The sequence below is a fragment of the Pollutimonas subterranea genome, from assembly GCF_002849655.1.
Classification (GTDB): Bacteria; Pseudomonadota; Gammaproteobacteria; order Burkholderiales; family Burkholderiaceae_B; genus Pollutimonas; species Pollutimonas subterranea.
Window position 1 is genome coordinate 1 of the sequence record NZ_PDNW01000018.1, and the last position, 57,671, is coordinate 57,671.

51 protein-coding genes, 4 pseudogenes and 1 other annotated feature (1 of these 56 running past the window's edge) are annotated in these 57,671 nt (G+C 54.6%); of the genes and pseudogenes, 31 read left to right on the plus strand and 24 right to left on the minus strand.

All coding sequences use genetic code 11. The annotated features are described in order from the left end of the window. The 4 genes from CR159_RS17180 to CR159_RS17195 all read left to right on the plus strand — a co-directional run. Window positions 1–428: HupE/UreJ family protein (locus tag CR159_RS17180; RefSeq protein ID WP_143705475.1), on the plus strand; the 428-nt coding region annotated here is incomplete at its 5' end. A 10-nt stretch (window positions 429–438) separates the two neighbouring features. Further along, window positions 439–1,137: a hypothetical protein gene (locus CR159_RS17185; RefSeq protein ID WP_102075197.1), complete on the plus strand. Its 699-nt coding sequence runs from the start codon at window positions 439–441 to the stop codon at window positions 1,135–1,137. Between the two features lie 303 nt (window positions 1,138–1,440). Continuing rightward, entirely contained in the window at window positions 1,441–4,338 is a 2,898-nt protein-coding gene (gene mobF / locus CR159_RS17190) for a MobF family relaxase (RefSeq protein ID WP_102075198.1), read from the plus strand. 482 nt (window positions 4,339–4,820) lie between these two features. Further along, window positions 4,821–5,507, plus strand: a complete 687-nt coding sequence (locus CR159_RS17195; RefSeq protein ID WP_102075199.1) for an SOS response-associated peptidase — start codon at window positions 4,821–4,823, stop codon at window positions 5,505–5,507. Between the two features lie 249 nt (window positions 5,508–5,756). On the opposite strand, the gene ssb is transcribed toward CR159_RS17195, so the two are convergent. The 5 genes from ssb to CR159_RS17225 all read right to left on the minus strand — a co-directional run bounded on the left by ssb (window position 5,757) and on the right by CR159_RS17225 (window position 10,823). After that, on the minus strand, window positions 5,757–6,236 hold the full coding sequence (gene ssb, locus CR159_RS17205; protein WP_102075201.1) for a single-stranded DNA-binding protein: 480 nt from the start codon (window positions 6,234–6,236) through the stop codon (window positions 5,757–5,759). A 78-nt stretch (window positions 6,237–6,314) separates the two neighbouring features. Then, complete coding sequence (locus tag CR159_RS17210) at window positions 6,315–7,115, minus strand: DUF3560 domain-containing protein (RefSeq protein ID WP_102075202.1); 801 nt, start codon at window positions 7,113–7,115, stop codon at window positions 6,315–6,317. Window positions 7,116–7,673: 558 nt separating this feature from the next. Further along, on the minus strand, window positions 7,674–8,207 hold the full coding sequence (locus tag CR159_RS17215) for a JAB domain-containing protein (RefSeq protein ID WP_102075203.1): 534 nt from the start codon (window positions 8,205–8,207) through the stop codon (window positions 7,674–7,676). Between the two features lie 596 nt (window positions 8,208–8,803). Continuing rightward, window positions 8,804–9,505 carry a potassium channel family protein gene (locus CR159_RS17220; RefSeq protein ID WP_233208374.1) on the minus strand — a complete coding sequence of 234 codons (702 nt, stop codon included), beginning with the start codon at window positions 9,503–9,505 and terminating at the stop codon, window positions 8,804–8,806. After that, the gene (locus CR159_RS17225) at window positions 9,495–10,823 is read right to left on the minus strand and encodes a TrkH family potassium uptake protein (protein WP_102075204.1); all 1,329 of its coding nucleotides are present in this window, start codon (window positions 10,821–10,823) and stop codon (window positions 9,495–9,497) included. The genes CR159_RS17220 and CR159_RS17225 overlap by 11 nt, the downstream gene beginning before the upstream one ends. Before the next feature lie 314 nt (window positions 10,824–11,137). Here CR159_RS17225 and CR159_RS17230 point away from each other — a divergent pair, with 314 nt between their 5' ends. Both CR159_RS17230 and CR159_RS17235 read left to right on the plus strand, forming a co-directional pair. Next, a complete protein-coding gene (locus CR159_RS17230) occupies window positions 11,138–13,039 on the plus strand; it encodes a potassium transporter Kup (protein ID WP_102075205.1) in 1,902 nt (633 codons plus the stop codon). A 170-nt stretch (window positions 13,040–13,209) separates the two neighbouring features. Beyond that, the gene (locus CR159_RS17235; protein ID WP_369406263.1) at window positions 13,210–14,013 is read left to right on the plus strand and encodes an ion transporter; all 804 of its coding nucleotides are present in this window, start codon (window positions 13,210–13,212) and stop codon (window positions 14,011–14,013) included. Between the two features lie 268 nt (window positions 14,014–14,281). Here CR159_RS17235 and CR159_RS17240 read toward each other — a convergent pair. The 4 genes and pseudogenes from CR159_RS17240 to chrA all read right to left on the minus strand — a co-directional run. Continuing rightward, window positions 14,282–14,593 (minus strand): annotated as a pseudogene (locus tag CR159_RS17240) (DUF4158 domain-containing protein); the annotation flags it as partial. A 2-nt stretch (window positions 14,594–14,595) separates the two neighbouring features. Continuing rightward, complete coding sequence (locus tag CR159_RS17245; protein ID WP_102075207.1) at window positions 14,596–15,153, minus strand: recombinase family protein; 558 nt, start codon at window positions 15,151–15,153, stop codon at window positions 14,596–14,598. A gap of 154 nt (window positions 15,154–15,307) precedes the next feature. Continuing rightward, window positions 15,308–15,613 (minus strand): PadR family transcriptional regulator, encoded by a 306-nt coding sequence (locus CR159_RS17250; protein ID WP_102075208.1) that lies wholly within the window; start codon window positions 15,611–15,613, stop codon window positions 15,308–15,310. Window positions 15,614–15,620: 7 nt separating this feature from the next. After that, window positions 15,621–16,820 (minus strand): chromate efflux transporter, encoded by a 1,200-nt coding sequence (gene chrA / locus CR159_RS17255; protein WP_102075209.1) that lies wholly within the window; start codon window positions 16,818–16,820, stop codon window positions 15,621–15,623. 176 nt (window positions 16,821–16,996) lie between these two features. Here chrA and CR159_RS22355 point away from each other — a divergent pair, with 176 nt between their 5' ends. Continuing rightward, window positions 16,997–17,104 carry a four-helix bundle copper-binding protein gene (locus tag CR159_RS22355; RefSeq protein ID WP_500796519.1) on the plus strand — a complete coding sequence of 36 codons (108 nt, stop codon included), beginning with the start codon at window positions 16,997–16,999 and terminating at the stop codon, window positions 17,102–17,104. A gap of 763 nt (window positions 17,105–17,867) precedes the next feature. On the opposite strand, the gene CR159_RS17260 is transcribed toward CR159_RS22355, so the two are convergent. Together CR159_RS17260 and CR159_RS17265 are read right to left on the minus strand one after the other, a co-directional pair. Continuing rightward, on the minus strand, window positions 17,868–18,722 hold the full coding sequence (locus tag CR159_RS17260; protein WP_102075210.1) for a universal stress protein: 855 nt from the start codon (window positions 18,720–18,722) through the stop codon (window positions 17,868–17,870). A 10-nt stretch (window positions 18,723–18,732) separates the two neighbouring features. Further along, window positions 18,733–20,217 carry a SulP family inorganic anion transporter gene (locus tag CR159_RS17265; protein WP_102075211.1) on the minus strand — a complete coding sequence of 495 codons (1,485 nt, stop codon included), beginning with the start codon at window positions 20,215–20,217 and terminating at the stop codon, window positions 18,733–18,735. 92 nt (window positions 20,218–20,309) lie between these two features. After that, window positions 20,310–20,363: a sequence feature (sul1 is cis-regulatory element that is thought to sense ions involved in sulfur or methionine metabolism; They are found in Alphaproteobacteria), on the minus strand. 420 nt (window positions 20,364–20,783) lie between these two features. Here CR159_RS17265 and CR159_RS17270 point away from each other — a divergent pair. The 3 genes and pseudogenes from CR159_RS17270 to CR159_RS17280 all read left to right on the plus strand — a co-directional run bounded on the left by CR159_RS17270 (window position 20,784) and on the right by CR159_RS17280 (window position 23,715). After that, window positions 20,784–20,986 (plus strand): annotated as a pseudogene (locus CR159_RS17270) (cold-shock protein). 54 nt (window positions 20,987–21,040) lie between these two features. Next, a pseudogene (locus CR159_RS17275) lies at window positions 21,041–21,166 on the plus strand (sugar phosphate nucleotidyltransferase); the annotation flags it as partial. Window positions 21,167–21,378: 212 nt separating this feature from the next. Then, window positions 21,379–23,715 carry a heavy metal translocating P-type ATPase gene (locus CR159_RS17280; RefSeq protein ID WP_102075262.1) on the plus strand — a complete coding sequence of 779 codons (2,337 nt, stop codon included), beginning with the start codon at window positions 21,379–21,381 and terminating at the stop codon, window positions 23,713–23,715. Window positions 23,716–23,841: 126 nt separating this feature from the next. On the opposite strand, the gene CR159_RS17285 is transcribed toward CR159_RS17280, so the two are convergent. From CR159_RS17285 to CR159_RS17310, 6 genes are all read right to left on the minus strand, one after another. Next, complete coding sequence (locus CR159_RS17285) at window positions 23,842–24,258, minus strand: DUF411 domain-containing protein (protein WP_102075212.1); 417 nt, start codon at window positions 24,256–24,258, stop codon at window positions 23,842–23,844. Window positions 24,259–24,330: 72 nt separating this feature from the next. Beyond that, window positions 24,331–24,759: a c-type cytochrome gene (locus CR159_RS17290; protein ID WP_439650571.1), complete on the minus strand. Its 429-nt coding sequence runs from the start codon at window positions 24,757–24,759 to the stop codon at window positions 24,331–24,333. Between the two features lie 59 nt (window positions 24,760–24,818). Beyond that, complete coding sequence (locus CR159_RS17295; protein ID WP_199173356.1) at window positions 24,819–25,328, minus strand: cupredoxin domain-containing protein; 510 nt, start codon at window positions 25,326–25,328, stop codon at window positions 24,819–24,821. A 68-nt stretch (window positions 25,329–25,396) separates the two neighbouring features. Further along, window positions 25,397–26,593: a copper resistance protein B gene (locus tag CR159_RS17300; protein WP_439650570.1), complete on the minus strand. Its 1,197-nt coding sequence runs from the start codon at window positions 26,591–26,593 to the stop codon at window positions 25,397–25,399. Beyond that, a complete protein-coding gene (locus CR159_RS17305; RefSeq protein ID WP_102075213.1) occupies window positions 26,590–28,392 on the minus strand; it encodes a copper resistance system multicopper oxidase in 1,803 nt (600 codons plus the stop codon). The genes CR159_RS17300 and CR159_RS17305 overlap by 4 nt, the downstream gene beginning before the upstream one ends. A gap of 389 nt (window positions 28,393–28,781) precedes the next feature. Next, complete coding sequence (locus tag CR159_RS17310; protein WP_102075214.1) at window positions 28,782–29,066, minus strand: DUF2933 domain-containing protein; 285 nt, start codon at window positions 29,064–29,066, stop codon at window positions 28,782–28,784. Window positions 29,067–29,387: 321 nt separating this feature from the next. Here CR159_RS17310 and CR159_RS17315 point away from each other — a divergent pair, with 321 nt between their 5' ends. Continuing rightward, on the plus strand, window positions 29,388–29,588 hold the full coding sequence (locus CR159_RS17315; protein ID WP_102075215.1) for a heavy-metal-associated domain-containing protein: 201 nt from the start codon (window positions 29,388–29,390) through the stop codon (window positions 29,586–29,588). Between the two features lie 82 nt (window positions 29,589–29,670). Here CR159_RS17315 and CR159_RS17320 read toward each other — a convergent pair whose 3' ends face one another. Beyond that, complete coding sequence (locus CR159_RS17320) at window positions 29,671–30,006, minus strand: four-helix bundle copper-binding protein (RefSeq protein WP_102075216.1); 336 nt, start codon at window positions 30,004–30,006, stop codon at window positions 29,671–29,673. Window positions 30,007–30,294: 288 nt separating this feature from the next. Between CR159_RS17320 and CR159_RS17325 the strand changes: the two genes are divergently transcribed. The 11 genes from CR159_RS17325 to CR159_RS17380 all read left to right on the plus strand — a co-directional run bounded on the left by CR159_RS17325 (window position 30,295) and on the right by CR159_RS17380 (window position 44,340). Beyond that, entirely contained in the window at window positions 30,295–30,978 is a 684-nt protein-coding gene (locus CR159_RS17325) for a heavy metal response regulator transcription factor (protein WP_102075217.1), read from the plus strand. 3 nt (window positions 30,979–30,981) lie between these two features. Next, window positions 30,982–32,388 carry a Cu(+)/Ag(+) sensor histidine kinase gene (locus CR159_RS17330; RefSeq protein ID WP_102075218.1) on the plus strand — a complete coding sequence of 469 codons (1,407 nt, stop codon included), beginning with the start codon at window positions 30,982–30,984 and terminating at the stop codon, window positions 32,386–32,388. 511 nt (window positions 32,389–32,899) lie between these two features. Beyond that, the gene (locus CR159_RS17335; RefSeq protein WP_102075219.1) at window positions 32,900–33,472 is read left to right on the plus strand and encodes a recombinase family protein; all 573 of its coding nucleotides are present in this window, start codon (window positions 32,900–32,902) and stop codon (window positions 33,470–33,472) included. A gap of 29 nt (window positions 33,473–33,501) precedes the next feature. After that, complete coding sequence (locus CR159_RS17340) at window positions 33,502–35,628, plus strand: site-specific DNA-methyltransferase (protein ID WP_102075220.1); 2,127 nt, start codon at window positions 33,502–33,504, stop codon at window positions 35,626–35,628. 3 nt (window positions 35,629–35,631) lie between these two features. Next, window positions 35,632–38,226: a DEAD/DEAH box helicase gene (locus CR159_RS17345; protein WP_102075221.1), complete on the plus strand. Its 2,595-nt coding sequence runs from the start codon at window positions 35,632–35,634 to the stop codon at window positions 38,224–38,226. A 575-nt stretch (window positions 38,227–38,801) separates the two neighbouring features. Beyond that, window positions 38,802–39,176: a helix-turn-helix domain-containing protein gene (locus tag CR159_RS17355; RefSeq protein ID WP_143705477.1), complete on the plus strand. Its 375-nt coding sequence runs from the start codon at window positions 38,802–38,804 to the stop codon at window positions 39,174–39,176. 469 nt (window positions 39,177–39,645) lie between these two features. Further along, a complete protein-coding gene (locus CR159_RS21955; RefSeq protein ID WP_233208377.1) occupies window positions 39,646–40,122 on the plus strand; it encodes a helix-turn-helix transcriptional regulator in 477 nt (158 codons plus the stop codon). A gap of 147 nt (window positions 40,123–40,269) precedes the next feature. Further along, window positions 40,270–40,482 carry a plasmid-related protein gene (locus tag CR159_RS17365; protein WP_102075223.1) on the plus strand — a complete coding sequence of 71 codons (213 nt, stop codon included), beginning with the start codon at window positions 40,270–40,272 and terminating at the stop codon, window positions 40,480–40,482. 375 nt (window positions 40,483–40,857) lie between these two features. Further along, window positions 40,858–41,526 carry a DUF6088 family protein gene (locus tag CR159_RS17370; protein WP_102075224.1) on the plus strand — a complete coding sequence of 223 codons (669 nt, stop codon included), beginning with the start codon at window positions 40,858–40,860 and terminating at the stop codon, window positions 41,524–41,526. Then, the gene (locus CR159_RS17375) at window positions 41,523–42,569 is read left to right on the plus strand and encodes a nucleotidyl transferase AbiEii/AbiGii toxin family protein (protein ID WP_102075225.1); all 1,047 of its coding nucleotides are present in this window, start codon (window positions 41,523–41,525) and stop codon (window positions 42,567–42,569) included. Before CR159_RS17370 ends, CR159_RS17375 begins: the two co-directional genes overlap by 4 nt. A gap of 361 nt (window positions 42,570–42,930) precedes the next feature. Further along, the gene (locus CR159_RS17380; RefSeq protein ID WP_102075226.1) at window positions 42,931–44,340 is read left to right on the plus strand and encodes a tyrosine-type recombinase/integrase; all 1,410 of its coding nucleotides are present in this window, start codon (window positions 42,931–42,933) and stop codon (window positions 44,338–44,340) included. Window positions 44,341–44,497: 157 nt separating this feature from the next. Here the strand turns inward: CR159_RS17380 and CR159_RS17385 are convergent, their stop codons facing one another. Beyond that, window positions 44,498–45,148, minus strand: coding sequence for a LysR family substrate-binding domain-containing protein (locus CR159_RS17385; RefSeq protein ID WP_102075227.1), 651 nt, complete (start codon window positions 45,146–45,148; stop codon window positions 44,498–44,500). Window positions 45,149–45,516: 368 nt separating this feature from the next. Between CR159_RS17385 and CR159_RS17390 the strand changes: the two genes are divergently transcribed. After that, a complete protein-coding gene (locus CR159_RS17390; RefSeq protein ID WP_102075228.1) occupies window positions 45,517–45,819 on the plus strand; it encodes a helix-turn-helix domain-containing protein in 303 nt (100 codons plus the stop codon). A 5-nt stretch (window positions 45,820–45,824) separates the two neighbouring features. Here CR159_RS17390 and CR159_RS17395 read toward each other — a convergent pair whose 3' ends face one another. The 3 genes from CR159_RS17395 to CR159_RS17410 all read right to left on the minus strand — a co-directional run bounded on the left by CR159_RS17395 (window position 45,825) and on the right by CR159_RS17410 (window position 49,386). Continuing rightward, the gene (locus tag CR159_RS17395; protein ID WP_102075229.1) at window positions 45,825–46,733 is read right to left on the minus strand and encodes a LysR family transcriptional regulator; all 909 of its coding nucleotides are present in this window, start codon (window positions 46,731–46,733) and stop codon (window positions 45,825–45,827) included. 553 nt (window positions 46,734–47,286) lie between these two features. Continuing rightward, a complete protein-coding gene (locus tag CR159_RS17405) occupies window positions 47,287–48,699 on the minus strand; it encodes a Cu(+)/Ag(+) sensor histidine kinase (RefSeq protein ID WP_102075231.1) in 1,413 nt (470 codons plus the stop codon). A gap of 3 nt (window positions 48,700–48,702) precedes the next feature. After that, window positions 48,703–49,386: a heavy metal response regulator transcription factor gene (locus CR159_RS17410; protein WP_102075232.1), complete on the minus strand. Its 684-nt coding sequence runs from the start codon at window positions 49,384–49,386 to the stop codon at window positions 48,703–48,705. Window positions 49,387–49,620: 234 nt separating this feature from the next. Here CR159_RS17410 and CR159_RS22360 point away from each other — a divergent pair, with 234 nt between their 5' ends. After that, complete coding sequence (locus CR159_RS22360; protein ID WP_500796520.1) at window positions 49,621–49,743, plus strand: four-helix bundle copper-binding protein; 123 nt, start codon at window positions 49,621–49,623, stop codon at window positions 49,741–49,743. A 103-nt stretch (window positions 49,744–49,846) separates the two neighbouring features. Here the strand turns inward: CR159_RS22360 and CR159_RS17415 are convergent, their stop codons facing one another. Beyond that, window positions 49,847–50,047: a heavy-metal-associated domain-containing protein gene (locus tag CR159_RS17415; RefSeq protein ID WP_102075233.1), complete on the minus strand. Its 201-nt coding sequence runs from the start codon at window positions 50,045–50,047 to the stop codon at window positions 49,847–49,849. 333 nt (window positions 50,048–50,380) lie between these two features. Here CR159_RS17415 and CR159_RS17420 point away from each other — a divergent pair, with 333 nt between their 5' ends. From CR159_RS17420 to CR159_RS17450, 7 genes are all read left to right on the plus strand, one after another. After that, window positions 50,381–50,629, plus strand: a complete 249-nt coding sequence (locus CR159_RS17420) for a DUF2933 domain-containing protein (protein WP_158238558.1) — start codon at window positions 50,381–50,383, stop codon at window positions 50,627–50,629. 80 nt (window positions 50,630–50,709) lie between these two features. Further along, a complete protein-coding gene (locus CR159_RS17425; RefSeq protein ID WP_102075235.1) occupies window positions 50,710–51,681 on the plus strand; it encodes a F510_1955 family glycosylhydrolase in 972 nt (323 codons plus the stop codon). A gap of 388 nt (window positions 51,682–52,069) precedes the next feature. Next, the gene (locus CR159_RS17430) at window positions 52,070–53,911 is read left to right on the plus strand and encodes a copper resistance system multicopper oxidase (RefSeq protein ID WP_233208378.1); all 1,842 of its coding nucleotides are present in this window, start codon (window positions 52,070–52,072) and stop codon (window positions 53,909–53,911) included. Continuing rightward, a complete protein-coding gene (locus CR159_RS17435) occupies window positions 53,908–55,044 on the plus strand; it encodes a copper resistance protein B (protein ID WP_199173352.1) in 1,137 nt (378 codons plus the stop codon). Before CR159_RS17430 ends, CR159_RS17435 begins: the two co-directional genes overlap by 4 nt. A gap of 63 nt (window positions 55,045–55,107) precedes the next feature. Then, window positions 55,108–55,620 carry a cupredoxin domain-containing protein gene (locus CR159_RS17440; protein WP_199173353.1) on the plus strand — a complete coding sequence of 171 codons (513 nt, stop codon included), beginning with the start codon at window positions 55,108–55,110 and terminating at the stop codon, window positions 55,618–55,620. Between the two features lie 208 nt (window positions 55,621–55,828). Further along, window positions 55,829–56,410, plus strand: a complete 582-nt coding sequence (locus CR159_RS17445) for a M23 family metallopeptidase (protein WP_233208379.1) — start codon at window positions 55,829–55,831, stop codon at window positions 56,408–56,410. An 81-nt stretch (window positions 56,411–56,491) separates the two neighbouring features. Next, window positions 56,492–56,977, plus strand: a complete 486-nt coding sequence (locus tag CR159_RS17450) for a c-type cytochrome (RefSeq protein ID WP_102075238.1) — start codon at window positions 56,492–56,494, stop codon at window positions 56,975–56,977. 21 nt (window positions 56,978–56,998) lie between these two features. On the opposite strand, the pseudogene CR159_RS17455 reads toward CR159_RS17450, so the two are convergent. Continuing rightward, window positions 56,999–57,671: pseudogene (locus CR159_RS17455) on the minus strand (copper-translocating P-type ATPase); its annotated part runs 971 nt beyond the window's last position; the annotation flags it as partial.

Here is a 57,671-nt window from a genome sequence, read left to right on the forward strand (position 1 = left end):
ACTCCACCACCATGCTGCTTGGTGTGTATTTCAATGTCGGGATCAATAGTTACATCATCGACGCCATCATTGGCTTGTCGGTCGTCTACAAGGCGCTCGACAACATGGGCGCATACCAGCGCTGGCTTGGGTTTCAGCCCAATACCAAAGTGGCGACATTGATTTTCGGATTTTTCCACGGCTTTGGCCTGTCTACAAAGATCATTGAATACAACATCTCACCCGACGGCCTAGTTCCTAATCTGCTCGCCTTCAATGTTGGCGTGGAGATTGGGCAACTGCTGGCGCTTGGTGCAATCCTCATCGCCATGAGCTATTGGCGTCGCACAGAGAGCTTCTGGCGTCACGCCTACACGGCCAACGTCGTCATGATGAGCGCAGGCTTCATCCTGATGGGCTATCAAATTACCGGCTATATCGTTTCGTAAAGGATTCAGTATGTACAACATCGACCTTCCACGTCGCGCAGAGTTGCCGACTTCCGAACAACTCAAGCGCTCCACCATTATTGCGGCTATCGCTGCCTTGGTCATTCTTGTGACCGTAGTACTCCCATCCGAATATGCGATCGATCCCACGCGAATTGGCCGTGTATTGGGCCTAACGGAAATGGGTGAAATTAAGACGCAACTTGCAGCCGAATCAGTTGCTGACGCGGCTGCCGATACCGCCGCCAGAGAGGGTGCGCAACAGCCGCCTGCGCCCGTCGCTGCATCAAACGCCACTCCTACGGTCAGCCAGGCACCGCAGCCGCCCGCCCCTGTTGCTCAAGCTTCGGGAGCACCATCCAATACACAAGCCAGCGCGGCACCGGCTCAAACCGGCAGATCCGACGAAATGAGTATCACTCTGAAGCCGGGACAAGGGGCTGAGATCAAGCTAGTTATGGCGGCTGGAGCGAAAGCCAACTTTTCCTGGACGGCCAATGGTGCTGTGGTGAACTATGACACGCATGGCGATGGTGGCGGGCGCTCTATTTCCTATGAAAAAGGCCGGGGTGTAGCGAGTGATGAAGGAGTGTTAGACGCAGCATTTGACGGGAACCACGGTTGGTTCTGGCGCAACCGAACTGAATCAGACGTTACGGTCACTCTTCGAACAAATGGGGACTACGCCGAACTCAAGCGCGTAGGGTAGTTTTTTGCTTTGATCTTCTTTGTTTGGCCTTGATCCGTAATTGCGCATGAAAGGAAATCACTCCTTTCATGCGCAGTGGCCACGCAAATTGTCGTGCTCGATGCCCGTTTTTCTCGATGCGGTCATCCCGGCTATCGAGATACTCGAAGGGCCGCAATGGGCCGTTAGATGCTGCCCATTTATCCACAGAATCTGTGGATAAGCGTGTGTAAACCCATCCTCCCTCACCTCAAGAGGCAGCACTGACGGGGATTAGCACCCTGCTGGCCAATCTGTTACCACCACCTTCTCCCGGAGCACCCCATGATCTCGCACAGCCAGATCTATCGGGCCCGTGCGGCCCTTGCCACTCATTACTACGCCGATCAGGCCGATGACTACTACAGCCGTGACGGCAGCGCCGCCACTTGGCAAGGAGAAGGTGCACGGCGTCTGCGTGCGGCCGGTGAAATTGACCCGGCACGTTTCAAAGCCATGCTGCAGGGCGACTTTGGTCGTGGCATCATGGCGGGCCGATCAATCCGAAAGGATGCAAGGGCTCGCGCCGCCCTTGATCTCACCTTCGGAGCACCCAAAAGTATCACTCTGCAAGCCTTGATCGGCGGCGACGAGCGCCTGATTCACGCGAATGATAAAGCGGTCGCTGCTGCTCTTGCTTATGTCGAGCAGCATCTGACCATGGGCCGTCACAAAGAAAATGGCAAGTCACGCGTAGAACACACGGGCAACCTCATCATTGCCAAATTCCGCCACGAGACAGCACGCCCTACGGAAGGCGCTGCCCCCGACCCGCACCTACACATCCACGCCCTGCTGATGAATCTGACCCAGCGGGCCGACGGCAGTTGGGTGGCCTTGTCCAATGAAGAGATCTTCAAACTGCTGCGCGTGACGGATTCGATTTACCAGGCAGAGCTGGAACGCAATGTCCGGGCCCTCGGATACGCGGTCCGCCATGAAAAGAACCATATCGAACTGGCCCACATCAGCCGTGGGCAGATCGAGTTTTTCAGTAAACGCAGCGCCGGCATCACGGCTGAACTGTCTGCACGCGGCACCAGTCGTAAAGAAGCCCCTCACGCCCTGCGCCAAGGCATCACCCTGGCCCACCGCCAGGCGAAGGCTCAGGAGCTCAGTCGCACGGAATTGCATCGGCAATGGCGTGATGCCGCTACAACTATCGGGATGCAGTTTGCCCACGCCAGGCAACAAGCGAATATCCAGCCGACACAGGAATTGGAGCAACCATCTGACCTGGTGGCTCAAGCCTCACTGAACTGGGCGATCCAACATCTGGCCGAAAGGGAATCCGTCATGCCTCTGGCGGATTTACTACAAAACGGCGTTCGCCATGCCGGTGGCCATACGAACGTCACAGCCATTCAGACAGCGATTCAGGGCTGTGTGGAGTCCGGCGCACTGATCCGAGAAGCACCGCACTACTGCAGCACCCAGGACAGGCTGGCCCTTCCCATGACCCGCGAAGGATGGGCCACAGAGGTCATACGCCTACGCGGCCTGCCGCGGGACATCGCCCTGAAACTAGTTGACCAGGCCATTGCCGAGGGACGCCTGTTGATGGAAAGCCCACGCTATGCGACCCGAAAGGCTTTTGAAGCCGAATCCAGGGTACTGGCCGCTGAGCAAACAGGTCGCAATGCCTGGCAGTCCACGATTGCAGACACCAGTGCCGAAAGCAGCTTGGACACACGCCTGACACCAGGCCAGCGAGAAGCCGTCATGCTAATCACCACCGGCCCCGATCAAGTCGCCGGTATCCAGGGCCTGGCTGGCACCGGCAAATCCTTCGCTCTGCAAAGCGCCCAGGCCATCCTCCGACAGCAGGGACACACCATGACGGCCCTGGCTCCTTACGGCGGAATGGTTCGCAACCTGCGCAAAGATGGAATACCGGCCAACACGATTGCATCAGTGCTTGCAGCTTCCGACAAACGCCCCTTCATCAACACCCTAGGACCGAAAACCATCGTAGTGATTGACGAAGCCGGAGTCGTGCCGGTGCGGCAGATGGATAAGCTGCTGGCCCTCATTCAGCCGACAGGCGCAAAAGTCGTGTTGCTGGGCGACACCGCCCAGACCAAGGCCATTGAGGCAGGCCGCGCGTTTGCCATGCTGCAGGAAAACGGCATGAAAACCGTACTGATGGCAGACATCCAGCGCCAACGCTCTGAACGGCTGCGCCAAGCGGTGCAGTTGGCCGCCGAAGGCCAAGCGAGCCGATCCCTACCGCTCCTAGATCAGGTGCTCACCATCCCGGATCAGTTCACTGCCGACGAGCATGGCCACAAAAGCCGGGACAGTTCCGCCCGATATGAGGCCATTGCTCAATCCTATGTACAGCTTCCAGCGGCAGACCAGGCGGGCACCATCGTGGTGACCGGCACCAACACTTCTCGCGTAGCCATCAATGAACGGATCCACACTCTGCTCGGCCTGAAAGATAAAGGACGCCAATGCCAGCTACTGGCCCGCCATGACACCACCCGTGCAGAACGCAGCGTAGCGCGGTATTACACCGCGGGCGACATTGTCGTACCCGAGCGGGACTATCAGTGCGGCCTGAAACGCGGCGAGATGTACCGCGTGACCGGCAGCGCACGCCACGACCGCATTACCGTCGAACCGATCGAGTCCGGCTCGTCACCTACGCAACCCATGGAAATCATCCCGAAAACCATGAGCAAGCTCTCGGTCTATCACCTGAACCGAGCAGAACTGTCTGTAGGTGACCATGTCCGCATCACACGCAACGATGCCCATAATGACCTGGTCAACGGACAACTGGCGACGATCGCGACAATTGATGCAACCAGCGTCACCATCGAAACCGATGGTCGCCATGTGCAGTTGCCCATAGATCGACCACTGAACATGGACTATGCCTACACGACCACCGCACATAGCGCCCAAGGGCTGACCTGCGACCGAGTCCTTTATAACGCCGAAAGCTTCAGCCGCACGACTGCCCAGGACACTTACTATGTCAGTATCTCGCGCGAACGGCACGAGGTCATTGTGTTCACAGACGATGCGAAAAAACTGCCTGAACGGGTGGACCAGCTGACGTACAAGGGGCTGGCACATGACCTGCAGCCGGTGGCTGCCAATGAGCTAGCGCACGGTCAGAACGAACTGGATCCCCTTCCTCTACACCCGGAATCTGAACTGGAAGTAGGATGAGCTAGTTTTGGTAGGCGTGTTGCAGCAGTCCTGTCACTACATAGCAGTCCGTATGCTGTCGCCGCGCTGCTCCCGTGCTGCCTTCATGCATTCAAAGCGCAGATGTGAAGCCGTCGATATGCAGTCATTATGTTGAGGGTATGGGCCGGCCACCGCGTCTACATGCAAAAGTGCCACAGTTGTGGCCCAATTTCTGCCCAAGACATCAATGCTTTACGTCACTTTGTCGACCTGTCTGTCCTACAGCAAGGGATATAACCGTTTACTCATAAACGATTGAAAAACAAGCGCTTTTCCTACCCCGTCAGGGGTGCGTCTTGTGTGGCACTTTTAAGGCCACAAATGAGCGACAGCGAATTTGGGGCTTTAAAAGTGCCAGCCAGATCGAAGATCTGGCAACGTCATCAGTCAGGGACCCATCGAAGATGGGACACCAACTTGCTCAATTGATATCCGAGACATGAGTTCTGTCACAATAAAGCATGTGCAATCGCTATGTGACACCGAGCCAGGCTGAAATTGAGAGGTTTTGGCATATTGGAAACTGGAACGAGCCTCGATGGTGGGAGGCCGCCGTTCACCCTCGTGCTGTCGGCCCATTTGTCCGAGCGCACGATATCGGGCGTGAGCTGGTAGTTGGCCAATGGGCGCTTATCCCACACTTTGCCAAGTCGGCGAAGCTGACATATCAGACGAATAACGCTCGTTCAGAAGAATTGGCCAGCAAGGCAAGCTATCGCCAACCCTGGCAGCGCGGCCAGCGCTGTATTATCCCGGCGATGTCTTTCGACGAGCCTTGCTGGGAAACCGGCCGCAATATGTGGTGGCAATTCCAGCGGTCAGACGGTGCCCCTTGGGGCCTGGCCGGTCTATGGAATACCTGGACCGATCCGGCAACGGGCAAAGTTCTGGAAAGCTACACGATGCTCACAGAACATCCCTTGATGCGTCGGATGCACAAGCCTGACCCGAAGAAGCCACCTACTGCCCAAGACAAGCGCTCAGTCATTCCAATCGAAGTGAATGATGTCGATTGTTCGCTGACAGGCTCAGTTGAGGAGGCTAGCAGCCTCTTGCGCTTGGCACCGGAAGATATTTTCGATGCCAAGCCCTTCGAGGTGTCTTCGCTGGGCGGTACCAACGCCATCATCCAACAGGCTCTGTGGTAGCTACTCCGACATTTTTAACAATAGCTTTACCGTCTGAGACAATGTCAGCCCGTCTGCCCAGGCAGACGCCAACACGTCATTACCCTGTAATTCTTGTGCTTCTATCATCGCCTGAGCATCTGACCATGTCATGTCGCTCTGCTCACTGAGCAAATCATATACAGCGCTTTCCCAATCGTTTCTTGGTTCGGATGGCATCCTGTTCTCCCGTCTTAATGGATGCCCCAGCTAAAGCCGGGGCAGACCTTCTTACATGCACAGCCAGCTGCGTCCCGCACCTGCCAGATTGAACGGTATATCATCCGCCACGACAGCACCGCCACTCGTGGGGGCAGGAGCAGCAGCGGCCTTACGCGCTGCTAGCTTAGCTGACGACGCCTGGCCATCTGCACCACGGCCCCCGAGCATCTGCATTTGCTCAGCGACGATCTCGGTGCTGTAACGGTCAGCACCTGTTTCCTTACCCTGCCATTTTCTAGTCTTCAAGCGCCCTTCTACATAGACCGCACTACCCTGGTGCAAGTATTCTCCGGCAATTTCTGCCAAGCGGTTGTAGAACACAATCCGATGCCATTCGGTTTCTTCCCGTTTCTCGCCTGTCGCCTTGTCTTTCCAGCTTGTCGATGTGGCAACGGAAATGGTGCAGATCCCGGCTCCATCCGCGCTATAGCGAATCTCTGGATCGCGGCCCAAGTTGCCGATAATGATCACTTTGTTGACTGATGCCATGTTGTTGCTCCTGGTAGTGGTTCGGCGTAATCTCGCCGACAAATTGCCCCGGCCGATAAAGCGGCCTGGGGCTTCGGTTTAGTTATCGGTCGAGCCGTTCAAAAGCTGCATGACGGCTTTTGCCTCCCATATGGCGGCGTTGTTCAGTTGACGCACCCACGCTCCACGGGTTGGGCTCCACCGAAAACCATGGCGTTTTAGAATCTCGCGGGTGGCTTTTTCCGGTTTACCTTCGAACATAAACATCACACGGTTCTCGTCCACGTCCTCAGCGTATACATACCCCGTCCCCTGTATGCTGACCGGCTCGCGCTCCTGGTTGGCCTGTAATTGTTTGATCCGCTGCTGAATACGGCGAATGTTCACGTTATTGTTGGTCAAGGCATAAGAAGGGAAGCCTAAGCGCCCGGCATAGTCATGTGCGATCAGCTTCTGCGCGCTTTCATCCGAGAATCCAAGCTCAAGAAAAGCACGCCGTTGACCCTCTGAATCGCCCTTATGCTTACGGATCACCTGATTGATTTTTTTCATGCGTTCCTGATTCGCTGTGAGTTGCTCTACCTGGCGCATGAGTTTTGCTATTGCTTCCGGGTCATCGCTGGATACTCCCCCATCGCCTACAGCAGCCGCCTTCTTCACATAGTGGTCAGCCTTCTTTTGCAGATCAAAAGCCTTGCCAAACGTGTTATGTATCCGCTGCCGGTAGTTGCGGTCCCGGCCTTCGCTGTGGTGGCCAACTAGAATCGGCTGTCCGAATGGAATCGCTTCACCCATTTGCTTTGCCCGGTCGTAGGTGGTTGCAGCCTGTGCCTCGGCCTGAGCCGCCCTAGCCTCTAGCTTGGCCTTACGATCTGCCTGTTTTGCTTCGTAATGGTTCATGTCGCTTTCCTTCAAAAGTGCGCGGTGGCGCGGTAGTGATTTCATTGCTGACCGGGCCTGAAGATTCTTGAGCCCGTTTGTAGATTTGTGCTGCCGGGTTGTGTGCTGTCCCCATCGAGTTTTGCCGCCAGTCCTGTGAGTTCCATCGCCCTTGCCGTGCTGAATCACGCAATGACTAGCGGAAAGGAGGAAGATTTGTAAAAGTCGCTTAGCGGGTTTTATGAACGCCCCTTGAAGCGCCGGAACGTAGTGATACAGTCGGCGTTTTAGGGCGATGGAACTCTCAGGAACAGGCTTGCGGTGTCGCAGCGCGCAACCTGGCAGCAGCCCGCGCGGCGAGCGCCACCATCACCGAGCCGGTGATCTAAATTGAAGGCAGTTACGCAGCTGTATCCAGCTTGCATCGGCAAGCCGCTATGTCCGGCACACCGGGACGGGCCGCTTTTGTTGAGAAGAAGGAAAGCGGATAACTACTTGTGCGATAGCACAAGTCCAACCTGCGCCGCAGCGCGCGGCGTCTACCTGTGCAGGCGGGCTCTCACCCGCCCAGCCCCAGGTTTACACCTGACCTCGTTCCGCTAACGAAGTCGTGTTTTGCCCTGTAACGATGATGTGATCCAGCAAACGGACATCAACCAGCGCCAATGCATGTTTTAAATGCCGCGTCAGTGCCAGATCGGCTTCGCTGGGTTCAGGTATTCCGCTGGGGTGGTTATGCGACATGATGATTGCCGCAGCATCCAGGCGCAGCGCTGTTTTTACGATTTCGCGCGGGTATACGCTGGCCTGCGTCAACGTGCCATGGCTCATTTCCATGTAACGGATCACCTTAAACTGGCTATTCAAGTACAGCACAGCAGCGACCTCGTGCCCCATACCCGACAATTTAGCCTGAAAATACCGTTTGACGGCGTTCGGGTTCCCCATGTCAGCCCGATCACCGATCAAGCTTTCGGCAGCGACGCGCGCGGCGGCCAATACGTGCGAATCGGTCGCGGCACGATATCGGCCGGATGGACTGCGCACATAAAGCGTCTGCCCTGCGTTCATGTTGTCATAGCCCAAAGCTGCATTGTGGTTAACGTGTTCCATCGTCCTATCCCTTCAAAAGCCAGTTTGTTTTCCTGCTGACCGGGGCCGAAGATTTCGAGCCTGATCGTAGGTTTTCGGCGTTCGCAGTAATACGGTTCCTGCGGTGTTGCCGCCGTTGCCGTGAGTTCGTCGCCTTGCCGTGCTGAACCGCTGGCAGGGGCTGGTGAACAGGAACGTGGAATATATGGAGGGGACCCGCATGGCGGGGAGGAAGCCGTTTATGCCGCGAAAGCCAGGGCAGCGGCAACAGATGGCGGTACAGTCGGCGTTTTGGGCGGCGCAGTCATGGCAGCGGTAACGACGGCCCGATATGCACTGATTGCGAATGCTGGCCCGCGCGGCGAGCGCCACCATCGCCCGGTGGGCGATCTAACTTGACGCTGTGTTATTGGCTAATCAGTTCTAGTAATCACGTTTGTGATTGAAATAGCGAATCCAACATAACTTCAACCTGCGTGACTTTGCCACGTTAACGTGATCGCCTCACGGTATCGCTACGTCCATAAAACGGTCGCTTGCTACCAGCAATGCTTCATCCACTGGGAATATTCGGCATTTGCATACGTTCTGTGAAGGGATGTTAAGCCTCTCCTTGGCTACGGTTTGTGTCGCTTGCTACTTGCAAACAATTCGATCTTACGGGTTGGGCCGGAGACTATAAGTAGGTCGCCGGGTTGGACCTTCGTGCTTGGCGTTGCGTGTTGAAAGTCCTCGTTAGCACGTTTGACGCCTACAACTGTGATGCCAAACTTCTCACGCACCTTGGATTCGAAAAGAGCATGGTCGTGCGTGGCAGCAGGGGCATGGATCTTGGCAATGGCGAATCCATCGTCAAATTCGATGAAATCCATCATGCGGCCAGTAATTTGATGTGCAACCCGCTCGCCCATATCTGCTTCCGGATAGACGACATGGTGAGCTCCGATGCGTTGGGCAATCTGTCCATGCTCAGGCGTCGTCGCCTTGACCCAAATATCCTTGATACCCAACTCCGTAAGCGCCATGATGGTCATCAGGTTAGCCGCGAGGTCCGAGCCAATGCCTACAATTGCATGGGCGAAATCAGCAACTCCCAGTTGTCGCAAGACCTGTGCGTTGGTCGAGTTCGCTTGAATGGTATGAGTGAGCTCCTCTGCCCAGTGCCGGACGGGCTCAGGGTCCAGGTCTATCCCCATAACATCGTGCCCCAGCCTCATTAGAGATTGGGCGACTGAACCTCCAAACCGACCCAGGCCCACTACAACGACACTGTCGCCCTTCGAGAAAGAAAACTGTTCTGTGAATAATCTAGCCAACAATTGGATGCTCCTCGGGAAAGCGATAGGGCATACGTCGCTCACCCAGTATTAACGACGCAGCGAGAGTGATAGTCCCTACCCGACCGAAGTACATCAGCGCAGTCAGCACGAGCTGTGCAGACTCGGGCAGATCGGCGGTAATTCCGGTGGAAAGTCCGACAGTACCGAATGCAGAGATGACCTCAAAGATAACTTGATCTGTCGGAAAGTCGGTGCTGCGTAAGATTACGAGCGTCCCCATTACAACTAGGGCGCTTCCCAGTACGAACACTGTAATGGCCTGCCTTTGGGCCGACGGGCCGACTCTGCGACCAAACGCTTCACTGTCGCTGTGCCCTTTAAGTTCCGCAATGACGAGCAAGGCGAGAATCACTGCGGTCCCTACCTTGACGCCGCCCGCAGTACCGGCACTGCCACCGCCAATGAACATCAAGAAGTAATGTAGCGCCCAACTCTCGGGAGTCATCGCGCCGATGTCGATCGAGTTAAAGCCTGCGGTGCGCGACGATACCGAGGCAAACGCAGCTGAGAGTAGCTTGTCTGACATTGACATTGTCGCAAACGTTTTGGGATTGCCCCATTCAAAAAACAACACCGCAACAAATCCGATGATGAGCAGCAATCCTGTTCCCGTCAACGTAAGCTTAGTGTGCAGCGACCAATGGCGAGGATCTTTGGCTTTGACTCGCAAGTCTTGGAGAACTGGAAAGCCGATGCCTCCCACGATGATCGCCATCATAATCGGCAGCAAAATGAACGCATCGCTGGCATACCGCATGAGGCTGTCGGCGTGAATAGAAAAGCCCGCATTATTGAACGCAGAGATCGCATGGAAAAGGCCGCTCCAAGCGGCCTCACGCCATGGCATGTCGTATGCAAAATACATACGAAGAGTTAAGAAAGCCGCGATGATAAGTTCAGAGACAAGCGTCACTCCGAGCACCACCTTAGCTACGTTGGTGACATCTCCCAAGCCTAGGGAGTGGGTCTCGACCTGGGTAACGAGCCTGGTTCGAAGCCGCAAGGAACGGTTGACCATTAACCCCAGCAAAGTGGCCGCAGTCATCATCCCGAAACCGCCCACCTGACACAAAATCATGATGATGGACTGGCCGAAGGTAGACCAATAAGTACCTGTATCCACAACGACCAGGCCGGTCACGCAGACAGCGGATACGGCTGTAAAGAATGCTACGAGCCATGGTGCAGATTGGTTCCCAGCATGGGCCAGGGGCAACATTAGGAGAAGAGTACCAAATACAATCGCCAGCAGAAATCCTAAGGCTACTGCTCTAGTAGGATGGAGCAAGGATGTCATGTGGCTGAAGCTTTTTTATTGTCCATTCTTACGGCTGCGAGGCGCTGTATCGCATTGACGCCTTTATAACGCAAATTTCCCCACATCACATGTTCACGGGAAAAATTGTATGGCTTTTTCAATGATGTCTGTAAAACGGTCGCTTGATGGCCTGCCTGAGGCGCTAACCAGCAGCATCAAGACCTGACCCAGATCGACCCACCCTAGCGACGCATCGAGCAGTGTTGTCCTGTCAAGCGTCTCACCTTGGCCAGAATCACATCAATGGTATATTTTCTGATTGCCAAAAGGTTATCAATTGATGCGACAGCTTCATGAGTAGTGCAAACATGCTAAACGATGCCGGAAAATCTGCACGATCTCCGGGTGCGGCTATTCTGTTGGGCGCATTAGGCGTTGTCTATGGCGACATCGGGACGAGCCCGTTGTACGCTATGAAAGTGTCGCTTTCAGGATTTGCCACTCTTAATCCAGAACATGTGTTGGGCGTGCTCTCGCTCTTGTTCTGGCTGCTTATGATCGTTGTCTCGCTCAAATATGTCATCTGCGTTTTACAGGCAGACAACCGTGGCGAAGGCGGTATTTTGGCTCTGATGGAGCTAGCCATCCGGGGAATGCCGAAAGGTAAAAAGTGGATCTTCACCATTTTTGGCCTTATTGGCGCTTCTCTCTTCTATGGCGACAGCGTAATTACACCAGCCATTTCGGTGTTGTCGGCTCTTGAAGGCATCAGTATCGTATCGCATCGCCTTGATGAATGGATTGTGCCCTTATCAATCGTCGTGCTGAGTGGCCTGTTTGCAATTCAATCTCGGGGCACCGGCGCAATGGGCAAACTCTTTGGCCCCATCATGTTGCTGTGGTTCTTAACTTTGGGCATATTAGGCGTTTGGCGCATTTCGCAGACTCCAGAAATCCTTCGCGCACTAAATCCACTTTGGGCCATCTCCTTTATTAGTGATGCGCCGTGGGAAGTGTTCTTATTGTTGGGTGCGATTGTGTTGGCCGTAACCGGCGCAGAAGCCTTGTACGTCGATATGGGTCACTTCGGACGTCCGGCGATACGCCGAGCATGGTTTGGTGTTGTCATGCCGGGCTTGGTTCTTTCGTATTTCGGGCAAGGGGCATTGCTTCTGGCAGACCCGACCGCCATTAGGAACCCCTTCTTCTTAATGGCTCCGTCATGGGGCCTTGTTCCCTTGGTAGTTTTGGCCACACTTGCCACCATCATTGCCTCACAAGCCGTCATTTCAGGGGCATTTTCCATCACGAGACAAGCCGTTCAACTCGGTTACTGGCCGCGCATGGTTATTCAACATACCTCGGCCAGCGAAGAAGGACAGATCTACCTACCGCGCGTAAACATATTATTGTTTATCGCCGTTCTGATACTCGTCGTCGGATTCGGCTCGTCGGATCGCCTCGCTCATGCGTATGGCTTTGCCGTCACCGGTACCATGCTCATGACATCACTGCTCGCTTTTCTGGTGCTCCCAAGAAATTCGACAGGTTCGAGACGAGCACTATGGTTTTCCCTCTTAAGCATTTTCCTGGTAATCGATGTGCTGCTGTTCTCGTCAAACGCTCTAAAGCTATTTGAAGGCGGCTGGCTGCCCTTGGGAATCGGGTTGAGCATACTGGCGCTGATGATCACTTGGAAACAAGGCCGAGATAAGCTGCATGAGGCTTTAACCGATGGTCAACAGCCTCTCAAAGAGTTCATGGTGTCACTTGAGGCGTATCCGCCAACACGTGTGCCGGGTACCGCCGTCTTTATGAGCATGATTGTTAACACCGTACCACCGGCGTTATTACATAATTTGAAGCACAACAAGGTGTTGCACGAGCAGGTCTTGTTCTTGACCGTACAAAGTGCGGGCATTCCTTATGTTCCGTCCGAAGAACAATGTCAGTTAGAGCGTTTGAGCGCGTCAAGTTGGCAAGCGACAGCGACGTGGGGTTTTAAACAAGACCCCCATGTGCCGCTGCTGCTGGAGCAAATGGCCAAAGAGCATCCAGAACTTAATCTCGAACCGTTGGAAGTTTCCTATTTTCTGTCAAGGCAAACGGTGTTAGTGGTGCGCAAGCTGTCGTTGGTGTCGCGCTGGCGGCGAACCTTGTTTGCATTTATGGCGCGCAATTCGAGCGCCAGCACACGATTCTTCAAAATTCCTCCCAACCGTGTGGTTGAGATGGGAATGCAACAAGAGATATAGCGGCACAGTAGCTCACAAGCGCCTTGACGGCGTTGCAATGAGCCAGCTGTTAACGGAATGCGTACATGAAGACTCAAGGATCGAAAGGCATACCGCCACGGACACCGACTCGATCTGACGGTGCCGCTTATTTTGGCAAGCCGGAATCGCGATTTCGCGATCGCTTGTTCGTGATTATCTTTGAAGCCGATACGCGATCCGGCCGATGGTTCGATTTCGCGCTGATCGCGGCCATATTGTTAAGTGTGGCAGTAGTGATGCTTGATAGCATTGCGTCGATAAATAGCCGTCATGGCGCAGCTCTGCGGGCTTTCGAGTGGTTCTTTACGCTGGCGTTCACGGTCGAGTATCTCGCCCGGCTAGCATGCGTGAAGCATCCGCTGAGATACGCAAGAAGCTTTTACGGGATAGTGGACCTTCTTGCGATCCTGCCCAGTTATGCTGCGTTTTTCGTCCCAGAACTACATGCCCTCTTCGACCTACGCCTGTTGCGATTGCTGCGTATTTTCCGGCTTTTGAAGCTCGCCGCGTATGTAGAAGAGTATTCAATGCTAGGTAGCGCATTACTGGCGAGCAAGCGCAAAATTGTCATCTTTCTGTCAGTTGTTGCGATAATCGTCATTGTTAATGGCACGTTGCTTTATGTCATTGAGGGTGGCCCGGGATCTGCCTTCAGTAGCATTCCGACTTCCGTCTATTTTGCCATCACAGCGGTCACGACCGTGGGCTTCGGAGACATAACGCCACAGACCGACCTTGGAAGGGCCATCACCTCAATCAGCATGCTTGTCGGCTGGAGCATTCTGGCTGTCCCAACCGGAATTATCAGTTCAGAAATGACCAGCCAACGATTCCTTGCCCGCCCGAATACCCGTACCTGTCCGGACTGCCTTACGACCGGGTTGGATGAAACAGCAAAGTTTTGCCGCAATTGCGGCACGAAGCTTCCCCCGTTCGCGCAAGACGTCAAGTAGATCACAACGCAACCGGTTATTCCTCTCAATCGCCTCATCGGTGTCCATCCCTTTCGAACAAGCCGAATGTGACTTCTGAAGTGCACGGGGACTTGTAGAAGCTCCGGCATCTGGAAAATGGAGCTTGACGAAGAGCGAATAAGCTTTTCCCCACGATTCTGTAATGATCGTCACCCCATAGCGGTCGGCCATAGCCTGAAAAGGATCGATTGGAGGCAGTTATGGCCGCTCGCTATCCCGTCTCTAATCGGGAAGCTTCGAAGGCGACCATGTGCTCGCGTCGGGTCTGCTCCGGCTGCCCGTATTCGCTCCAGCTTTCGACCGGCACTTTGAGCTGTGACGCCACGATGCGCAGCAAGGGCGGAAATGGCGGCTCATTAGCGCCCAGGATGACGCCGAGGAATCGCAGGTAGCAAAGCTGAACAGCGAAGCCCAGCCGATTCGCAGGTCCGCGCCGCTGATGGATCACCGACAGATCGGTTTCGCTGAACGTGTAGTACCGGATCAGATCGTCTTTGGCATCGGGCAATGCCAACAGGTTTTCGCGCTCCGTGGCGGACAGAATGGAACGACGCGGCATGCTCAGGACTCGCGCAGGTACTGATACAAGGTTTCGCGGCTGATGCCGAAGTCGCGGGCGATCAGGGCCTTTTGCTCACCCGCCGCAACACGCCGCTTCAGTTCGGCAATCTGCTCATCGTTCAATGACTTCTTGCGGCCCCGGTACGCACCCCGCTGCCGGGCGAGCGAGATCCCTTCACGCTGTCGCTCGCGGATCAAGGCTCGCTCGAACTCGGCAAACGCGCCCATCACCGACAGCATCAAATTTGCCATCGGCGAGTCTTCGCCGGTGAAGGCCAGGCTTTCCTTTACGAATTCGATGCGCACGCCGCGCTTCGTCAGACCCTGCACGATGCGCCGCAAGTCATCCAGGTTGCGTGCCAGCCGATCCATGCTGTGCACCACTACGGTGTCGCCTTCGCGCACGAAAGCAAGCAGCCTTTCCAGCTCGGGACGCTGGGTGTCCTTGCCGGACGCCTTGTCGGTGAACACCCGCGCCACCTGAACTCCCTCCAATTGCCGTTCCGGGTTTGGGTCGAAGCTGCTGACGCGAACGTAGCCGATGCGTTGACCGTACAAAGTGCCTCCAAGGGGTAATGTGTCAGAGTGAAATCTATTACTCTTGACTGATTGTGTCAATAAATTGAATTGTCGACTCTATTCTGACGGTGCTTACCGGCAACATCTGACATCAGGATAGGGTATAGCTCAAATTGACGTTGATACACCAAATTCAGTGACCCTCGATCATTTCCCCAAACAGTTCCTTGACCTTTGCCCGGGCCTCTGCAAGCGCAATCCGGCCTTGTTCGGTGATCGCGTAGACACGCCGTTCCCTCCGCCCGGTGCGCTCGTGGTGTGAGGTCAAGTAGCCTTTTTTCTCCAGCCCGTGCAGCATTGGGTATAGAGTTCCGGCACTCAGTTCGTAGCCATGACGTCGTAGCTCTTCGATGATGCCAAGGCCGAAGATGGGTTCCTCGGAGGCATGGTGCAGGATGTGCAGACGAATCAGGCCGCCGTAAAGATCTTTGTCAGTCATTCGTGCCTCACAACGCGACACTCAGCAGCCACCCCGCTGCACCGCTGCCGACGACAACTAGCCACGGCGGAAGCTTCCAGAACATCAATGCGACAAGAGCAACCAGTGCCAAGCCGAAGTCTTGCGGCTGAAAGATGGCGTTAGTCCATACAGGGTGGTAGAGCGCAGCCAGCAGTAAGCCGACAACAGCAGCATTGACCCCGGCCAGCGCGGCTTGCGTACCCGTATTGCGGCGCAGACGCTCCCAAAATGGCATGGCTCCAACGACCAGCAAGAAAGAGGGCGCGAAGATAGCCAGCAGGCAAACAATGCCGCCTACCCAGCCCGAAGGCGCCGTGTTCATTGAGGCCCCAAGGAACGCGGCAAAAGTGAACAAAGGGCCGGGCACAGCTTGGGCCGCCCCGTATCCGGCGAGGAAAGATTCATTACTCACCCAGCCCGAGGGCACCACTTCGGCTTGCAGCAGTGGCAACACAACGTGCCCACCACCGAACACCAGCGACCCTACACGGTAGAAGGCGTCCACCACTGCCATCGTTTGACTTGGCAGCAGTTTTGCCAAGAGTGGTAGGCCAATCAGCAGGGCAAAAAATAGCGATAGCCAGAGCGCGCCGGCCCGGTGACTGACCGTGATAGGTAATGGGTCGTGCTCAACAGTTTGCGCGGGCTTGAACAATAGGCGGCCTGCGATGCCTGCGGCTGCAATGACACCGACCTGCCCCCACGCGGACGGTACAAGCAGGACCGCACAGGCGGCAATCGCCATGATGGTGACTCTCAGACTATCCGTGCACAGGTTGCGCGCCATGCCCCATACCGCTTGGGCGACCACGGCAACGGCGACCACTTTTAGGCCATGCAACATGCCAGGCGAGACGGAATCGCCATAGTTCGAAATACCCAGCGCGAACAAGATCAGTGCAATGGCCGAGGGCAGCGTGAAGCCCGCCCAAGCCGCCAATGCACCGCGGTATCCTGCCCGAGATAGTCCCAATGCTATGCCGACCTGGCTGCTTGCTGGCCCCGGCAGGAATTGGCAAAGTGCTACCAGATCGGCATAGCTGCGTTCAGACAGCCAGCGCCGCCGCGTGACGAACTCGGCGCGGAAGTAGCCCAAGTGCGCAATGGGGCCGCCGAAAGAGGTCAGCCCAAGGCGCAGAAAGATGAGAAATACAGACCATGGACTGCGGTCGTCGGCGTTGGCCATGCGTTCGCCTTTATTTGCAACAGACTCAAATACAATAATCGAAATACGATAACGAATTTCGATTATTGGTCAAAAGACGCATTCCTGCAACTCATCTTTTTCACCGACATCGTGCGATGCGCTCTATAGCGTGCTTTATTTTCCGTTTTCTGAGGCGAGCCCATACTGACGATAGCATGACGTTTGAATTACGACTTACGTTTACACACCAGACGGACCATTGCCAGCGCTGCGCCGAAACTTGTCGAAAGCGCGCCGAGACGTGCAGCCACATGGCCCAATGACTTAAGCTTGATAACGGCCTGGCACCGGCAGGCGGCAGAAGGAAAATTATAAGATGATTGGTCTAGCCCCTGAATGGCATCTAATAAATGGAGATGGCAAAACAGCGAACTATGAATATTTCGCTGTTTTGCTATTTACTTCACGCCTGTCCCAGATTTTGTCGATGATGATCCAGATGAAGACGAGTTGGAGTTGGCGACTGTGCAGTACGGCTACCATTGGTCATTCCCGATGACCCCGAGTTTCGGTTGCCATCCGAAGCTCCGCTCTTTGGTTTTTGGGTATCGTTTTGGTTCGAGGTGCCGCTTCTGTTCGTGTCCATCGTGCCGTTGCTGTTCGTGTCAGAAGTACCACTGGTATCGCCGTTGTTCGGCATAGTACCTGATCGTCCAGAGGCACCTCCCGACGAAGATTCGCCATTGTTCGTGGTACCGCTCATGTCGCCGGTATTACCGTTACCCGCACCTGTACCACTATTAGAACCGGAAGAACTGGACCCTATGCCGCTACCAGCCGTGCCCAAGCCGCCTGCGGCGCCAGTACTTTGGGCGTACACCGTTGGCGCTAAGCAAGAGGCAAGGAACACAATGCAATTGCAAGTAACTTTTTCATATCCTTCTCCTAATAGAAGATTCCGGTGGGTTAATTCTTCAGACTCAGTTTATTTTTGCGTTTTCACACAGACTCAGCCAGGAGCAGACAGCTGGGAATCCAACGTCCGGTGTGTCAGTTTTCCAGGAAACTCCGCAATGGTTGAGTTTGTCAGCGAACAAGCAGTATGGGCGCATGCACCGCCCGAACCACTGCCGTCGTGGTGCTTCCAACGATTAGAGTACGTAGGGGCGAATGGCCGTGAGCGCCCATGATGAGCATTGAACCGGGTCGATCTGCCATGTAGTCCGCGATAACTTTATCCGGCGCGCCGGGGAGAAGTGTCCAGTCGGCCTTTCGGCCATTTGCACCCACGGTCAGCAGAGCACGTTCCAACTCGGCGCGACGGGCCTCAGGCTCTTCGCCAGCCATTATTAGGTGAATTGGCATTCCGTCGAAGAGCGGCGAACTGGCTACATACTCCAACGCGCGGAGGATCGATTTGCCCCCATCGTAGGCAATCACGACGTTTTCCGGATGCAAAAATTGTTGCGGGGCGATAACGAGAGGCTTTTTACTGGCTCTCAATATGCGTTCAATTTTTGACCCTGTATGGGCGGTGGCGTACTCACTGGATGCTCCGCGTTTACCCATAATCACCAGTTCAGTTTCGGCTTCGCGTTCAAGAATCGTTTCGATGATGCCGCCATGTAAATGAACGAGCTCGATGTTCCCGTCGGCACCCGTCCGGACTCTAGCTTGGGCAGCGTCCAGTAGCGCACGGCCACTCTTTACAGCAAGTTTCCCCTGAGCTTCTTCAATGCGAGTCAACTCTTCCAGAAGCTCACTTTTCACACCCAGCCCAATAGCCCCGCTGTAGTCATGGCGGGACGCAACAGCGCTTTTGCGTTGCACTACGTGGAGTAATTCGATATCGGACTTTAAGCGTGATGCCAACCAAGCCGTGAGGTCACACACGGACATTGCATACGGGGACGCATCAACACATGCGAGGATCTTTGACATATCTCTTCTCCTAATGGCCGACAGACTTAATGTCTGCGTCGGGTTTGTCATGCGTGGCAAATCTCCCGATCATGGTTGCGCTGGCTTCATTTAACCCTGCGACCTCCACTGACGTACCCTCGCGTCTAAGCTTAATTATTACCTTATCTAAGGCGCCTACTGCGGAAATATCCCAGAAATGCGCTACTGAAACGTCGAGAACGACCTTATCCACGACCTCTTTGAAATCGATGGCTTCGGAGAAACGCTCTGTGGAAGCAAAAAACACCTGGCCCGAGTATGAGTACGTGCGTGTGCTTCCATCTTGGGAGAGTTCCGATTTGATCGTGAGGAGGCGCTTCACCTTGCCTGCAAAGAACAACCCGCTAAGGATTACACCGGCCAACACACCTTGTGCCAGATCGTGCGTCCAGACCACAACGATAACAGTCGCGATCATCACCACAGATGATTGCCAAGGAAATGAGCGCAAGTTTCGTATTGAGCTCCAGCTAAACGTGCCAATCGATACCATGATCATGACGGCGACCAGCGCGGGCATTGGAATCCTTGCTACGAGAGGACCAAGCACAACGATCAAGAAAAGGAGAAAAGCGCCCGCGACGAAAGTCGAGAGACGCGTTGAGCCTCCTGATTTCACGTTGATGACGGACTGGCCGATCATGGCACAGCCGCCCATCCCGCCAAAAAAGCCGGCCACAAAGTTGGCGATCCCCTGACCTTTGCATTCCCGGCGCTTGTCGCTTGGCGTGTCGGTGAGGTCGTCAACAATCTGCGCAGTCATCATAGACTCGAGCAATCCTACAGTGGCCATGGTCAGCGAATAGGGAAAGATGATGCGCAGCGTTTCCATGCTGAACGGAACATTCGGAATGAGGAACTCCGGCAGCGACGAGGGCAGCGTTCCCATGTCACCAACGGTGTTGACCGGCAAGCCCCCATAGATAGAAATAATCGTTAGCACGACTATCGCAACCAAAGGGGATGGGATAACCTTAGTTAGGCGGGGAAGGAGATAAATGATTACCAAGCCGGCGCCAACCATGGCGTACGTTATCCATGTGACGTCAGTAAGTTGCGGCAATTGGGCAAGAAAGATCAGAATCGCCAGCGCATTTACAAAACCCGTGACTACTGAGCGTGATACGTACTGCATCAGAAGGTCCAGCCGGAGAAATCCTGCCAACACCTGAAAGACACCCATCAGAATCGTTGCGGCGAAGAGGTACTCCACCCCATGCTCTTTGACTAGAGGCACAACTAGAACCGCTATGGCGGCGGTTGCTGCTGAAATCATGCCCGGCCGACCTCCGACGAACGCAATGATTACCGCGATGGAAAAGGAGGCATAAAGGCCCACGCGTGGGTCGATGCCCGCGATGACAGAAAAGCCAATGGCTTCTGGGATAAGAGCAAGGGCGACGACGATGCCCGCGAGAATATCGGCGCGAGGATTTGACATCCATTCGCGGCGAAATGTGGAAAAGAAAGACATGGATTTTGACTAACCTGAAGTTAGCAAGCGAGGCAATCGTGCCGAGGGATGTGGCTAGGAGTTGGTCTCGGAGCGAGCCGTTATTCGCTTGGAATTGTCCGAGGGATAGGCGCCCGGCCGAGCCACCCGGCGCTGCCGGGTCCACTTAGATCGCTGTCGTAGCGACGCAGCATCCATTGCAGGTGCTGTAGTGCGAAATTATACATGAGCAGTGAAGTTGCGAAAGGGACGTAGCCGACGCCCTGGCTCAATATAGTGGCCGCGCAATGTACGAGTTCAAACCTTGAAAGCCGGAGTTCCGCTTTGGTTCGTTTCCTGCCTGATTAATCGGACAGAGTATGTCAGATCAAGTCTGAATCAATACACATTAGGTCATCAGCTCGTCAGACCGCCGCACACTGACGCCACACTCGGAGGGTGTGTTGCCTAGCTTGCCGATAAAGACGTTGCCAAGAGTCTTCTTCAGTCAACTATACGGGCTAAATTCGTGTACACAGAGGACCCGATGGCCATGGCCTCTGACAGGGAAGTCTAAATCTAATAATGTTGCATTGAGGGGAAGCAATATGGAAAACGGTATCGTTAAGTGGTTTAACGGGGGAAAAGGTTTTGGCTTTATCACTCCGGATTCGGGCGGCAAAGACCTTTTCGTCCACTTTTCCGAAATCCAAGGATGGGGTTTCAAATCGCTTGAAGAGGGTCAACGCGTTAGCTACATCGCTGGCCAAGGCCAAAAGGACCACAAGCTACCAAGGTTCAGCTCCTTTAATTCAGTCTCTCTAGGCAGCGAGCTGGCTGACAGCTCTGAACAGGCGTTGCAATAATGAAGCCAATCCGAAAGGCTGTATTTCCGGTTGCAGGTATGGGTACGCGCTTTTTACCGGCAACTAAAACAATGCCCAAAGAAATGCTCCCTGTTGTGGATAGACCGCTTATCCAGTATGCGGTGTCTGCATAAAGTCACCCTGCACCACTCTTATCATGCCCACCTTGGCGAGCCACATGACAAAAATGTAATGCGCCAGAAGGCGGGTTAATGGCTGGAAACGCATGGGTATATGGCATTATGGAATTTGTCCCGTTGCGTTGTCTAGGGGCGTTGAGAATATCTGCCTGTACATCGCTGGACTTGCCCTCACTCTTCGAAAGGTGTTTATCGCCATGGCGCAGATTAAGTCTGAACATCCTCACCAACACAATGTGAAACACGCGGACTCCGGCGCCCAACGCACCGATCCGGTGTGCGGTATGCAGGTCACAGAAGACTCTTCTCACCACGTTCAACGCGAGGGTAAATCTTTCTATTTTTGCAGTGCAAAGTGCTTGGACACGTTCAAACACGATCCCGAGAAATTCACCGCCCAGCAAAACAAGAACGACGCGGCTTTGGAGCAGGCAGCTCCTGGCACTATTTATACCTGTCCGATGCACCCCGAGATTCGGCAAGACCATCCGGGAAGCTGTCCAAAGTGTGGCATGGCGCTTGAGCCGCTGATGCCCAGCCTGGAAGATGACAATCCTGAGTTGAAGGATTTCACGCGCAGATTCTGGTGGACCTTGCCATTCACCATTATTGTCACAGTGTTGGCCATGTTCGGTCACCAGTTGGGCTGGTTCAGCATGACTGCCCAAACTTGGATTGAGCTGGTGTTATCGATACCCGTAGTGCTGTGGGCCGGTCAGCCCTTTTTTGTGCGGGGCTGGCAGTCGGTGATCAACCGCAGCCCCAATATGTGGACGCTCATCGGTCTGGGTACAGCCGCTGCATTCATCTATAGCGTCGTCGCCACAGTGGCGCCAGGGATTTTTCCTGAAACGTTCATGTCCATGGGCCGGATCGCCGTCTACTTTGAAGCCGCAGTGGTCATCATCTCGTTGACCCTGTTCGGTCAAATTCTCGAGCTTCGGGCCCGTTCGCAGACGTCGGCTGCTATCAAATCGCTGCTTGGGCTGGCACCCAAAACAGCCCGCCGTATCAACAAGGATGGTACAGAGGAAGATGTGCCGCTGACGCATGTCCATGAAGGTGATCGCTTGCGTGTGCGCCCCGGCGAGAAAGTGCCTGTCGATGGGGTTGTGGAAGACGGTGCCAGTTCCCTGGATGAATCCATGCTCACGGGCGAACCTCTGCCTGTGAGCAAGCGCCCTGGCCACAAAGTGATCGGCGCGACGATGAATACATCCGGCTCGCTAGTGATTAGAGCTGAAAAGGTCGGCTCGGCCACAGTGCTCTCGCAAATCGTCCAGCTCGTCGCGCAAGCGCAACGCTCTCGCGCGCCGATGCAACGCATGGCAGATCAAGTGGCGGGTTATTTTGTCATGGCGGTCGTCGCCATCGCCATCATCACCCTATTGGTCTGGGGTACTTTTGGTCCGCAACCGAGCTGGGTATATGGTTTGATTAATGCCGTGGCCGTGTTGATCATCGCCTGTCCCTGCGCATTGGGATTAGCCACGCCCATGTCAATTATGGTGGCAACCGGTCGTGGTGCCACGCGAGGTGTGCTGTTTCGCGATGCGGCAGCCATTGAGAATTTTCGCAAAATCGATACCCTCATCGTTGATAAGACGGGGACTTTGACTGAGGGACGCCCGGCGTTCGAGCAAGCTATCCCCGCTGGCGACACAGAGGCCGACGAAGTGCTGCGTCTGGCGGCAAGCCTTGATCAAGGCAGCGAGCATCCGCTAGCAGACGCCATTGTCAGCGCAGCGCGTGAGCGGGGCTTGAGCCTCAGTGCCGTCACCGACTTCGAATCGGGTAGCGGTATTGGCGTGCGTGGCCAGGTCGAGGATAAACGCCTTGCCCTCGGCAACACCGCCCTAATGGACCAGGAAAATGTTGACGTTACGATCATGGCCAGCACCGCCGAATCGTTGCGCACCAAGGGTGCGAGCGTCATGTATTTAGCAACAGACGGTCAATTAGCAGGCTTGCTGGCCGTCTCTGACCCAATCAAGAAAAGTACGCCGGAAGCCGTCAAAGATCTCAAGGCGGCTGGAATTCGCGTCATCATGGCAACAGGCGACGGCGTTTCGACTGCTAAGGCGGTAGCGGAGCGCCTCGGAATCGACGAGGTTCATGGTGAAGTGAAGCCGGCTGACAAGCTTGATCTTGTCAGCAAACTCCAAGCGGAAGGCCGAATTGTTGCGATGGCCGGCGACGGCATTAATGACGCCCCTGCTTTAGCCAAAGCCGATGTCGGCATCGCGATGGGTACCGGTACGGACGTGGCCATGAACAGCGCGCAAGTCACATTGGTAAAGGGAGACTTACGCGGTATCTCCATTGCGCGCCACTTATCGGACCAAACAATCGCCAATATGAAGCAAAACTTAGGTTTCGCATTCATTTACAACGCTCTGGGCGTGCCCCTGGCTGCGGGTGTCTTGTACCCATTTGTGGGCCTATTGCTCTCGCCAATGTTTGCCGCATTAGCGATGAGCCTGAGTTCAGCATCAGTCGTTTTTAATGCCCTCAGGCTTCGCAAATCCACGTGAATGCAGTTTGTCCCGTGGTTGGCCGTCCCCGACCTCTGGGCAAGAGTCTAAGCTGGCGTGTTTTGTAGCGCAAAGGCATACAAGTAAACGCCACGTAGCTTATTCTGTCCGTCTTTCTTTGCAGCTTTAATCCCTGGAAAACGGCCTGCCGGTAAAGTCAACAGTAACCAGATTGCCGTCAAGCTTTCCCATACCTGGCGCGTTCAAAGGCATCCCTGGCGCCGACACGCCCTTCACTGAACGGTCGTCGAGCAATTTGTTGACAACGCTTGCCGGTACGTGCCCTTCTATGATTTGGCCGGTGGCCTCGACTACGCCAGTGTGACATGAGCTAAGCTGCGACGGCACACCGAGTTTCTCCTTGACCGAAGCCATGTCGGCCGTCTTTATCGCCGTAACATCAAAGCCGGACTCCCGCATATGCTCGACCCAGCCGGAGCAGCAGCCGCAATTGGGATCCTGGTAGACCGTGATGGCCGTGCTGGCCGCATGTGCAAAGGAGGATGCGGCCGTTAAGGCAACCGCTGCTAGCCATAATTTCATGAAACCCTCTCCAGGGAAAACGTAAAACTTGAATTTTTCATAGTAAAGATAAAGGACCCACGCACGAGTAGCTTAATTCTGGCGTTGCAAAGTGACTTCTTTTTGCGCCTCCAGAACCTTTGGGGGCCAGGTACTCTTGATATAAGTGAGTACGGCAATAATCTCGTCGTCGGACAAGATGCCGCCATAAGCAGGCATGTCGCTTACATAACCCGCAGGCGCTGTCTTCCCTGGGACCAGGCCGTTCCTCACCATATCGACCAACATCGCGTCGGGATGATGCCAGGTATGGCCGGTCTTGTCGTGCGGCGGTGCGGGCAATTTCCCATTGGGCATGCGCTCACGCCAGTTCGGTTGCCCTTGCAGCGATTCGCCATGGCACGCGGCGCAGTTGTTCGTGTAAATGGCTTTGCCCTGCATCACAAGAGTTTGATTCGCAGGGTCAATGAATGCCGGGCCTGATTGCCGCATCGTACTGTAAAGGATGGCGGCGACACCCATTATGGCGACGCCGACCACCCCAAAGATCAGTGTTCTCTGTGACATTTCTATGCGACAGGTCAGCTGACCTTGACCTTACCGATCATTCCAGCCTCCATATGACCAGGGATCAAGCAAGCGAAATCGACGGTGCCCGCTTGGTCGAACTTCCACACCAGGCCGCCAATCTTACCCGGTGCCAATGTGATCATATTCGGCTCCGCATGCTGCATCCCTGGCATTTTTTGCATTTCGACCGCATGCGCCTTCAGTTCGGCAATGGAGCCGATCACCATTTCATGCGGGATCTTCCCCGTGTTCTTTATAAAGAAGCGAACGGTCTCGCCGGCACTAACCTGGATTTCACCAGGCGTAAACCGCATGGTGTCGTCCATCGTCAATTCGATGGTACGTGTCACTTTAGCTGGGTCACCAGGCTGGCCAGTTAGCGACGGTGCGTTCGACATCGTGGACATGTCGTGGCCAGGCATGCCGTGCGCCGGCGCACCATGCCCCCCGGCATGGTTACCCGCAGCCAATGCGAGGGCTGGCAACACGCTCAAAGCCAGAATAGAAAGGGTTTTTTTCATCATAAATACTCTCATGAGATTTGTTTGGGCGGGCAGCCGCTTCACGCTGCCCATAGGAAAAGGCAACATCAAAAGCGAAAACTTAAACCAGCTACGAAACGGGTTTCCTGCTTGGAGTCGCCCGCTGCGCGCGCGTAATCCGCCGTTTTTCCAAATTTGCTGGCCCATTCAACGCCAATGTAGGGAACAAACTGACGGGTGACTTCGTACTTGAGGCGCAAGCCTGCGGTACCGTCGGTCAAGCCGCTGCCGATACCCCAACGTTCATCGTCCTTGCCATAGAAATTCACTTCGACGCTCGGTTGAAGGTAGAGCCTCTGGGTCAGCAAAATGTCGTATTCGGCCTTCAGCCCCAGAGCGGTGCGTCCGCTGGGCCCGACATAGGCAGTGGCATCCACCTCAAACCAGTAAGGCGCTAGTCCTTTAACGCCAAATGCCAGCCATTCCCGGTTCGGTGCGTCTTGGCCGTGGTCGAATCGAACGCCAAGTTCCGTATCCCAGAATGTTGAAACCGCATGACGCCAAAGCAGTTGCGTCTCGGATTCCTGCAGTTTTCCGCTTGCTATTTCGCCTTCCACCTTGATCACGGCGCGGTTATAGGTGCTGCCATACCAGGCTTCCCCTTCATAGGCCGCCCATTCCTCGCCTCGAGCTCTGACGTACTCGAGTCGGTCAAAATTGACGGAACCGAAGTTGTGCATGTCCGACATGATTAGCGCATCGGATGGTGGCAGTGCATACTTGCCCGCATTACGCACGTAGCCATCGGAGTAGGCATCCGGATCGCGAGCATCCGGTGGGGCCGAGCCGCCTTGCATCTGCATATCGCCATGATCCATTTCGCCGTCGCCATCGTCCATCGCACCCATATTGTGGTCAGGGGCTGGCGCACTAGAGCCCGACTGGCCGTGCTTCATCCCCGGCATAGCGGAGGTACTTTTGCCGGGGTCGGTCTGCTTCATAGGCATCTTCATGGGGTCATGACCCTGGGCTGGCGCTTTCCCCGCTCCATGGTTCATACCGGACATGTCCATCGAACCGTGATTCATACCTGACATGTCCATAGAACCATGGTCCATGCCTGAGGTTTTCGGCTGTGTGCTGGTTTCTGACGGCGCGGAGGTGTAGCCGGCGTGACCCGCATGCGTCTGCGCATAGGCAAACACGGGCATCACCCCCACTGTAGCGATTACCGCCGAAAGGAGTTTCTTTTTCAATTGATTGTTCATGACCAGGATGCCTAACGTATCGTTCAATGTCTTCATGCCACCACCACTTCGCGAAACATCCCCGCATCCATATGCAGCATCAGGTGGCAATGCCAGGCCCAGCGCCCAAGCGCATCGGCGGTTACAAGAAAGCTGATACGCTGAGCCGGTTGCACGGGAATTGTGTGGCGTCGGGCTTGAAACTTCCCGTCCGGCGCTTCCAGCTCACTCCACATGCCGTGCAAGTGCATGGGATGCGTCATCATGGTGTCGTTGTGCAATATGACCCGAACCCGTTCGCCGTAACGGAAGTGAACTGGTGTGGATTTTCCGAACTCCACACCGTCGAACGACCACGTATAGCGTTCCATATTGCCGGTCAGATGAAGCTCGATTTCACGCTCTGCGCCGCGCGGATCCATCGCACCGCCTACGGTGTGCAAGTCCGAGAGTGTGAGCACGCGCCGGCCGTTATTACGCAGACCGATGCCGGGATCGTCTAGGTTGGTACGCGGCATGTCTACCCGCATATCGGTGCTAGCGGCGTACTCCGTTCTGGCATGGCGCACCTGGGCACTAGCGCCAGCTTCGGACATCGCGCCGTGGTCCATGCCAGCCATGCCTGCGTGATTCATGCCCTGCATGCTGCCATGGTTCATCCCTGCCATACCGCCATGGTCCATGCCGCCCATCGAAGATTGGCTGGCCGCGCCATGGCTCATTCCTGCCATGCCCCCACCCATTGAACCCATCATGTCCGCCATGGTTAGCCATTGCGCTGGGTCAAGCGCGGGCACAGGCGCTTCGAGCCCGGCACGTGTAGCCAGCGTCCCGCGTGCATATCCCGTGCGATCCATGGCTTGCGCATAAACGGTGTAAGCATCGTCTTTGGGCTGCACCAAAACATCATAGGTTTCCCCGGGCCCGAACCGGAACTCATCGACGGTCACTGGCTCGACATTTACACCATCGGCTTGAACCACGGTCAACTGAAGGCCCGGAATGCGTACATCGTAGAAGGTGTTGGCGGCACCGTTGATAAAACGCAGCCGAACACGTTCACCTGGTCGAAATAATCCCGTCCAGTTGCCTGCAGGCGTGGTGCCGTTCATCAGATAGGTCAGGACGTTCGCGGACAGGTCGGCCAGATCGGTCGGGCTCATGCGCATCTCATTCCACATTTTGCGCTTGTCGATGGCCGCTTTCAGGCCCATCTGCGACGCATCTTGGAAGAAATCCACGGCGGTGGGCTGGTTATAGTTGTAGTAGTCGCCTTGCATCTTGAGCTTGGCTAAGACCCGCATCGGATCTTCGTCGGTCCAGTCAGAGAGTTGAACGACGTACTCGCGATCGGCCCGTATGGGGTCGGCTTGCGCCGGATCAATAATGATCGCCCCATAGACACCCGTGGCCTCCTGCATGCCCGAGTGCGAGTGATACCAGTAGGTGCCGCTTTGCTGCACTTTGAACCGATACGTGAACGTTTCACCAGGCGGAATTCCTGTAAAACTAATCCCCGGCACACCATCCATCTGAAACGGCAGGATGATGCCGTGCCAATGGATCGAGGTGGTTTCATTCAAGCGGTTCTTGACGCGAATGGTGACCGTATCGCCTTCGCGCCAACGCAAGGTCGGTGCCGGTAGCGCGCCATTGACTGTCGTCGCCATGCGAGCGTTGCCAGTGAAATTGACGGGCGATTCACCGATCTCCAGATCGAACTCAGTGCCACTCAGCACTGCCGCTGAGCCGGTACTCGTTCCATCCGGTCGCACTCCAGCAGCACGAGCAAATGGCGACAGACCAAGCAGCACGCCACCGGCCGCAAGGCCTTGAACAAATCGGCGTCGCGGCATGGTCGGGATGGGAACGGCTAGCGTAGTTGGGCGTTTCACGAGTGCATATCCTGTTAATTACGTAATTTTGTCGCCCAGCCTGGTAACTGCATTACCGAAACATTGAGCGATTATTCGCACTTTACCGAAGTGCATCTGTCGCACCGATGACCTGGAAATTACATTTTTGTAATGTGGTGGACATTGGTTCTAATTGGTCGAAGAAGCAGCAGCCAACGCCCTAATACTCGTGGATCTGGCCGTACTTCTAAATTTTTCACTTCAACTACTCATCATCCAGATCATCATGACGCCCATAAAAACGAACGCCAATACAGCCAGCAGCCCAATTACGGCCAGCGCTAGAACAGCTATTCGTGTGGATTTGATTCCCATGGCCTACTCAAGCTTCAAAGCGCTTTCTTGTACTCCAGTAGATGTGGGTGGACCTCGGTATTAGCCCTTTCCGGCATTGGCATTTGTGCGGATTCACCCTTCTCTGGACCATTATCGTTGTGGCACGACTGCATGCCTTTCATCATGAAAACCATCATCAGCGGACAGATCAAGAAGAATAAGAACGGGCTTACTGCAGTAATCCACTCACGGGCAGCAGGCAACGTTGCATAGGCCACAGCAATTAGCACGACTAGCCCAAGACCGGCTTTGAGCATCGTCTTCATATCGCATTTCATTTTCGGCTCTCCTTGTACTTAACGCTAGCTAGCGCTCCATGCGAAATTCTAGCGATGAGCCTACTGTACCGATTCCTTGCTGTCAGGCTGATTGCGTGGGCATTACATCTCTGTCATCTGTGGAAAAAGAGCTCGGGAAGCAAGAGATTTGTTGCCATATGTACAAAGCGCTCGCATTGCTTCACTGGCGCTATCCTGCCTGAGACAAAGCGTTTTTTATTTACAACGTCCAGCAAAAACCACCGTATCGGTTGACATTGCCACTATGGGAACGTTTAAGCTGCAGTATTCGATTTGATGAGTAACGAAGAGAGGAAAGCAATGCTTCAGTTTGAAGTGAACGATATGACCTGTGGGCACTGCGTCGGTGCTGTCACTGCGGCCGTCAAGAGGGTCGCGCCCGAAGCTGTTGTTGCTATTGACTTGCCCCAGCATTGCGTGCGCGTGGAAGGCGTTTGCGACGCAGGGGCCGTAGAACTGGCGATCCGCGAGGCGGGCTACAGTCCATCGCGCAAAGCTTAAAAGGCCAGGTGCAGTGGTACACGCTGGCCCTGATTGATCGTTTGCCCACTTTATAGAGCAGCAGTTCTGTAGTGCGGGTCGCTTAGGCCATTTGCGCCATCCGCCTGCACTCTTCGGCACACTTGCGGCAAGCCTCGGCGCAGCGCTGGCAGTGATCCATTTGATGCTTGGCGCATTCATCTCCGCACGCTTGGCAAACATCAGCGCACAGGCGACAAAGCGCCTGGGCGAATTCACTGCCCCTGGCCATATAACTGGCCGCCAAGCGGCAAATTTGTGCGCAATCCATATCCAGCTTTATGCAGCGCGCCATGCTTTTGACGTCTTGTTCCGCAAGGCACGAAGCAGCACAGTGGTCGCACTCTGTGGCGCAGGCATAGCAAGCGTCGATGCACGATTGAAACTTTTCATGAGGCATATTGGATCTCCAACGAGGTTGAGGTGTGGTTGTTACGTGGCTTGCTTTGCGAAACCACAACCTTTACTTAGCAATTCGAATGCCGTAAACGCAGCAGTTTGCTCCTAAAAGTCTCGATTTTCGTGCGATCTGCGTTTTATACGCGATGACTCCGGACTAATATTACAATTTTGTAATCCTAGCGTCATGTTCGTGTCAGCACCATCGCACTACAGTTTAATAATTGAGATCAGGTTGAAGAGACCATTCTTTTTATTGCGGTCCTAAGAGGCTTACAGGAATAACCCCATGAAATTGCTCGTGGTCGAAGATGAAATCAAAACGGGTGATTACGTGCGCCAAGGGCTCGTGGAGTCCGGCTTCGTCGTGGATCTCGCGCGCACCGGATTGGATGGCCACCACCTTGCCCTGACGGGTTCGTACGATCTAATTATCCTTGACGTCATGCTGCCAGACGTGGATGGCTGGCGAATCGTGCAAGCATTGCGCGATGCCAAGTCGTCTACGCCGGTGCTCTTTTTAACTGCCCGGGATAGCGTAGAAGATCGGGTCAAGGGGCTGGAGCTGGGCGCCGACGATTACTTGGTAAAACCCTTCGCTTTTTCAGAACTTCTGGCACGGGTCCGCACTTTGTTGCGACGAGGCTCCGCCCCTGCCTTTCAAGACCAACTACAGATAGCCGATCTCGTGCTCGATATTCCACGGCGTCGGGCTCAGCGGCAGAATGTGCGCATTAATCTGACAAACAAGGAGTTCGCCCTGTTGGAGCTCTTGGTACGCCGGCAAGGCGAAGTGCTGCCACGTTCATTGATCGCCTCCCAGGTATGGGATATGAACTTTGACAGCGACACCAATGTCATCGATGTGGCAATCCGGCGCCTACGTGCCAAAATTGATGACGACTATGACCCTAAGCTTATCCATACGGTGCGCGGCATGGGCTATATGCTCGATGTGACCCTTCCCGAATAGTTAATGAAAACTCGGCCGGCATCTCTAGCTGTACGTCTTACCGTTTCCATTGGGGCGGTCATAACAGTCGTACTACTCACATTCGGCTGGATCGTTGAACGATCGATCAACGATCATTTCGTCCAACAAGACGTGGACGAACTCAATGCCGTCGTCCAGGCATTGAAACATACACTGGCAACGCTACCGCCCAACATAGCGCCTGGAGAGTTGAACGAGCGGTTTGCCAATGCCGTGTCAGGCCACCATAACGCTGAATATCGCATCTCTTCGGAAGATGGCGTCCAGATTTATGCTTCGCCAGGATCGAACCTGGATAGGTTTGCCAGAATTGCTCGACCTGTAGAAAACATCACAATTGAAACAGTTGGCATATGGAAAGATCAAGGAGCGACATTTCGAGGGGCCGTACTACGAACCTCAGCTGACAACTTGCCCGGGTCGAGCAAACTGACCATCGCTGTGGCGACCGGCATTAACTTCCACCTGCATTATTTGGAAAGCTTCCGAACCTACCTTCGAATCATCACGGTCGCCGCCTGCCTGATCGCGATTCTGGCCACTTGGCTCGCAGTGCATCAAGGCCATGCACCGATACGGCGTATCAGTCGCGAAATCCGGAAAATCAGGTCCGATCAACTGCATATAAGGTTGCAGCCAGAAGCCGTTCCTGCTGAACTGATAGAGCTCGCCACTTCTTTCAATGGAATGCTTGATCGACTTGAGGCTGTCTTTCGTCGTTTGTCCGATTTTTCAGGCGATATTGCGCACGAGCTCCGTACCCCCATTACAAACCTAAAAACTCAGACCGAGGTGGCGTTGTCCCAGTCCAGGACTATGGAACAGTACCGCGAAATTCTGTACTCCAACCTGGAAGAGTATGAGCGCATGGCCAAAATGGTCAGCGATATGCTGTTTCTGGCGCAAGCGGACAACAACTTGCTTAAACCGGAACTCGTCAAGATCGAGCTCGAGTCCGAGATACGTATCCTTTTCGACTACTTTGGTGCTTGGGCCGAAGAGCGCCAGGTGGACTTAGAGGTCATCGGCGAGCAGGTTTGCATCCTAGGGGACAGGCTGATGGTCCGCCGAGCATTGAGCAATTTATTATCGAACGCTATTCGCTATACGCCGGTTGGGAATGCAGTCAGCGTCACACTTCAGGCAGGGCCGAACACAGCGACAGTACGGGTCGAGAATCCTGGACCCATTATTCCCGCCGAACACATAGATCGTATCTTTGAAAGGTTCTATCGAACTGACGCCTCACGTCAACGCAGCGGAGAGGGAGCTGGTCTTGGCTTGGCGATAGCAAGGTCGATTGTCGAGGCTCATGGCGGCACGATCCACGCCAGTTCCACTATTCAAGCAAATGTTTTCGAGATTAACTTACCATCGATCCTCTGCTGAGAAATCGATACCTTCCTACGACGCGCACTGGACCTAACCACTAATCTCGCATGCGAGGAAGTAAACCGAAAGCTGCTGATGTTTTCGGCAGATTAACTATTCCGGATTCAACCGACAACTCGATTGGACGGAAACTGTCAAACAATCGTCAACCGCATAGTGAACTAAACCACCTTTACAGCGCAACTAACGGAACATAAGTGCTTGATTGCTAAGATAGAGCGCATGTAAAGCGGCTTCATAATAAGGAATAGCAATCCGAAAGCCTCTGTGGCTCCTGCTTTTTTGCGCCACTTACTCTGCCCAAACGTGACATTGGTTGCGTGTGCTGAGCCAGATATCCAGCATCCGGGTGAGCTACTTTCTGACCATCAATGGTCTCCATCTCCTACTTCCTGAGCACGGAAAACAGAGGTTTTCTGAACAGATGTAAGTGGTGCACTCTCCCTTCGTGAAAGCCGTTTGCGAGTGTTAACATAGGCGTCAATTTTTCAATGTCCTGGATGCGTCCATGAATCAACGCATAGGATACGCCCGCGTATCGACCGATGATCAGCATCTAGACCTGCAGCGCGGGGCGCTCCAGCAGGCTGGATGCGGCGTGATCTACGAGGAAGCGGCCAGCGGGAAGAATACAGCGCGGCCAGAGCTTGAGCAGTGCCGCAAGGCGCTACGGTCAGGAGATACCTTGGTGGTGTGGCGGCTGGATCGACTCGGGCGCAGCCTGCCCGACTTGGTGCAGATCGTGGCCGACCTTGAGCAGCGAGGCATCGGCTTCGAAAGCCTGACGGAGAAGATTGAAACAGGCAGTGCAGCGGGCAAGCTGGTTTTCCATGTGTTCGCGGCACTAGCGGAATTTGAACGTGGCTTGATCCGTGAGCGCACGCATGCTGGTTTGGCTGCAACGCGTGCCCGAGGCCGGGCCGGTGGCCGAAAGCCGAAGCTGGACGAGCAGCAGGTTAGAGAGATCAAAGCCCTGCTGCGTGATCCCGATGTTCAGGTCGCGGACGTGGCCCGCCGCTATGGCGTATCTCGAACCACGATTTACAAGCATTGCGGCGTAGTGCAACCGCGTCATCAATAGCGAAGATACAAAAGAGAGAAAGAATTCCCGTGTCCAGACTGACTGAATTAATTGCCAAGGCAAAAGCCAAAGACCCGGCGTTAGGGGCCGAGTTGGATCGAGAGTTCAAGTTCCTGTCGTCACGTCTTCCCTTCGGGCTGAACTTCGAGCGGCATAGCCCGGAAGCGGTCGAACTGCCCTTGCGGCCAATGCGCAAGGGCGACAAGGTGCGCGTACTGCCGGAGCGTGGTTCTACCAAAAAGGGCGATCAGAGGCTGTGGCAGGTGAAAATCATTCACAAAGCTAGGAAGACGGCTGTCTTGGAGTTGCTGGGCGCGGCAGAGGTCGAAACGCAGACAGTGGCGCTGGATGATCTGGTGGTGGTGGCCGAGTTCCGCGACACGATTTATCCGGGCCTGATCAGTACCGGCAAGGTGCTGCGTGGTAGCGACAAGCCGTGCCACACCGTCATCAATGGCGAGAACTACCACGTCCTCAAGGCATTGACCTACACCCATCGAGGCAAGGTGGACGCCATCTATATTGACCCGCCTTACAACACCGGGGCGAAGGACTGGAAGTACAACAACGATTACGTTGAAGGTGACGACCTGTACCGGCACAGCAAATGGCTTGCCATGATGGAGCGGCGCCTACTGGTGGCCAAGGAGCTGTTGAATCCGGCAGATTCCGTGCTGATCGTCACGATTGATGAGAAGGAGTACCTGCGGCTGGGGCTGCTGCTGGAGCAGGTTTTCCCTGAGGCGCGTCGCCAGATGGTGACCGTCGTTATTAATCCGAACGGCGTTGCTCGAGTTGCAGAGCTCGCACGCGTCGAGGAATACGCCTTTTTTTGTTTCTTCGGTAAGGCGACTCCAGCGAGACTGATTGACCCTCTGCTGGGTGAGCAGGAACAGAGCGCACGAAAGCAGAAGGTCCGCTGGGAATGGCTTATGCGTGGAGGCTCTAATTCTCGACGCATAGACCGGCCGAACTTGTTCTATCCAATCTATATTGATCCAAGCGCTAAGCGAATCGTAAAGATTGGCCAGCCTATTCCACTTGGTATCGACCCCGGTTCAGTTTCCGACGAGCCTGACTTACAAACTTTGTGGCCCATCCGTGCCAGCGGTGTAGAGGCGAATTGGCGCACTTCGCCCGAGTATCTGCAGGAACTCCTCAAACTGGGGTATGCCAAGCTCGGCGCATATGACTCAACGACCGGACGATGGTCAATTCTGTATCTCGGAAAGGCTCAGATTCAACGCATCGAGCGTGGTGAACTTACCGTGTCTGGTCGCGAATCAGATGGAGCAGTTATCGTTGACATGGGTGAGGGTGGGCGTCGTCGATTCCCGAAAACTGTGTGGAATCGATCCGCGCACTCTGCAGGCGAGTTCGGATCGCGAATGCTTAGGGCACTCATCCCCGGCCGGGACTTCCCTTTTCCGAAGTCACTATACGCTGTTGAAGATGCTCTTCGAGCGGTTGTCGAGCATAAGCCAGAAGCCGTAATTCTGGATTTCTTCTCCGGTTCAGGAACGACTGTGCACGCCGTCATGCGCCTCAACAAGCAAGATGGTGGCCAGCGCCAGTGCATTAGTGTCACCAACAACGAAGTTGGTGCAGACGAGCAGAAGGCATTGCGCGGGCAAGGTTTGCGTCCCGGCGATTCTGCCTGGGAAAAGCTTGGCATCTGCGACTACATCACCAAACTCCGCGTTGCCGCCGCCATTACAGGCAAAACGCCGGATGGTGAGCCGATCAAGGGTGATTACAAGTTCACCGATGAGTTTCCGATGGCCGAAGGCTTCGAGGAAAACGCCGAGTTCTTCACTCTGACCTATGAAACCCCGGTGTCGGTCAGTTACAACCTGGCGTTCAACCGGATTGCGCCGTTGCTGTGGCTGCGAGCCGGAGCGCGAGGCAGTCGCATAGACAAGCTGCCAAGCGATGGTTGGGCGGTGGCCGATGCCTATGGATTGCTCAGCAATGTGGATGCAGCCACACCCTTTATCAAGGCGCTGGCCAAGGTCGATGGAATTCGTATTGCCTATATCGTCACCGACGACGACCGCCGCTTCCAGGCCATTGCCAAGCGTTTGCCTGATGGCGTTGAGCCAGTGCGCCTGTACGAATCGTATCTCACCAACTTCAGCTTCACTAACGGGGAATAACGGATGAAGTTCACGCTTAAAGACTACCAGCGCGACGCCGTCCGCGACACCTTGAACAACTTGGGTAAGGCTCGCCGCCTGTGGCATGGCGAGGCCGACAGGACGGCGTTCTCACTGACTGCGGTAACCGGTGCGGGCAAGACCGTGATGGCCGCTGCGACGTTTGAGGCGCTGTTTCACGGTGACGATGAGTTCAATTTTGATGCCGATCCCGGCGCAGTGGTGATCTGGTTTAGCGACGATCCTTCGTTGAACGAGCAGACCCGCTTTCGCTTCATCGAGGCCAGTGACCGCATCAACTACACCGATCTGGTGGTGGTGGAAAACAGTTTTAACAGGCCCAAGTTCCAGGCGGGCAAAATCTACTTTCTCAACACTCAGAAGCTCAGCAAGAACAGCTTGCTGGTGCGTGGCCATGATCCTGAAGAAATGGCGGCCAAGGTGGATGGGACGTTTCATGAAATGCGGCCTGACCTGCGTGCATACACGATTTGGGACAGCATCCAGAACACCATTGAAGACCCGGATTTGACGCTCTATCTGGTGCTGGATGAGGCGCACCGTGGCATGGGTGCGCAGACGGCCGCCAGCCAGAACGCCAAGAGCACTATCGTTCAGCGGCTCATCAATGGCGTGGGCAGCGTGCCCGGTATCCCGGCGGTTTGGGGTATTTCGGCCACGGTGGAGCGGTTCAACAAGGCGATTGAGTCGGCAGGCAAGCACGTCAAGCTGCCCAATGTGGAAGTTGATGCGTCCAAAGTGCAGGAGTCGGGCCTTATCAAGGACACCATCCTGCTGGATATTCCAGACAATGTCGGTGATTTCGATACCGTGCTGGTGCGGCGTGCGACCGATAAATTGAAGGAATCCAGCCTTGCCTGGGGAGCTTATTCCAAGCAGCAGCAGGAAGCCCATGTTGTCGTGCCGTTGATGGTTTTGCAGGTTCCCAACACGCCTGACCCCGATGAAATCGGGCGGGCGCTGGATACCATTTTCGAGCGCTATCCTGAGTTGCCTTCTGCCAGCGTGTCGCATGTTTTCGGGGATCACACCACGCAGCGCTTCGGCAACCGCGACGTGCCCTACATCGAGCCGCAGCGGGTTGAAGAATCGACGTGGGTGCGGGTTCTGATAGCCAAGGATGCCATTAGCACAGGCTGGGATTGCCCGCGTGCAGAGGTCATGATTTCTTTCCGCGCGGCCAGCGACAAGACCCACATCACACAGTTGTTGGGCCGTCTGGTGCGTTCGCCGTTGGCTCGCCGCATTCCAGGTAACGACCGCCTGAACGCGGTGGACTGCTTGCTGCCGAAGTTCAATCGCAAAGCTGTGGAACAGGTGGTCGATGAGTTGACGACAGGAAGCGAGGCGGCAACGCCTGGGCGCGTCTTGATCGACTACATTGAAGTGCGACCGAACCCTGCTATTTCGACTGCCGTGTGGGAAGCATTCGAGGCGTTGCCGTCGCAAACGCGCCCGCAGCGTGGTGCCAAGCCTGCGGTCAGGTTGACTGCGTTGGCACATGAGTTGGCGTCAGATGAGATTCTGTCCGGGGCAGGCAGGCTGGCCCACGCCGAGATGCACGCAGTCCTGGATAAGTTTCAGGCCGACAACGAAGCCAAGATCAAGATCAAGCGGCAGTCCGTGTTGGTTGTGGATGGCAAGACTGTGAAAGCCGACATGCGGGGCCAGGGCCGGAGTTTGGAACAGTTCTGGGAAGATGCCGACGTGGCAGTGATCGACGATGCCTACCGCCGCTCAGCACGCATCTTCAGCCCGGCGATTGCCCATTCGTATGTTGACCATCTGGCGAGTCGAGAATCCGACCGCGAAGATGACCCGGAAGCGTTCTTGGAAGCCATTGTCGAAGCCCGCGTAACCGTTGCTGGTTTGGGGTTGGTTATGGAGGCGCAGGCTTATTTCGATGCCGAGGCCGATAAGCTGGCGAAGGACTGGTTGGCCAAGTATGCGGCGCAGATCAAGACGCTAAGCGATGATCGAAGGGAGTCCTATAGGCAGATCATCGAAATGAGCACGGAGCCGCAGGACGTGGGCTTGCTGAAGCCTGAAGCCCGTTATGAGGCGACCAAAGCGAACGAAAACGGCAAGGTAAGAGTGCTCACGGTCTGGGATAGCCACTTGCTGTGCGAACAAACTGGCAAGTACCCGGCTGAACTGAATGACTGGGAGCGGACGGTTGTCGAGACTGAATCGGCGAGGCCGGGGTTCTCTTTCTGGTATCGAAATCCGCAGCAGCCAGGGCAATCTTCGCTCGGCATCGCCTATGAGAAGGTCGGTGAGTATGGGATTGTTCGCCCAGACTTTCTGTTCTTTGCCGAGCAGGATGGCTCCCTTGTAGTCGACCTGGTTGATCCGCATGGGCTGCATTTGAGCGATGCGCTTGCCAAGCTGCAAGGTTTGGCGCTGTACGCCGCAAATCACCCTGATGTTTATCGCCGGATGGAGTCCATCGCCCAGGTGAAAGCAAACGGCAAACTGCGCGTGCTCGACTTGAAACGGCAGGAAGTGCGGGATGCGATTGCTGTCGCCCAGGATGCTGAAGTGTTGTTCAGCAGCGGCCTGGCTGGTGACTACTAGTGATCTGGCAAGTGGAATTGGCTAATCAGCTCAGCGGCTATTGGTGCCACTGCATATGAAACTGCATAACGAAACCGAACCGTTTTTCATCACTGAGAGCGTGGCGGCCGAGATGATAGCCGCCAGCTACGAATTCGAGCCGCCGAGCCATGCCCTGAGGCCCCTCCTCTCCTGAATCAGTAGGCAGGTGTGATAGACCGGGGTAATGGAGTTCTCATAAGGCAACGACTTGAGACAACTCCATGGATTGGCGAACGGGATCATCACAGGCCTGCATCATGTGTCAATTTGCAGAATGTTTCCTACCTCACAACAAAAAACCTTCGTGCCGGCTTGAGGAGTCGCCCCTCGCCCTCCGAAGCTCCGGCCATACTAGATACCAGCCGTCCGACTGCAACTGCTTTCGTGTGGATAGACTCGTTCTTAACAATTATTTCCTCTCACTCCGTACCATTAAGTGCCACAATAGCCCAATCTGATTACTTATCTAATAAGGCACCTCTCAATTTTCATTAATTAAGTACTGTTTTTTAATTACATATATACTTACAACTTACTCTTAATGAATCCGCCAATTGAAAAATACCATGACGCCGAGCCCTATAAACAGCATTGGCGAACGCTTACTTATCGCACGTAAGAAACGCGGCCTTTCCCAGGAAGCATTGGCCAACCTGCTCGATCCCCCCCTGAGCCAAAGCGCTATCGCCCATATTGAAAACGGCCGCAATGAGTCCTCGCGTCACATCGTTTGGATTGCTGCAGCCCTTCACGTCCGTGCTGAATGGCTTGTCACTGGCAAGGGAGAGATGTTTGAGGTGGAATGGCCATGGCCGGATACCCCTAGATATACAGTGGTGGAACTGCCTGCCCCCGTTCTGGAAGATATCGGTGACTACATCAAGATGAAGATCGGCCAACAAGCCAAAAACACCAAAGATGACCATTAAGCATCACTAGCTAATCTGTTGGATTAAGCCCTCAGCTGCCGTCCAGATACAAAAGAAAACAATAAAAAATACCCGAAGCGCCCTGCGTTCCACAGTGAACCAGGGCGTTTCTTTTTGTCTCAACTCAAACCATATTTTTTGACTTTCCGACGTTTTTACTCTTCTATATGGTCAATTCTAATTACTTATGTATTGACTCTGTTTAGTAGATACGTAATGATTACAACAACCCTGCTCTTTAACAACACAACACCGATAAATACCGCGTCCTGCCCGACAACGGGCGGTGCGAGTGCGCGGCTACCCGTGTCGTCAGCATCATGCGGGGCGACAAGCACCTGGGTAGGAGTAAAGCAGGTGAAAAATCATTTCTCTCTTGGGCTGGTAGCGACTGGCATAAACCGAGAGAAGTAATGACGATCCGTGACAACGGACGCCGGTACTGCCAAAGGCAGGCCACATTCGATGGATGGCGCGTAATCCATTGATGACAGCGGCAAAGACCGCAGTTTTCAGCATCCCGACGAACCACAATAGTGGGCCAGCGGCGGGCTCTACCGAAAATGATCCAAGCAACTGGTTCCCATCGCGGCATCTTGGCGAACCAATCACGAAGGCGCTGGCCGCGCCTGCTTTGGAAAGCATCTTGGGTCATACCATCCAGGGTGCTTCCCAAGGTTTAACGGAGGAAAAAATGCAGCAACATTCCCAGCAACAGCCTTCTGACCATTCAGTAGGCAGAAACGAAGTCTCGCAGCCGTCCGACCAAGCACTTCTCTACCGAATACGTACTGCCGAAGCCAAACTCGGGGTTTCCAGGTCCACGATCTATCGACTCGTGAACGAAGGCCAGCTGGTACTAATCAAGATTGGAAAGCGATCCAGCGGTATCACGGCAGCAAGTGTGCATGCTCTCATCGAGCGCAATAAGGCTCTCGCCTACTGAGCCTTGCATCCAGGTTCCTCTGGGATACCCATGACCCACCGGCGCACTGCGCTCGTGGGTCGTTTTCTTACACTGAGCTGCCCACCAGGCAGCAAATCACTCCCGACGAGTACTGCGTCTTAGGGAGAAACAACCAGGAGTCATTCGATGACAACCGAAGAGCAACTGATTGAACGGTACGGACCGTTATTGTCTTTGATAGATTTATCCGAGCTGCTGAAGCGTAGCCCTGATGGGCTACGGATCTCGTTACGAAGCCAAACCGAATTCGCCGAGCAATGGAATGCCGCACGGCGGAAAGTGGGTCGGCGTGTGTACTTTCGTGCAAGCGTTGTCGCCGAGTTGATTGACACCGCATAGCGTCTATTTATAGATACTGAACTCCTGCCGTAAGTAAATATCGGGAAATTCCGGATAGTTCAAAAGTGATGAATACGCCATCATCTCTAAGAACGGATTCGCTGTTAAGCGAGTGATTTCCCCAATCTGATTAATACAGTGCCGGAACTTCAATAGCCCAACAAACTGATTTGATTTCGTTCTATTTTTAACCCATGGTTAGCAATTCACCACCCTATCTAATCAAACGGCTGGAATCCAGCTTTCCACGCTGGGCCCAGTCGGAGGCCCAGTCAAGGGCCCAGCTCTTCAATTCCCTCAGGAAAATTGTCCGAAAAATGTTACTTATTTCAGACAACCCTTTTAAATGTCCGAAAAACATGTCATTCTTCGGACATGAAAAGTGCGCCCCAAGGCTCCGACCTCAAATCTCAGGTCATCAACCGGATCACGTCCAGCTCAGATGAAGTCTGGACTCCCGGAGACTTTGTTGATCTTGGGAATCGTTCTACCATCGACAAAACGCTACAGCGCCTGGTCAACGCGGGCGAACTGCGTCGCATTGACCGTGGCCTTTATGACTTGCCACGCAAAAATGCGCTGACTGGCCAGCTCACGGCCCCCGACTATCGGGCAGTAATCAGGGCGGTTGCTCGCAGGGATCAGGCCCGTACCGTTGTGGACGGAATGACTGCCGCCAACGATTTGGGCTTCACTACCGCAGTACCAGCGCGGATTGAAGTGTTGATTGATGCCCGGCTCAAACCCATCAAACTCGGCAAACAGGAAATCCATTTCAAGTACGCAGCGCCCAGCCGCCTCTATTGGGCCGGCCGGCCAGCGATGCGCGTCGTACAGGCCCTCTATTGGATGCAAGATATGTTGTCCGAGGACACCGAGCGTCAACGTATCCGAGTCAGCTTGCTACGTTTACTCAACGACCCTCAGCACGGCAAGGCAATCAAGGACGATTTGCGCTTGGGGCTCTCCACGCTGCCTATATGGATGCAGACGTTTCTGCGTGGGCTGCTGATGCCGGCACATTCTAACGAGGTAGACACATGAGCACATCGGCGTATCAACAGATCATCAGTGCCTTGCCACGAGACAGACAGGATCTGTTTCTCACGACGGCCAACCGGCTGGGCACACCTATCGGTAATGTTGAAAAAGACTTCTGGGTCTGCTGGACACTGAACGCGCTGTATCACGAGCGGCCTGCTGCAGGGCCACGGCTGCTGTTCAAGGGCGGCACATCATTGTCGAAAGCCTATGACCTGATTCAGCGATTCTCCGAAGACATCGATGTCACGGTCTTCCGTGATGACTTGGATGCCGCCGCGTCAGTAGAAGAGTTGGAGGAATTTTCAAGCAAGAAGCGCCGCGCCAGGCTTAATGCCATCCGTGACGCTTGCCGCGCCTACATCACCGGCCCACTGCATGCCTTTCTCAGCGAGCAGATTGCCGATGCAACCCGCGGCACCGGGCGCATCGAGATCGATCCTGCAGATCCTGACGGCCAGACCCTGCTGGTCTGGTATCCCGAAGTTGAACCTCGGGATGGTGCTTACGTGAGACCTGCGGTACGGATCGAGTCCGGCGCGAAGTCAGCGCTTGACCCGAACAACCCTGTCAAGATTCAGCCATACATCGCCGAGGAGGTGCCGGGACTGGATCTGGCCGTTCACGATGTAACCACCATCGTTGCCGCACGTACGTTCTGGGACAAGGTGGTGATTACCCACGGCTTGCGCCGCTGGTACGATCGACGAGGCATCCTCCGGCAAGAGGGGCAACGCGTCTCGCGGCACTACTACGATCTGCATTGCCTATTTGGATCAGAGTCCAGCAGGTCCGCAGTCGAGAGCCCCGAGCTAGGCACTGACTGCGTTCGCCATGCGCGGATGTTTTTCAATCGCCCGGACTACGATCTTGCTTCAGCTACTGTCGGCAGCTTTGCCATTGCACCGTCTGACGCTATGATCGATGCGCTCCGGCGTGACTACGCCAACACGACCGCCATGATCTTCGGTCCCGCGCCGGACTTCGATGAAGTCTTGGCATCCATGAGAAAAATCGAGCAACGCATCAATCGCGGCCCGGCATGAGATGGGTAAACCTCTCAACAATCCGGATGGCGCCCACTAACCAGTAGCTCGTCGCAGACATGACTGTACCGAACTGTACTGCCGCACCTTATTTCAGTACAGTACAGGTACACTGACCAGTTCTACCGGATTTCGCAAAAATACGCTAACCGATTGATTAGTAAATTCTTTCACCTATTTAAACCTACACTCACCTTCGCACCACTTCCTTATACAGACACCGTAACGCGCCAACTCAAAATCCCCCGCCGCAAGGCGTGCCGGTTCGATTCCGGCCCCGGGCACCAACCCGAATTCCAAGAAGTTCCAAGAAAGTCCAGTAAGCCCGCATCTCTCCCAGAGGAATGCGGGTTTTCTTTCTATGGACGGCTACCGCAATCCACCAAAATCCATTGCTTTTGTGCCCTTTTTTGTGTACCTTATTAATAAGGTACACAAGGAGGCTCTTCGTATGCCCAAGCTAGCAACTCCCCTTACCGCGCTTGCCGCCAAAAAGTACAAACCCAAAGCCACCGACTACAGCGTACCCGACGGAAACGGGCTGTACTTGCTTGTCGCTGCCTCGGGGAAAAAATCGTGGCAAGTGCGCTACAAGACGCCTGAAGGCAAAGGTCTACGCGTAACCATCGGAGATTATGGCGACATCTCTACAGATGGCCCGGCCCCTATGTTAACCCTTCAAGACGCGCGTAGTCGTGCCGACGAAGTCCACCTCGCGGCCCGTACCCACCAGCCTATCATCGGCGTCAGAGTCGGCAAACAGCTCGCTCGCCAGAACAAGACCCTGGAAGAACTCGAACGCGAACAGCAAGAAAGCACCGCTCGGGCACGCTCATTCGCCGTGGTGTCCGAAGCTTGGTTAAAACTATATGAGCCTACAGTCGTTAACAGCACATACAGCAAAGCAAGGTTAATCATCCAGGACTACCTCCAGCCACGTATCGGCACAGTCGATATGGCGATCCTTAGCCGCAAGGATGTCGTGCCGATTATCCGCGAAATGGGGGGTACTGTTCCCAGCTTGGCACGCACGGTTCCACGATACGTCAACATGCTAGTGGAGTACTGCATCGACGAAGAGATCAGACCTGAGCACACCCAATTGACCTTTACATCGGTCACTCGCAAATTGCCAAAATCGGGAAAGTTGCCGGCCGCCTTGGACGAGGAACGACTGGGCGCACTATTAAGAGCTATCCACGGGTACGAGAATATTGTCATTCGGCGCGCACTATTGCTCTGCGCCTGGACCGCGCACCGTCCCGGCATCATCGCCACCGCTCGCTGGTCGGAAATCAATTTGAAGCGCGCCGAATGGGCAGTGCCCGCCCTGGAAGAGGGTCAGTTTAAGGGTAATGGCGAAGCCATACGCCGGATGAAGCTGGGTGTCGAACATGTTGTGAGCCTGCCGCGCCAGGCGTTAGCCATGCTTCAGGAAATGAAGGCAATCAGCGGCGGTGCCGAGTATGTATTCCCAGCAACAGGCAAGGTTCGAAATCCCCATACTCACCGCGACGCGCTGTCGCGTGCGTTGCGACTCATGGGCTTTCAAGGCAAACACTGCACCCATGGCTTCAGGGCAACGCTACGTACGATGGCGCGAGAACGTTTAGGTCTGGAACGTGACGAGCTCGAAGCCCAGTTAGCTCATACTAAACGCTCAGCGAACGGGGACTCATATGATCGCACCACATTTACCGCCCAAAGAGTGAAGATCATGCAGGCTTGGGCAGATTACTTAGACGAAATGGCGTTTGACAACGGGCATTGAACCCATTCATTTTGAAAGTAAGGGGCTGGCCCAAATACTTTCCGAGGCGGGCCGAGAACAAGGTTCGAGGGTGCTATGCCGCCACCTGTTAGCAAAGCCACATCGAAATCTGTCCGATCAATCGATCGTCGATATCATCACACCCTCTAACAGACACCTAGTAGTGAACAGATGAGGCTTGGGTAGCCAATGCGCGTTCGATGAATCTAAGCGCCTCGGACGATGCATGGCTGCGGACCGTCAACACATAGGTGGTCAGAACCTCAGCGTCACCGACGAACGGCCTGGCCACCACACCGGCTCCCCGTGCCGCGTCAATCCAGGAACGAGCGGCGAACCCGATTCCGTATCCCGCCGCCACCAAAGTAGCCATGAAGGAAAAACTCTTGGCGTGAGCCTCGACTTGCGGCGTGATGGCAGCGGCGTCAAGTAAAGCCACAGCATGGCGATACATTGCCGCGCAGGCGTCGGGATGCCACATGATCATAGGATAGCCCGTCAGAACAGGCAGCGGGATGACTGGATAGGCCAGCAATGGCGAGCGCGCTGGCAGCGCGACCGCCAGTTCGTCATGCCAGAGCGGCTGCATCTTCAGGCCCTGTTCGGCCCCCGCATCAAGGGTAAATCCGAGTTCGTAGCGTCTGTCTTTCAGACCCGCGATTTGCTCTGCCGGGGCAACCTCAGACAGTGCGACGGGCGTTTCAGGCTCCTCTATGCGCTGGCGAGCAAGAAGCGTTGCCAGCTGTGCGTGGGTCGCGCCGAACGATATGGCGATTCGCAAAGGTCGCCGATCAGCGTTGGAGGGCATCTTGTTCTCCTTGTTCGCAGAGGACTGTCGCTCTTCGTTAAAAGCCGGAATAGTGCCAAAGTTTTTGCTAAAGCTGAACTAGCCGGACGGCCACCTGGTTGACAGACCGAGGGGTATTGCATCAAGGCTCATGCCTCCAGCTACCGCTTATTGTTTTCTCCTCAAACCAAAAACCTGGTTCAACACTTCGTTTGCATCCTCTTCGCTCCATTTCCAAGTCCGGGATTTAACGGACGAGTCCGCGTTTAACGGCAACGGTCCAGGGATTAGCGGAAAACGACAACGTAACCCCAAAAGTAAGGCCTAAATCTTATCATGAGTTAAATTTAACGTGGTTTGATTTATGCCGCCATACGAAGCTTCTGTAGATGCAGAAGCTTATTATTCAACGAGGCCGGCCCGCCGGCACCACCACCTATGAAGCAGGACCAGCCATTGCGTTTGGCATGGCCGTGCGAACGGCGAGAACAGAGCTGGGTACCGCTCAGGAGACACTCGCCAACCTAGCAGGCATCGAGCGTTCGCATATGGGGAAGATCGAGCGTGGCGAGCATATGCCGAACCTAGCGATGATCCTGCGTATTGCCAGAGCACTGAACAGAAGCGCAAGTGAACTGATCGCGGCCACCGAGAAGAATCTCCAGGCGGCGGCCAACGCAACCGAGAAGTAATTCTGCTACGGCAATGGCATGCCGTCTACATCTCTTGGTTGTATTCGCTCGATAAAGCGACTCAGTGGTTCAGAAATTTCAGTCTGAGGATATAGCAGATAGGTCATCAACTTCGCTTCATCCTGTAACCCTTGCAACGCCCGAGCCGCTACATCCGGGTGTCTGTACATGCCGATCTCGGTAGCGGTGACAAAGCACAGACCATAGCCCGCAGCCACCAGCGTCAAGGCAATGCTCAGGGAACTAGCGTGTCCGCTCACGACAGGTTCTACATTCACCGCACGCAACAATTTGGCGATCTGCTGCAGGTAGCCTTCGCACTCATGAGGATGGCACATCACCAACGGGTAGCGCAGCAATTCTTCCAGAGGGATCTGTGCGTGCACCAGCAAGGGATGGCGTGCAGCCATGGCCACCACCAGCGGATCACTCCAGACAGCACGAGCAACGATATCGTTTCCCGCTTCGGAGGAGCGAGCAAAGCCGGCGTCAAACGCGCCTTTCCGTAGCCCCCGCAACTGCTCGGCCAGTGGCACGTCGAACAAGCGGATCTCCACTTCAGGATCTTCCTCCCGGCAGCGCGCCAGCAGCGCTGCTAGTCGAGGTTCGGCGGCTCCATCAGAGACGGCGATACGCAGCGTACCGCGATAGCCCGATGCTGCCGCCTTAGCGCTCGCCGTAGCCTGATCGAGACTTGTAAATACCCGACGCACGTCCTGCAGAAAGACTTCACCTGCGGGGGTCAGGTGCGTGCCACGTCGGTTGCGCTTAAACAGCACCACACCCAATTCGTCCTCCATATCCTTGATGGTACGCGACAGCGGCGACTGCTCGATGTGCAGCCGCTCGGCGGCACGGGTGAAGTGCAGCTCCTCAGCCAAGACGATGAAGCAACGTAGATGGCGTAGTTCCATGCTAAATCGCCTTCGTCTGCCGACCTTGCCTCATGAGTTGATGTAACGCAACGTCACCACCACGACGCCGATCATGCACCCAACGATCAGCAACACGCCTATCCTCAACCCAATCAGCGCATGCCTCGCACCTCTGAGCAGCGATCCTAACTTTACAATACCTACGAACACCCCATTCAGTCGAGCGGTGTTGTAGATCCCGGAGGCCAATCTTGCATAGGCCGGATCGATCGTAGTGGTCACCACAACATTCAAGGTAGGCCAATAAATACTGGGTCCCGCCAATGTCGCCAACAAATTTCTTAAAAACTGTCCGATGCAAAATGGCCTCATCGTTGTACCGCAAGGTGATTAAAGGATGATACAAATGTCCACCAATGACTTAAATGGCACAACGCAGCACCATAAGATGTAAAGAACTCCAATACTGGTCAGCTATGGTCAAATCCGACGGAGTTGGACAAGTGCCATGAAACGCGCCACATCGAAAAACCGAGGAACGCCATAAAACACGATGGTAGTTTGATGGCGTTACTGCGGTTTAATCGCGGCCTTATTCAGAATGCATCTGGGTGGGCAGTGTCATTTCGAATATGATTAGATTTGCCGCTGATGTGGCACTGATCGATCCGCCATGCGCTTCAACGATGGATTTAACAATCGCCAATCCAAGCCCAGCACCCTCGCCACTACGCTGCCTCGAAGCGTCTGGCCGATAGAACCGATCAAAAAGATGTGGCAGATGCTCGGGCGATATGGCGGCTGCTGGATTCTCTACACTAAGCACGGCCTTGTTAGGAGCCGAACTTACCGACACCGTTACCACCCCTGCTTTAGGCGTATTACGAATGGCGTTGGACAATAAATTGCTTAAGGCACGACGAATCATAAGACGGTCGCCCTGCACACCAACGTCTGCCCCTACCAATGTGAGCGTCACCATGCGCTCCTCAGCCCAAGCCTCGAAATAATCAAACAGACTACGTACTTCAGCAGCCAAATCGACGATAACCAGCTCGGGCTTAAGTAATTTATTATCCGCTTGGGCCAGAAACAGCATGTCGCCCACCATTTTTGCCATACGTTCGTACTCTTCCAGATTCGAATACAGAATTTCGCGATACTGCTCAACACTACGTGCTTGGGAAAGGGCAACTTCCGTTTGTGTCTTCAAATTGGTGATCGGGGTACGCAGTTCATGGGCGATATCGGCCGAAAAATTGGAGAGCCGCCGAAAGACCCCTTCAATTCGCTCGAGCATGTCGTTGAACGATATCGCTAACTCGGTCAATTCGACAGGCACTGTCTCAGGGGCTAGCCGGATATGCAATTGGTCAGATTTAATGCGTCTAATTTCCCGGCTAATGCGTCGGATTGGCGCATGGCCTTGATAGACAGCAAGCCATGTTGCCAAAATCGCAATCAAGCAAGCAGCCACGGTAATAATTCTCAAGTAGCTGCGGAAGCTTTCAAGATAGTGCAAATGGAAATTGATGCCAGTCGCAACCGCTATGGTTAAGGGCTTTCCGTCTGGAAAGCCTTTTTGCATGAGTTGCACAACAGCACCTCTGTAGGTTTGCCCCTTATCTCGCCAGATTTTTACCGAGTCAAGATCTATCGTGTCCGTAATTGGAGCCAATCGTGCAAAACCATCAAGATTCGAATTAGGCGTAGCGTAAATCACATTTCCGGTAAGGTCCGATATGCGAAATTGCGCATTATGATGACCTGATATCGCCGCGGCCAGGCGTTGCCTCAGCGCATTTGATTCTTGACTGGCTGGTGGTCCGGAAAGTGACTTCGCCAGAGATTGAACAACAGCATTAAGTTCATCAACATCCTGCTGAACAAAGTGGCTATTAATGGATCGTTCGACCATCCATCCAAACGTAAGGAGCACCACTGTCATAACCGCGCCAATTGAGACAGTCAGGCGCAGGGCCAGAGACACAGGACGACGTGCCATCGTTCAGCTCGCGCTGCTAACATCAAGCATGTAACCCATACCGCGAACGGTATGGATTAGCTTGGGCTCAAAGGCGTCGTCGATCTTGGCGCGCAGGCGCCGAATCGCGACGTCAATGACGTTGGTATCGCTGTCAAAATTCATGTCCCACACCTGGGAAGCAATCAGGGAACGTGGCAACACCTCGCCTTGGCGGCGCACCAACAGTTCGAGCAACGCGAACTCTTTGTTGGTTAGATTAATACGTACCTCTTGTCGCGTTGCTCGCCGACGAGGGATGTCCAGCACGAGGTCGGCCACTTGCAATTGATCATTAAAGATTGACGTGGTTCCTCGGCGCAGTAAGGTACGTACCCGCGCGAGCAGTTCCGAGAAAGCAAAAGGTTTAATCAAATAATCGTCGGCGCCCAGTTCCAAGCCCTTGACTCGATCCTCCACGCTATCTCGCGCCGTCAAGAACAATACTGGTGTAGTCGATTTTGCTTCACGCAAGGCTTGAAGAATACGCCAACCGTCAACATCCGGCAGCATGACATCCAGGATGATCAAATCATAGTCTTCAGTCAGCGCAAGGTGATGCCCGTCCAGACCCGTACGAGCCAGATCGACCACAAAACCAGACTCCATCAAGCCCTGGCGCACATACTCGCCGGTTTTTATCTCATCTTCAACGACGAGTAGTTTCATAGGTCGCTCCTGCAAATTCCTTCTGTTTTACGCCTGAATCAAGGGCGGCGCTCTGACCTAGTATCGTCTGAGCTCATAGCAAGACTCTACCCACCCCAAGCTGACAGCACGATGACTGGTGAATTACAAAATTGTAATCCGCCGGTTCCAAACAAGTTTTTCTTGAACGCGGCAGCGCGGCAGCGCGGCAGCGCGGCAGCGCGGCAGCGCGGCAGCGCGGCAGCGCGGCAGTGAATTTTCTCAAGCGTTTGTGCAGGGATGTGCGAACTTTCCGTTCAAGAATGTAGTCAGCATCAGATAAAGCATTATCAGCATCGCGCCGAAGCGTGTCGAAAATGCATAGAAGTGTTTGAGTAAATGACTCAATGAGCGCTGATTGAAAACGACCTGCCGCCCTTAAGCGAAAAGGTCGAAGTGAACGGGAAAAATTAGGGCCAGTCCGTTTAATGTGTCTGACCCATTAAGCCTTGAGCACCGGCGTATACCCAACTTCTCGAATGGCGCGTTCGATGACATCCAGATTGGTTGCCCCATCGACGCGGACCAAATGTTGGGGAAGATCAATGTGAACGGATGCCGTCGGGACGGTTTCCTTAATGGCACGAGCGATCGTATGCACGCAATGGCCACACGTCATATCCTTCACTTCAAATTCAATCACTGCACTCTCCTAAAGTAATACTACAAGGACACTCTAAACCTTCCTACGGTGGCAATGTCAAGCTAGCCCTCAGCTATATTTACCCGTTATTACTAAATCATTGTCCGAGTTTTCCCAGGCAATCAAGATGACACCACCTCTGTTTCTGCGTCAGTAATGAAAAATTTCATCATCACGATCCAAGCAGTGACCCAACATGACAAACATGTAATTAAGGCGTAATCGGACTGACAGCCTTAGTTCGCTACAGTGCATTGAGTACTGCTCGTTTATCACTGTCGGGTAGATCTGAAGCAACCTGCCGATTTGAAGGAAACGATGATGAAATGTGATATGAAAACCATGATGAAGACGGCTTTTGGCCTAGCCGTCGTCGTCGCCGTGGCGTACGCGACTTTACCCGCCGCCCGTGGATGGATTACCGCTAGCGCCCCATTTTTATTCTTCTTGATTTGTCCCTTGATGATGTTTTTCATGATGAAAGGCATGCAGTCCTGCCACAAAGAGCAAAAGGTCGAAAACAACCAAGCCGATACCCCTTCCTCTAAACCATTGCTCGGCAACGCACCGCTCAAGGATTAGTTAGTCCGTAGCGCTCCCCCTACTCTACGCATGACGGATTCATGATGGGGGAAACAACCTGGATTAACGGACACCACGTAATGAATGCAAAAACGATTTTCACCGGGATGGCGGCGACAGCCCTGACCACGCTATTGACGTTCAACGGACTTGGCGTTGCAACCGCAAGTGCCGAGCCATCCGTAGCCGATACACAAGGGATGACGACTTTGGCAAAGGCAGCGCCGATTGAGCTCACCCACGTGCACGGGCTTGCCTATAGCGCAGACGGTAAACAGTTGCTTATCCCAAGCCATCATGGCATCGCAGCGTATGCCGATGGGCAATGGTCAAAGATGGCCGGGCCTGAGCATGATTACATGGGATTTGCCACCACCCGCGAGGCGTTTTACAGCAGCGGTCATCCCGCAGCAGGCTCGAACCTAATTAATCCGTTCGGTCTCATCAAAAGTACGGATGCAGGAAAAACCTGGCGGCAGTTGGGGCTGGAAGGAGAGTCCGATTTTCATACCTTGGCCACAAGCCATGAAACCAATGCGGTTTATGTCCTGAATTATGGGCCTAATACCCGGATGCCCCAAGCTGGCCTGTATATGACTCAAACAGACGGCCTGGCGTGGACGCGAGCAGCAGCTAACGGCCTGAAGGCCAAAGTTAACAGCTTGGCGGTGCACCCGCGCGATGCCAACGTCGTTGCCGTGGGCGCTGCCGACGGGTTGTACTTGTCTCGTGACGCGGGCAACCATTTTGAGCCATTGGTTCAGAGCATGCAGGTACTCGCGCAGTGGTTCGATCTGGATGGTGAGCACCTTTGGATTAGCAGTTACGCGAATTCTCCCGTGCTGAGTCGCATAGGCCTGAAGGACGGCGGAGCTATTGAAAAAATCAAGCTTCCTACACTGGACGAAGACGCGGTGGCCTTTATTGCTCAAAACCCTACCCGCCACGAAGAATTTGCTATTGCGACCTTCAAACGTAGTGCCTATATCACTCAAGATCGTGGTGCGACCTGGCTACAGATTGCTAAGGGTGGCTCGACGCTCGATAAGTAATCTCGTGGCATCGTATCGTTTGGCATCCACATAACGTAAAGCAATTTGGGTAATTTCATGAGTAATAAGCTGATAAAAATCATCGTTATCGCGCTGGCGGCGATTGGGCTCATAGCCGTTTTCGCTCTCGTCGGTATGGGAGCCATGATGTATTGGATGATGGGTACTTAATATGAACGTGACACGGTTAAGTTCCGCCCTCCCGCAGGCATCGGATCCACCCGTACAACCTAATGTGAAGAATACCCTTGCATTACAAAAATGTAATGCCAGCGTCATTGGGCCGACATGAGCGTTTCGTTAAAGTGCTAGTCATTAATTTAATTTGAAGCTTTGATCATCGAAGGATGATTGAAATCTACCTCTTTCGACTCTGGGATACGCTCACGTGAAACACCTGCTACCGCCCTCGCTTGCACTACCTATTCTGCCCCGTCGCCGATTCGTTCAGGGCCTTGCGGCCGGCGGTGTATTGTTGGGCTTATCGCCCTTCGCCCGAGCCGCCGGGGGTCCATCCGTCAAGACGAGCACCGGCTCGGCCGCTGTGCTGACAGGGACCGAGTTCAACCTGGAGATCGGTGAATCGCCCGTCAATTTCACCGGCAACCCACGCATGGCGACGACGGTGAATGGCTCGCTTCCTGCCCCAACGTTGCGTTGGCGCGAAGGCGATACGATCACCATCCGCGTCAAGAACCGTCTGAAGGAAGCCACCTCCATCCATTGGCACGGCATTATCCTGCCTTTTCAGATGGATGGCGTGCCAGGTATCAGTTTTACGGGCATCGCCCCAGGGGAAACGTTTACCTACCGATTTAAAGTCGAACAAAGCGGCACGTACTGGTATCACTCGCACTCGGGGATGCAGGAAGCGACCGGCGTTTATGGGGCGATCATTATCGACCCGGCACAAACCGACCCCATACGGGCGGATCGGGAGTACGTCGTTCAGCTCTCTGACTGGACCGACGAGGATCCGATGCGAGTCCTGGCCAAACTCAAGATGCAAGGCGACTACTACAACTACAATCAACCCACCGCCATTGATTTCTTCCAGGATGCCTCGCGAGATGGCCTGAAAGCGGCTATCGATAAGCGCAAGATGTGGAACGAGATGCGCATGAGTCCGACCGATTTGGCCGACCTGTCCGCTAACGTGCTGACCTACCTAATGAACGGCACGACACCAGCGGGCAACTGGACGGGGCTGTTTCAAGCCGGAGAACGGGTCCGCCTGCGCTTTATCAACGGCGCGGCCAACACCTTCTATGACGTGCGTATACCAGGCTTAAAGTTAACTGTGGTTCAGGCCGACGGCGTCAATGTCGAGCCTGTAACAGTGGACGAATTTCGCTTTGGTCCAGGGGAAACCTACGACGTACTGGTCGAGCCCAAAGACGATACCTATACCGTTTTTGCGCAAGCCATGGATCGCACTGGGTATGCACGGGGCACACTGGCTACGCGTGCCGGTCTCGAAGCGCCCGTACCCGCGCTTGACCCTGCGGAATGGCTCACCATGGCAGACATGATGGGTGCCATGGGTGGTGGCATGGCAGGAATGAGCCATGGCGCGTCCGGCCAATCGTCCATGGGCGGTATGAACCACGGCGCTATGGCAGGTATGGACCATGGCAGCATGCAGGGTATGAATCACGCAGGGATGGCTGGTATGGATCATGGCGCTATGGCAGCAACTGGCGCCAGCACCCAAGTGCGCCACGCCAGGACCGAATATGGTCCAAGCATCGATATGCGGGTCGACATGCCGCGCACCAACTTGGACGATCCCGGCATTGGGCTGCGCAACAACGGCCGCCGAGTATTGACGCTATCGGACTTGCACACCGTGGGCGGTGCGATGGATCCGCGCGGCGCAGAGCGTGAAATCGAGCTCCATTTGACCGGAAACATGGAGCGCTACACCTGGTCGTTCGACGGCGTGGAGTTCGGAAAGTCGACACCGGTACATTTCCGTTACGGCGAACGGGTCAGGGTCATATTGCACAACGACACCATGATGACGCACCCCATGCATTTGCACGGCATGTGGAGCGAACTGGAAACGCCCGATGGGCAATTCCAGGCACGCCGCCACACGATTCCGGTGCAGCCGGCGCAACGCATCAGCTTTCTCGTGACCGCCGATGCACTGGGTCGCTGGGCCTGGCATTGCCACCTGATGCTGCATATGGATGCGGGAATGTTTCGCGAAGTGGTGGTGGCATGAGCTCAATAAACGAGAAAAAGGGAATCTTGACCGTGAATACCCATATAAAAAAACGTATTCTTGGAGTCGCCATCGCAACGCTCGGCGCAACTCCGCTTTTTGCCTACGCCCAAGCGCATGACGCCCATAGTGGCCATACCGCCACGCCGGCCAGCTCGGCTCCTGCCGATGCAGCAAACATGCCTGGCATGGATCACAGCAAAATGAATATGCCTGGCATGGACCATGGCACCATGAATATGAAGTCAACCCCCGCAACTAAGCCAGCAGAGGCCATGCCGGGAATGAACCATGGCCAAGCCAACACAGCTCCGGCGGCCACTGCTCACGATATGGGAGCAATGGACACGAGCGGTGGCGGAATGGACCATGGCGATATGCAGATGCAGGGGGGCTCGGCCCCACCAGACGCCCGTGATCCGAATGCCTACTCCGATGGCTATGTACGTAATGCAGGCAAGTATGCGTTGCCACCGTCAGACGCGCTGATCATGTCGGACATGCACAATTTCGGCTCAGTCTACTTCGACCGGTTGGAGTACGTCAGGGCGCGAGGTGAGGAGTGGGCGGCCTATGAAGGGGAGGCCTGGTACGGCAGCACTTATAACCGCGCCGTCATTAAAGCGGAAGGCGAAGTCGCGAGCGGCAAGTTGCAGGAATCCGAAACGCAGTTGCTGTGGCGTCATGCGGTTTCAACGTTCTGGGATACGGAACTGGGCGTAAGATTCGACCATGCTCAGGGCGCGCCAAACCGAGAATGGCTGGCATTCGGGTTTAAAGGGCTTGCGCCTTACTGGTTCGAGGTCGATGCCACGGCGTACGTTGGCCCAAGCGGTCGAACTGCGCTAGGCCTAAGCGCAGAGTACGACATCTTGCTGACGCAGAAACTGTATCTTCAACCGAGCGTAGAGGTCAACTTTTACGGTAAGAACGATCCAGCGCGAGAGATTGGAAGCGGGCTATCGGATGGCACGGCCGGTCTGCGTTTGAAGTACGAAGTCACGCGTCAGTTTGTTCCCTACGTTGGCGTGGAGTGGTCCAGCAAATTCGGAAAAACGGCAGATTACGCACGTGCAGCGGGCGAGTCCAAGCAGGAAACCCGTTTCGTGGCCGGTTTGAGCTTTCGGTTTTAACTGTAACACCAGGGAACATCACGCCTGATGCCCTTATTTTTCCCTTATCCAAAGGTGATTTTTATGAAAAAGACATTATCGATACTGATATTAAGCACGTTACCCGCCCTGGCATTAGCCGCCGGAAGCCATGGTGGAGGTCATGAGATGAAAGACGGCACCATGATGCAAGGTCATGATATGTCCAGCATGAACAAAGGTGACTCGGCTGTGGGACAACCTGGCGACGCCGCCAAGGTCACGCGTACGATCGAGCTCGTCATGGACGATACCATGCGTTTTTCTCCAAGCGAGTTCAACGTGAAGCCCGGCGAGACGGTCCGTTTTTTCATGAAGAACAACGGCAGGATCCCGCATGAAATGGTGATTGGCTCCGTTGCGGAACTCAAAGAGCATGCCGCCATGATGCAAAAAATGCCGGGTATGAAACATGCCGAGCCCAATATGATCACGGTCAATCCTGGCCAAAAAGGTGGCCTCGTCTGGCAGTTTCCTCAGACCGGAACCGTTGACTTTGCCTGCCTTCTTCCTGGGCACATGGAAGCGGGCATGATTGGTAAGGTAAAAGTCGGATAAGGTGACGTAAAGGCGGCGCCTTATGGCCAGATTATTAATCCACTGCGTGATGGATTACTAGGCACAGTAGCTACAGTGCGTTCCCTCCAGAGCGGCAGCACTGCATATGCAGTGCTGCCAATGCTTATTTCTCCCACACGAATCACAGTCGATCCAGCCACAAAAGGCGAACCACGCTCTAGCATTATCCAAATATTTTCAATATGACATGCATACGATACTAAAAAGCCTGCTTCTCGTCTTCGGTTATCTTCTAACGAATAGCGCCGTGGCATCGGAAGTCAGACTGACTTCTATTATCGAAAGCCCTGTTCACACACTCGGCAAACACGCTCATAAGGCGATCCCTCGACTCGAGAGCTTGCGTAAGATGTTTCTTGCCACGCCGCTGATCGAACGCGCGCGTATCAACTCATCCTTTGGCTACCGGCTGCATCCCGTATCAGGCAAGTGGGCAGGCCATCAGGGTCTTGACTACCCCGCCCCAAAAGGCACTCCCATCCGCGCAACGGCTCAGGGAAAAATCTCTTTCATTGGCGTCCAAAATGGATATGGAAAAGTGATTTTCATAGAGCATGATAACGAGTATTCCACTGTCTATGCGCATCAAAGCCGTTTCAAGAAAGGCCTAAGAAAAGGTGTCAACATAGAAAAGGGACAAATCATTGGCTATGTCGGTTCAACCGGAACATCCAGTGGCCCTCATTTGCATTATGAGCTGCGCGTCAACAATCAACCGGTAGACCCCATCCAAGAAAAACGGCAACTGACTTCCTATGTCCAAAGATGAGGCTACATTGTGCTGCCTGAAGAGCGGTAGCAGAAAATTACATAGACTGATCGTGCAACAAAGTGAGTGGGGATAGTTCCAATGGCAATAGCGGTGAAAAAAGCAAGCGTGATTATCGGTGTGCTTGGTGTATTGGCGTTCGGCGCCGGCTTGTTTATGTATGAATCCTTGAGGGACACAAGGCAGGCATTTATTGATCCTTCTGATCAAGAACTCGTTGCCAACGGCAAAGGAATCTATGCCAACAACTGCGCATCCTGCCATGGCGCGAAGCTGGAAGGCCAGCCAAACTGGCGGATACGTCAAGTCAATGGTCGTTTGCCTGCGCCGCCGCATGATGAGAGCGGGCACACCTGGCATCATCCCGATGCCGTTTTAATTGACATCACTAAAAATGGCCTGGTTCCTGGCGTGACAGCCCCATCCGGATATGTGAGCGACATGCCAGCCTATGACAAATTGCTGACAGATCACGACATCCGAGCTGTGCTCGCTTATATCAAAAGCTCCTGGCCCAAGCAGGCGTTAGCGGCTCAAAAAGAAATCACGCAACAACGGCCACAGTAACTCATTGGGCGCGCTAGCCGTTTATTTTGCTTTACGTAACCGCAAGGCGTTCGTCACCACCGAAGCTGAACTTAAGCTCATCGCCAGGGCGGCAAACATGGGTGAGAGCAATAACCCCGTCCATGGATACAGCACGCCCGCCGCCAGCGGCACGCCCAAAGCGTTATAAACAAAAGCAAACCCCAGGTTTTGCTTCATATTCGCGATGGTAGCGTCAGAGAGATGACGGGCAATCGAGATTCCTCGTAAATCGCCTCTCACCAGCGTGACCTGGGCGCTGTTCATGGCGACATCGGTGCCGGTGCCCATGGCAATGCCGACATTGGCTTTAGCCAGCGCAGGCGCATCGTTAATGCCGTCGCCCGCCATCGCCACGATATGCCCTTGATCCTGAAGCTTTGTAACCAGATCGAGCTTATCGGCCGGCTTTACTTCACCATGGAATTCGTCGATACCCAGGCGTTGCGCTACAGCCTTAGCTGTCGATACCCCATCGCCTGTGGCCATGATGACTCGGATTCCTGCGGCCTTCAGTTCACTCAAGGCTTCTTGCGTACTGGCTTTGATAGGGTCGGACACGGCAAGTAGACCCAGTAAGTCGCCGTTCGCAGCCAGATACATGACGCTCGCGCCTTGCATACGCAGGTTATCTGCCTTTTCGCTCAGTATCGCCACATCGACACCTTCCTGCTGC

What these genes read in the sequence shown, in the direction of transcription:
- CR159_RS17425 (WP_102075235.1), top strand. Translation starts at nt 50,710, where the DNA reads ATGAATGCAAAAACGATTTTCACCGGGATGGCGGCGACAGCCCTGACC.
- CR159_RS17375 (WP_102075225.1), top strand. Translation starts at nt 41,523, where the DNA reads ATGAGCACATCGGCGTATCAACAGATCATCAGTGCCTTGCCACGAGAC.
- CR159_RS17215 (WP_102075203.1), bottom strand. Translation starts at nt 8,207, where the DNA reads ATGGAACACGTTAACCACAATGCAGCTTTGGGCTATGACAACATGAAC.
- CR159_RS17185 (WP_102075197.1), top strand. Translation starts at nt 439, where the DNA reads ATGTACAACATCGACCTTCCACGTCGCGCAGAGTTGCCGACTTCCGAA.
- CR159_RS17320 (WP_102075216.1), bottom strand. Translation starts at nt 30,006, where the DNA reads ATGCCTCATGAAAAGTTTCAATCGTGCATCGACGCTTGCTATGCCTGC.
- CR159_RS17450 (WP_102075238.1), top strand. Translation starts at nt 56,492, where the DNA reads ATGGCAATAGCGGTGAAAAAAGCAAGCGTGATTATCGGTGTGCTTGGT.
- CR159_RS17345 (WP_102075221.1), top strand. Translation starts at nt 35,632, where the DNA reads ATGAAGTTCACGCTTAAAGACTACCAGCGCGACGCCGTCCGCGACACC.
- CR159_RS17380 (WP_102075226.1), top strand. Translation starts at nt 42,931, where the DNA reads ATGGACGGCTACCGCAATCCACCAAAATCCATTGCTTTTGTGCCCTTT.
- CR159_RS17420 (WP_158238558.1), top strand. Translation starts at nt 50,381, where the DNA reads ATGAAAACCATGATGAAGACGGCTTTTGGCCTAGCCGTCGTCGTCGCC.
- CR159_RS17330 (WP_102075218.1), top strand. Translation starts at nt 30,982, where the DNA reads ATGAAAACTCGGCCGGCATCTCTAGCTGTACGTCTTACCGTTTCCATT.
- CR159_RS17210 (WP_102075202.1), bottom strand. Translation starts at nt 7,115, where the DNA reads ATGAACCATTACGAAGCAAAACAGGCAGATCGTAAGGCCAAGCTAGAG.
- CR159_RS17395 (WP_102075229.1), bottom strand. Translation starts at nt 46,733, where the DNA reads ATGGAACTACGCCATCTACGTTGCTTCATCGTCTTGGCTGAGGAGCTG.
- CR159_RS17325 (WP_102075217.1), top strand. Translation starts at nt 30,295, where the DNA reads ATGAAATTGCTCGTGGTCGAAGATGAAATCAAAACGGGTGATTACGTG.
- CR159_RS17390 (WP_102075228.1), top strand. Translation starts at nt 45,517, where the DNA reads ATGCAGAAGCTTATTATTCAACGAGGCCGGCCCGCCGGCACCACCACC.
- CR159_RS21955 (WP_233208377.1), top strand. Translation starts at nt 39,646, where the DNA reads ATGGCGCGTAATCCATTGATGACAGCGGCAAAGACCGCAGTTTTCAGC.
- CR159_RS22355 (WP_500796519.1), top strand. Translation starts at nt 16,997, where the DNA reads ATGACGTTTGAATTACGACTTACGTTTACACACCAGACGGACCATTGC.
- CR159_RS17250 (WP_102075208.1), bottom strand. Translation starts at nt 15,613, where the DNA reads ATGACTGACAAAGATCTTTACGGCGGCCTGATTCGTCTGCACATCCTG.
- CR159_RS17335 (WP_102075219.1), top strand. Translation starts at nt 32,900, where the DNA reads ATGAATCAACGCATAGGATACGCCCGCGTATCGACCGATGATCAGCAT.
- CR159_RS17445 (WP_233208379.1), top strand. Translation starts at nt 55,829, where the DNA reads ATGCATACGATACTAAAAAGCCTGCTTCTCGTCTTCGGTTATCTTCTA.
- CR159_RS17370 (WP_102075224.1), top strand. Translation starts at nt 40,858, where the DNA reads ATGAAAAGTGCGCCCCAAGGCTCCGACCTCAAATCTCAGGTCATCAAC.
- CR159_RS17385 (WP_102075227.1), bottom strand. Translation starts at nt 45,148, where the DNA reads ATGCCCTCCAACGCTGATCGGCGACCTTTGCGAATCGCCATATCGTTC.
- CR159_RS17310 (WP_102075214.1), bottom strand. Translation starts at nt 29,066, where the DNA reads ATGAAATGCGATATGAAGACGATGCTCAAAGCCGGTCTTGGGCTAGTC.
- CR159_RS17260 (WP_102075210.1), bottom strand. Translation starts at nt 18,722, where the DNA reads ATGTCAAAGATCCTCGCATGTGTTGATGCGTCCCCGTATGCAATGTCC.
- mobF (WP_102075198.1), top strand. Translation starts at nt 1,441, where the DNA reads ATGATCTCGCACAGCCAGATCTATCGGGCCCGTGCGGCCCTTGCCACT.
- CR159_RS17315 (WP_102075215.1), top strand. Translation starts at nt 29,388, where the DNA reads ATGCTTCAGTTTGAAGTGAACGATATGACCTGTGGGCACTGCGTCGGT.
- CR159_RS17305 (WP_102075213.1), bottom strand. Translation starts at nt 28,392, where the DNA reads ATGCCGCGACGCCGATTTGTTCAAGGCCTTGCGGCCGGTGGCGTGCTG.
- CR159_RS17410 (WP_102075232.1), bottom strand. Translation starts at nt 49,386, where the DNA reads ATGAAACTACTCGTCGTTGAAGATGAGATAAAAACCGGCGAGTATGTG.
- CR159_RS17435 (WP_199173352.1), top strand. Translation starts at nt 53,908, where the DNA reads ATGAGCTCAATAAACGAGAAAAAGGGAATCTTGACCGTGAATACCCAT.
- CR159_RS17290 (WP_439650571.1), bottom strand. Translation starts at nt 24,759, where the DNA reads ATGGGTGTCGCCGCCATCCTTTACAGTACGATGCGGCAATCAGGCCCG.
- CR159_RS17440 (WP_199173353.1), top strand. Translation starts at nt 55,108, where the DNA reads ATGAAAAAGACATTATCGATACTGATATTAAGCACGTTACCCGCCCTG.
- CR159_RS17295 (WP_199173356.1), bottom strand. Translation starts at nt 25,328, where the DNA reads ATGAAAAAAACCCTTTCTATTCTGGCTTTGAGCGTGTTGCCAGCCCTC.
- CR159_RS17300 (WP_439650570.1), bottom strand. Translation starts at nt 26,593, where the DNA reads ATGAAGACATTGAACGATACGTTAGGCATCCTGGTCATGAACAATCAA.
- CR159_RS17365 (WP_102075223.1), top strand. Translation starts at nt 40,270, where the DNA reads ATGACAACCGAAGAGCAACTGATTGAACGGTACGGACCGTTATTGTCT.
- CR159_RS17405 (WP_102075231.1), bottom strand. Translation starts at nt 48,699, where the DNA reads ATGGCACGTCGTCCTGTGTCTCTGGCCCTGCGCCTGACTGTCTCAATT.
- CR159_RS17285 (WP_102075212.1), bottom strand. Translation starts at nt 24,258, where the DNA reads ATGAAATTATGGCTAGCAGCGGTTGCCTTAACGGCCGCATCCTCCTTT.
- CR159_RS17195 (WP_102075199.1), top strand. Translation starts at nt 4,821, where the DNA reads ATGTGCAATCGCTATGTGACACCGAGCCAGGCTGAAATTGAGAGGTTT.
- CR159_RS17280 (WP_102075262.1), top strand. Translation starts at nt 21,379, where the DNA reads ATGGCGCAGATTAAGTCTGAACATCCTCACCAACACAATGTGAAACAC.
- chrA (WP_102075209.1), bottom strand. Translation starts at nt 16,820, where the DNA reads ATGGCCAACGCCGACGACCGCAGTCCATGGTCTGTATTTCTCATCTTT.
- CR159_RS17225 (WP_102075204.1), bottom strand. Translation starts at nt 10,823, where the DNA reads ATGACATCCTTGCTCCATCCTACTAGAGCAGTAGCCTTAGGATTTCTG.
- ssb (WP_102075201.1), bottom strand. Translation starts at nt 6,236, where the DNA reads ATGGCATCAGTCAACAAAGTGATCATTATCGGCAACTTGGGCCGCGAT.
- CR159_RS17230 (WP_102075205.1), top strand. Translation starts at nt 11,138, where the DNA reads ATGAGTAGTGCAAACATGCTAAACGATGCCGGAAAATCTGCACGATCT.
- CR159_RS17265 (WP_102075211.1), bottom strand. Translation starts at nt 20,217, where the DNA reads ATGTCTTTCTTTTCCACATTTCGCCGCGAATGGATGTCAAATCCTCGC.